This window comes from Paenibacillus vietnamensis (genome assembly GCF_020169515.1).
GTDB lineage: Bacteria > Bacillota > Bacilli > Paenibacillales > Paenibacillaceae > Pristimantibacillus > Pristimantibacillus vietnamensis.
This window is the reverse complement of sequence record NZ_JAHMHW010000017.1, coordinates 1-57,671: the sequence shown is the minus strand read 5'-3', so window position 1 is coordinate 57,671 and position 57,671 is coordinate 1. Positions and strand designations below refer to the sequence as shown.

Genomic DNA, 57,671 nt, shown 5'->3' with positions numbered 1-57,671 from the left:
GACGGCGGCCCGAACCCGTTCAGGTTGCCGGCCCGAATGGTGATCGCGTAGCTTTTGCCGTTTTCCAGACCGTCAAGCACAAACGAATCTTCCGGCATATTCGCGAAGACGCGCTCCTCGGTTTTACTGCCTGTCTTGTAGCTTACTTCATACTCCGCCGCTCCCTTCGGAGCGTCAAATTCGATTTTCAGCGCTTTATTAAGCGGGGTGACAGCCTTTACTTCCGGAGCCTCCGGCTTTTTGTTCGACTTCACCAAATCGCCGTTCAGCGTCACGACGGAGCGTGCGGGAACGACCGTTTCGAACGTTCCGTCCGCTTGGACCGCTGTATCCTGGCCTCTTGCGAGATCCTTATCGGCGGAAGTGATATACGGCTTCATGACACTGACGCTTTCCTGTTTGCCGATTCCGTCCAGCTGAACCTGAATGAGCTTGTCCTCCGTGCTGTCGTTGACCAGGACGGCTGTGACGGTCTTTTCTCCATCGTGCTTGTAAGCCGATCCGAGCAGTCCGCTTCGCGCTTGCTCATCCAGCCCCGTTAAGGCGATGCGATCGGCACCCGGACGGATGAATTTGCTGTAATTTCCGAGCGCCCACAGCATTTTGGATGGCAGAATGTTTTGATCGTCCCCCGGTTGATTAAAGTCCGTATAGATCAGGCCGTCCTTATAATCCTCCTTGGAAACCGCCGTCCACCATTGCCATGCCGAAGCGTTGGCCCGTGCCAGATCGAAGTGAATCGTTCTGGCGACGACAAGCGCGGGATCGATGCCGAGATCGCGGCCCGGCCCGTAGGCACCTAGAATGCAGTACTCGCTCATCCAATAGATGACGTCTTCGCCGTACTTTTTCAGATTGGCGCTCAGCAAATCCCGCAGCAGACCGAGACGGTCGTCGCCCGGATTGCTGTAATCGGACCAGTAGGAATGGGAAGCTATTTTATTGCCGATCGCTTCCTTGAGCTCCGGGTCTCCGAGCAAATCCTTAATATATTCGCGGTACTTGCCAACCCCCAGGCTGTTCGCGCCGCCGTTGTACCGGTCCTGGTTAGAGAACGTCTTAAAAACTTCGTCATCCAGAAGCGCGGTGATCTCCACTCCGTCCGGTGCGCTGATTTTCGACGAAAGTCCTTTTTCCTGCAGCTGCCGGTAAAGCTCCAATACAACCCGTTTAATATCGTCGTTATTATAGCGGTTGCCTTCTTGTCCGGCTTTGTTCCAATCCCAGGTCGGTTCGTTGATCGGGCTGATATAATCGAACCCAAGGCCTTCATTCTCGAAATGCGCCAGCACATCCGTCAAATAGGCTGCAAATTCGTCCTCGTAGCCTTCTTTCAGGTTCGTGGAGCCGACGGTAGAATCCGGCTGGGCATGACCGTTCTTCGTCATCCATACCGGCGGGCTGTTCACGAAGCCGATCAGCGTGTCGACGCCTCTGTCCTTGGCTGCCTGCAGAAACCACTGCTGTCCCGCCTGCTTGCTCCAATCGTAGGCCCCGTCTTCCGTCTGTTTGAACGCTTCCGCGCGCCGCCAAGGGTTCGTAATAATGTCTTGATCCGTTTCCGTGGAGCCCGCTCCGATATTGAAGCGCCAGGCGGACAAGCCGATTCCTTTATCTCTGGAAAATAAAAGGTCCGCGACTTTCGCTTTATTTTCCTGCGTCCAATACTTGCCAAGCTGCTCCATCGACCAGGCGTCGGATGCGCCGAAGTTATCAATTTTCTGGAATTTCTCAGATGCGTCGATCGTAATGACGGCGTCATAGGTCTTGCTTTCCGTCGCCTCCGAAGCTGCGAAAGCCGTACTGCCGTATAGAGAAATCGAAAGCATGCTTGCGAGAACCGCGGCTGTGTATTTTTTCATCAAGGCACGTTTCAATGGGTGTTGCCTCCTTCTAGAGGGATAGTTTTGGTCAAAATGCGATAAGCTGACGGACACCTCCTCTCGAACCATCCAAGCGGGAATTTTTTGTTGTAAAGGGTTTCATGAAACCGGTTACTTAATAGGCCAAAAAAAGAGGATACGCCTTCCTCAATGTTTTCTGAAAGGGTTCCGCTTTTTGATTTTACTTTACTCTATATGAACTCTGCATCCTACTTTTCTCCTAAAATGGTTCATCCGCACTCATTAATATTGTCTCATTCTGTCACCGGCTTCGACAAACAGGATCGATTTGTACGATATGTACATGAAAAAGAAAGGAAGAGAACGAATATGCAACTGTCCGCTCCAAAAACGGACCCCAGAATTATACGCAGCAAAACGGCGCTAAGGGAGGCGCTGCTCCGGCTTATGGCCCAGATATCATTCTCCGCCGTTACGGTCACCGATATTGTTGATCTTTCACTGGATAGAGAGCGGTTACGCACACTCTCCGGCTTACATGCAGGAGCAGCTGGTGAAGATCCTGTTTCAACGGCCGTCGAGCGCGAAGCTGACCATTAAAACAAACACTTAGATCTGCGATGAAATAAGTCATTCATACGCATACTTATATTTGGGCATAGCCCTTGATATTGTCGGCATGGGACTCATCGGTTTGCTTCTTCCCGGCTTCATAACCGCGGAACGGTTTCTTCGTGTACCGGTTGGAGACGGAGGAGGCTACGATAGCTTCAGGTTTAACTCTTGCCTCCATTCCCATCGCTTCGATCCGCCCGACCATATCCGCCACAAATGCCGCCGTGACGTTTCGTTTTATATCGGTGCCCGCATCGATGTCGATATACATGTTTAACTCTGCGCCTTGATAAACATACGGCATGACGATATCCTCCAGCACCGCTCGTTTCGTATGATCAAAATACATCGCGATCTCCTGGCTCAGTGACGTCTCCATGCTGAGCTTCTCATGCACCGATTCGATTTTGCGGGGAATGATGACCTGGCGGTAACAGAACCAGGCGCCGCGGCCGGGCCGGATAATCACGATCGACGTAATGAATTTCGTATGGCCGGCGTGTACCTGAGCGTCCGTGCCGATGACCAGCTGAAACGCCGCGCGGGGATCCTTGCTCATGAAGCTTTGTATCCGAGCGAACACCTCTTCAAGCGCCATATTCTGTTCGGAAACATTTCGAAACACATTCTCATGAATCAGGGGGATTGATCGTCTTTTCATAAGGTTCACCTGCCAAAATCGGCTTCATCCTTCCTTTTATCATTTGACTGCACAGATAGGTTTCCAAGCGTAAACGGCTGTCGCCGTCCTTTGGCGGCAAAAGCAAAGAGCTATCTGCCCGCCTTTCCCTCATGCAGTCATGTGAAGGGAATGTGCGGTGGAACAGATAGCTCCTTGAACGCATATAGGCAAATCTTCGTACCAATGCTACAGGAATCGTTACCGGCATCCCGCCGCTCCGAAGACCGAACCTCTAATTTCAATAATCGGCTATCCATTCGTATCACTCCTTGCTGCATCTCCACGTTTCTCCAATACCTTTCAAGCATATGTCTATTGTCCCTCATCTTATTCACCCCGCGGTAAAATGGATTGTATTTTAGCCCCGGCTTTCGGATCTTTTTCGGCACAAAAAAAACGCAGCCGGAAACGGCTGCGTTTTCTAAGATTTCTGCGATTAACGGAATTGGCCCGCGTCGATCGCTGCTTGCTTCTCGTCAAGAATTTCTTGATAGCCCGCTTCCAGGTACGTCTTCTTCGCCGCCTCGTAAGTCGCATCGAACTCCGCTTCCGGAGCGAGAACGATCTTCACGTACAGCTCCTGGAACAGCGAGTTCAAGTCGGCTTTGTACTCGTTCACCTTCTCGAGAACGATGCTGAACAGGGCGTCCGGCGTACGGAATTCCGCCGTCTTCTCGTAGTTGGCCACAAGCTCCTCGGCCAAATACTCGTAGCCTGGAGGACTCCAGTTGCGCAGATTAGCCTTGAGAGTAAGGGCCGGATCGCCATATTCCGCGATTTCGGTCACAAGCGCCCAGTAGTCCTTGTTGTTGTTCTGAGCGAGAACGGATTCGCCTTTGAAATCCGGATTTTTCAGAGCGATGCCTTCGGCGTCAAGCGTATAGTTCTGGCCTTCGACGCCATTTTGCAGGAAGAACAGGTTTTCCGGCTGGCTCATCCATTCGAGATACATCCAGACGGCTGCACGCTCCATGTCGGAAGACTCGTAATTGATGCCCATAATAAATCCGAACGGCCAGTAAGCGCGCCCTTGCGGTTTATTTCCTTCCGGAACCCCGGCCCCGATCGGCATCACGGCAAATTCCGCTTCCGGGTTGTTTTTCAGCGTCGCGGAGAACAGATCCGTATTGTTGGTGAGATACAGCCCGTAAGTGCCGGTTTTGCCCGCAACGAACTCGGCTTTCACCTTGTTGTCGTCGTCGCGAAGATAAAATTCCTTGTCGATCAAGCCGTTATTGTACTGGTAGTTCAAATTGCGCAAGAAACGTTCGCTATCGGCGCTTGTCAAATCCGCTACCCCGAGATCGGAATAAAGCGCGCGGTATTTCGGATCTACCGGCCATTCGCGGAACGCATAGTTAAAGTTGTAGTTGTTTTTGAGCAAGGAAGATCCCGCAGTACCGAGTCCGGCTTCCTTCCATTTGGCGAGCATTTCGTTATACTTCTCAAGGGAGGTCAGATCCTCCATCTTCATGCCGACCTTCTCAACCCAGTCCTTGCGGATCAGCGACACGTAGTTGTCTGCATTCGGACGCGCCGCGAAGAAAAATGTGTTTTTGCCGTCTACCGTACCGTACTGCTTCATCGTATCGCCCATTTTGCCCCAGTAAGTTGGCGCATAGTTGGCGATTTCCTCCCAGTCCAGCTCCTGCATGACGTCTTCGCCGTAGTAGTTCAGCGCTTGCGGCATATCGTAATGGAAGATGATGTCCGGCGCTTTACCCGAAGCCAGCAACTGCTCAAAGTCCGTTACTTCGCTGCTGCGCGTAATCGGCACAAATTTGACGGTGACGTTGTGCTTGTCGCCAAATTCCTTCTGAATCCAGCGGGTATAGAAGTTGTCGGTGACGTTCCACCCTTCAAAGGCACGCTCGTAAACCGGGATCTCGAGGGTAACGTTTTCATGGAAGCCGCCCGAGTAGTCCGGATACCCGTCCTTCTGGCTTTCGGCTCCGGTACTGTTGCCGGACGAAGTCGGCTGCGCGGAGCTTTGTTCATTATTTCCGTTGCCGTTATTGCTCGTGCAGCCGGACAGAATGCCGCCGACGATGAATAAAGCCGTTAAAGCGGATAAGATTCTCTTTTTGCCCATCGCTTTTTTCCCCCAAATAAGTATTTTCGTTTTCCTTGTTATTCCTTGACGGCCCCCAGCATAACACCCTGGACAAAATACTTCTGGATGAACGGATATACGCAGAGGATCGGAAGCGTCGCGAATACGACGCATGATGCTTTGAGTACCTCGGGATTGCTCAGCTGAACCTGCGTAGCCTCGAGCTGAAAGCTTTCGCTCGCCTGAATAACCAGGTAATACAGCTTAAGCTGCAGCGGCCGCAGATCTACCTGCTGCTTGATATAGAACAGCGCGTCCTGGTACGTATTCCAGCGTCCTACCGCGTAGAATAGCGATAAGGTTGCGATGATCGGCTTGGAGAGCGGAATGACGATGTTCCACAAAATGCGGAAGTGTCCCGCCCCGTCAATTCGGGCCGATTCCTCCAGGCTCACCGGAATGCTGCTGGAAAGCGCAGTTTTCATAATCAGCAGATTAAACGCGCTGAATGCCGACGGCAAAATAAGCGACCATATGGTATCGAGCAAGCCTAGATTGTTCACGAGCATGTATTCGGGAATAATGCCGCCGCCGAAGTACATTGTGAACATAAAGATGATCGTCAGCGTCGTTCTGCCCTTTAACTGCTTGCGGGATAAGGGATAGGCGGCGCATATCGTGATCACCATGCCCAAAATCGTAAACAGGACCGTCACGATGACCGATACATACAAGGATCGCAAAATGCTGTCATCGGCTAGAATCTTGTGATAGGCCTCCAAATTGAAACCTACCGGCCAAAGAAATACTTTGTTAGCGATTACATAAGCGTCCTCGCTAAGCGATTTCGAAACCACGTGAATGAACGGCAGCAAGCAAGCCAGCGAAGCGACAAGTACAGTGAGGTGGATCAGCACATCCCAACCATCAAAGCGCTGTCTACGCCTAACGGCAAGATTGCCGGTGGATGCTTTCATGGTACACCTCCTTTCTAAATCAATCCGTCTTCTCCAAGTCTCTTGGCAATCCGATCGGCCATGATCACCAGCACAAGCCCGATAACGGCCTGGAACAGTCCGAGCGCGGTCGCGCTGCTGAAGTTCCCGCTTTCGATCCCCCACCGGTAGACAAGAACCGGAATGGTCGTCGTATACTCCGTGGTAGCCTTGTTCTGCAATGCGAATACCCGCTCGAACGAGCCCTCCATGATTTTGCCGAGGTTCATGATCAGGAGCGTCACGATCGTCACCCGAATCGAAGGCAGCGTGACATTCCACACCTTCCTCCAGCGCCCCGCACCGTCGACAATTGCAGCTTCGTACAGCTCCGGATTAATGCTGCTGATCGATGCAAGGTAGATGATCGTCCCCCATCCCATGCTCTGCCAAACGCCAATGGCAAGGTAGCTGACCAGCCAATGGGCATCCTTCTGCAGGAACGGCACCCGATTTCCGCCCATCATTTCAATGAGATTATTGACCGCGCCGTTGCCTAAGCTGAGCAGCTGGTAGGCAATCGCGCCAATTATGATCCACGACAGAAAGTGCGGCAAATAAAGCAGTGTCTGATTGGCGCGCTTGAATTTGACGCTTTTGATCTCATTAAGCAGCAGCGCAACCACGATCGGCATCGTGAAGCTGAATACCAGGTCAAGGCCGTTCAGCAGAAGCGTGTTGCGTACCGCCCGGATGAAATCGTGTCTGGCGAAAATTTCCTGAAACACTTCAAAGCCGACCCAATCGCTGCCCCAGAACCCCCTTGCGATTTTGTAATCCTTAAAAGCGAGCACGAGCCCGGTCATCGGAGCGTATTTGAATGCCAGCACAAAAGATAAAGGCAGCATCAACAACAGATAAAGCTGCCAGTCCCGCCGCAAAAAATACGCCGTACCGCGCTTCGCCGCTTCTGCTTTTTTCACGCCCGTTATAGAAATTTTTCTTTGATTTGAAGCGCTTTCAACTTTCACATTCTCACCTCCTGGCGATTGACTTCCTCGGACTGTTTAGCGGCACCGGACCATCGGCGAGGATGTGCTCATCTTACCCCGGCTTCCTCCGAAACGTAAATCGTGACTATTGATTACTCCCGTCATTTTTGATTAAAAGCCCGCCGTTTTGCGGTTTTTCCACTACATTTAATCAATTTTGAATGCATGGAGCAAAAATAAAGCTGCCTCAAGCTCCGAATGGCCTGGACAGCTTTGCAAGCGTTTACGAGGTTCGGGACTTCAACGCCTTGTAGCTGCTCGGAGGCATTCCCTCATACTTGCGGAAAAACCGGTTAAGACTCTGTACGTTGAAATAACCGACCTCGGAGGCGATCTGCATAATCGTCCGGTCCGAATTCAGCAGCAGCTGTTTCGCCTTCTGGATTCGCAGATGATTGGTGTAGTCGATCAAGCTTTTGCCCGTTAAGTCGAATACGATCTTGCGCATATAGGAATAACTGATGCCGATCTCCTTCGCCATCTCTTCGAACACGATCTCCTCGCAGAAATGCTCTTCCAGATACCGGATGATCCGCTCCCCATGGTTGATTTCTACAGGATGCCGCACCAGGTACTGCACAATCTCGCTAAAAAATTCGCGCAAATAATCCTCGAGCTCGTCTAGCGTGTCCAGGGAAGCGATGGCCGAATAAATATTTCCCCGCCCCGCAAAAATACGCGATGTACTGACGTTTTTCTCTCTCAGATGCTTAATGGTGACGCCTGCCAATTGGTTATAGATGAACAAAATATTATCGTAAGAAATAGATTCGACGGAATGAATCTCGCTTCGGATGTTATCCAGCTCTTGAAAAATGCTGTCCAGATCGACGAGATCCAGGAAATTCATAATTTTGCTTTCGCTGTGGGCCGGATAAATATATTTTTTGTCGCGGTCGATCTCCTCCTTCGAGAAAAAGATGCACCCGCTGCCTTCGATCATGCGCCGCTTGATAACTTCCGTGGCTTCCGCCAATTGCTCCGAAACCATGGAGCCCGATTCGCCCCGGCCGCTTACGCCGATGGTTACGGAATGGCCAAGCCATTCCAAGGCAGCGTCTCTGATCTGTACGAAAGCTCCATTCATTCCGTCGAATCCTTTCTCAAGCTCGGCTTGCCCGAAATTGATGACGATTGCGAAGCTGCCCTCGCCCTGATAAACGCACCGCGCCGCAATGCCGTCCGGGAATGAGCTCTCGCATTTGGAGGTAAGGAGGTATCGGTGATAGCTGCGCGTTTCCGGATTACTCTTGCTTACGTATTGCCTGTAACGGTCAATGGAGACGACAGCAACGGTGTAATAGCGTTCCGGAAGCATCTCGGCGATTTCTTTCGCGACCTCCCCTCTCAGCAATCGATGGATTGCGAGGCTGCGGGCATCCTGCTGGCGTTCTTGCAGAAGGGCGTACAAGCCTTCCTCCTCTTCCTGCATTCTCCTGAACGCGGCATCCAGGAACACGAGCTCATTTTGGTTCGTCACGCTCAAGCTGCCGCGCTCGCGCACGGCCCGGACAAGCTTACGCAGCGGTTTGGACAACCAGGTTGCGAGGAAGACGGAAAGTACGGTCCCCGCGAAAATAATAATAGCGGTAATCCAGAAAATGCTGCGCTGCATCGTGTGAGTTTTGGTCATCAGCTCGTCCATCGAGTAGATGTTTATGTTCCACCACCCGAACGCACGCGAGCGGGTCCATGTATATAACAGGCGCTCCCCCTCGAGCTCATGAAACGCATACCCCTCCTTTGACGGGCTTTGCAGGATCCCTTGAAGGTGAGGCAGTTCGCTGCCGTTCGTCAGCAGAAGCGCCTTGTCGTTATGCGAGATGATAGTTCCGTCCGGCTTCATAAGCATATAGCCTTGTTCGCCTTGTTTGGAAGAACGCAAGTAATTTCCGATCTGGCTCTCCTGCACATTCACAACGATCGTACCGCGCGTCGTCGTCGACAACCGGTTTAAAGGGAGGACGTACGAGATGACATGGACCCCCGAGCTCATCCTGCGGGGATACCAGACGCCGCCGATTCCTCTTCGTCCGGTAAGCGCTTCCTCGATCCATCCGGTCGGCTCGTACCGCTCCAGCTTGGTAATGCCTTTGTCGGTCGAAACGACGTAATCCCCGCCTTCCAGCAAGAAGTAGGAGGAGTATACTCCGTCTCCCCGGCGGTTCAGGTTTACGAGCTCCCTTAATACCGACAATGCGGTGCTCATATCGTTATAGTCGGCACTGAGCTTGGCATACGTTTCGAAATTGCGGATCCGGTCAAAAATTTTGCTTGCGGTCAGCCTCACCACATCCTGGGCAAGGCTGTTAAGTGCTTTTTCGTTCAGCTCGCGGCTTGCGTTCAGTCCCGCTAGTGAAGACTCGCCAATGGCACTTTCCGAATTCGTCATGATTTCCTTACCGCTGTACCAGGTGAGTATAGCCGTCGGGACGGCCATTACACAGAACAGGATAAGCGTCAGCTGCAGCATCATCGGATATCGTTTCATAGGGCCCCTTCTCTCTCTTCGCAGATGGACAATTTGAATCGAATCTAAGCTGGATTACATGGCCGCATAGTAAGCCGCCGGCAGGTTGAAAGCGCTTTTATTTCATCGTAGAGCCGTGCTCAAAAAAGGAGTCAGCGTCGTATCGATTATACACCGATTCCATTTTTAGGAACCATTAAAAATCCGACTTGTTACCACAATAATCCGACTTTTCGGATGCTCCAATCCTTACTGAAAAAAAAGCTCTGATCATCAAGGTTCACTTGACGATCAGAGCTGACGACCGGGGGATCGCCCCTTCCGGGAAAAGACTACCGTATTATTTCAGCAATGCGTTTGCGTCGCGCAGCAGGTAGTTCGCCGCTTCTGTTGTAATATGCTCGCCGCTTTGATCCATCACTTGGTTGATGAACGGCTGCAGATTATTGTTGTTCAGCTTTTGCTGCAGGCTGTTGACGATTCCGTCGTTGTCGATCCAGCCCTTGGAGGCGAAGTATGACACCAGCTGTTTCAGCCCGTCGATGCTTGCTTTGGTCTCGAAAGTGAATGTCCGGCTCGCTTGATTTCCTGCCAGATCACTTGCGGTTACCACCAGGGTATGGCTGCCAAGCGGTAGTGTATAAAGCGCAATCGCTTCTCCGGGCAGATAATTCTGCGAATCCAGTGTCGCCTTTGTCTGGCTTGCATCGACGCCGGATCCGGAATCGGTCACCGAAGCCGAAAGCAAGAACTGAAGCGCGTCGCTATAGGAATGAATATTAGCACTGCCAGTCACAGCTTCGTTGTAAAGATTGGAGACCGTGCTGTTCACCGCAATCGCAGGAGCCGTTTTGTCGATTTGAATGCTTGCTGTTTTGGCTTCCTCTGCATTCCCTTCGTTGTCTGTCGAGCGATAGCTGATGGTATGCTGCCCGTCCTGGCTGAGAACGACCGGTGCCGTATACGCCTGCCAGGTGACGCCATCCAGGCTGTACTCCGTTTGAGCCACGCCCGACAGATCGTCATGCGCATCCAGGCTTACCGTTACATCCTGCCGGTACCATCCGTTTGCCCCATCCGGCTCTGCCGGGGTAACAACAGCAGTTGTCACCGGCGCTGTCTCGTCGAGGCGGACATAGGCGGAAAGAGGAATATTGAGCTCTTTCACAAGCCTTGCCACCAGCTCGGATACCTTGATCGCGCCGTTCATCTGCAAGTGCGTGTTGTCTTCTTTTCCGTCTACCCACATGAAAATATTTTTGGTTCCTTCCGGACCAAGCTCCTGGAAATGCTCCCAGCTCGCCTGATTCAGATCAATGAGCAGAGTTCCGGTTTCCTGTGCAGTTTCTTTCATCGCCTGCACGTATTCCGGGAAGCTTTTGTTCAAGGTTTCGCCGTTGAAGTCACGTCTGTTCACCGGCGTGACCAGAACCGGAATCGCGCCTCTTTGTACCGCGCCGTCAATGTACGTTTTCAAATACACTTTGAATTGCTCCGGCGTGAGATAACGCTCCGGACGCGACGGCGTGGAATCGTTATGAGACCACTGCATGAACAGATAATCTCCTTCATGAATATCGAGCAGAAGGTCGTTCAAATACCCGCCTACGAGGAACGTTTTGCTGCTGAGCCCGCCGACCGCACGGTTGTCGATGCCGACCTGTTCCAGATTGAAGAAGCCGCCCAGCGTTTCTCCCCATCCGGCCTGCGGACGATAACCTTCCGCATAATTGGCCACCGTGGAATCGCTCGCCAAATAAATAACCGGTTTTTCGCCCGTACCGTTTCCAGACAGACGTTCAATCTTCAAAGCGTTGATTTTCGGCGTGTTGCCCGAAAAGTCAAAGTTAAATGCACCGTCAATGAGAGCAATGTCATACGTGATTTCCTTGAATTCGCCGGCCGGTACGGTTGTAACCGGCAATTTGGTCATTTGCTCTACCGTAACACCTGCATTCGTGGCTTCCTGCGCATCGCCAATCGTCATCGTTACGCGGTAATTGGCCGGCTTCATTTCCACCAGGAAGGAGGTTCCGCTCAAGCGGGTGAAGTCCTCCGTAAGCGCATTTCCGGTTTCGCGGTTTTCATCCTCTACAAGCGAGGTATCGGCAAACCCGTAGCCGTTTCCTTCTACGTAAGCTCGATTAGCGACAACCTTGGTATAACCATCAGCTGCGTTTCCGGAGCCAAAATCAAATTTGTATTCGCTTATATCGCCTGCTGGTACGCTTGTCAGCGATTCCTTCGCAACCGTCAGCATGTTGAACACATGGTCCACCTGAGCCTGAGTGGCTTCCGTACCGATCAGCGCCTCGGCAGCCGCCAAAGCTTTGTTCAGCACCGCTTTCGATTGATCGGTATAGGCCGACAGATCGAGCGCCTTCAACTCGTCATGCAGCGCAATCAATGCGGTCTGATCGCCTGAAGCCGGCGGAAGCTTCGTGCCTTCGATGCGTACGTTATCGATCTGGGTTGTCCAACTGAGCGTGCCGCCGCCGCCCTTTCTCGTCCCCAGGAAGCGCATCGCTCTAACGTTATCGGCATAAGCGGTGCCTGCGCTCATCGGAATATCCTCGATCGTCTGCGTGACGCTTGGGTTAGCCAAGCTCGTCAAGGTCAAGTCGATCTTCTTCTCGGCAAAGTTAATCGTCGCATCCACGTTGACCCACTGGTTTTTCGTGATGTTTGTGGCAATTCCGCCAGGAATGGCCGTGCTGCCCGTACCGTAGTCAGGAGCATAATGACCCGGGAAATAACCGATTCGCGTGTTGGTGCCGCTGGTCGTATACAGGGTCAATATCAAGTTCTCGTTCGCGTCTTGCAGCGACAAATGTCCTTCCGATGGGAACGCGCCCACATTGCCCGTATTCCAGTCGAATTTCACTTTGACAATATCGCCGTTAACCGCATCGAACATACGAAACACTTTCGCACGATTACCGGATCCTGAGCCGACAACGTTCAGCAGCTTGTTGCCGTTTTGCTCCACAACCGTTCCCGTCATCGTTCCGCCAATACCTGTAGCGTTCACCATTGCGTATTGAATGGCGGCAGGATCGCCCTCGAAGTTCTCCTCATAGAGCTGGCTCTCCGGTTCCGGCTCCGGTTCGGCGACGTCCGGGTCGATGACGAACGGCGAAATGCTTACATTCAGGTCTTTAACCGCTCCCGCAACCAATCCGGCAATGGCCCGCGCACCGAAATCGCTGAAATGCGTGTTGTCGTTAATGCCGTTCGGGTATTTCGGATATTGGCCGGGATACGCGTACAGGAAAATCTTCTCCGTAGCGGCCAGGCCTACTTTGTTGTAATGCGCGATGCTGAGCTGGCTCAAATCGATCAGCTCCACGTCAAGCTCCTCCGCCACTTCCTTGGCAGCCTGTACATATTCAGGGAAGCTTACGTTAAATTCCTGGGTAATGAGATTGAAATCCCGGCGTCCTACCGGCGTCAGCAGCACAGGCGTCGCGCCGCGCTGTTTGGCGCCGTTCACGTAGCGGGCCAAATACGTTTTGTAATCCTCCGGAGACGCATAACGTTCCGGAATGCCTGCGCTGGCATCGTTATGTCCAAAGGAGATGAAGAAGAAATCTCCCGGCTTGATCTCGCGCAGTACCGTATCCAATCGGCCGTCGACCATAAAGGATTTGCTGCTTCTGCCGCCGATCGAATGGTTTTCGACCACGACGCCATCCGAGAAATAACGGCCGAACTGCTGGCCCCAGCCTTGCTGCGGAGCTTGCATGGCGCTGTAAGACTGCATCGTCGAATCGCCGGCCATATAGATCGTCTTCGAGATGCCCGGCGTTTTATCCGGATACTTCTCAATGATGATTTCCTGGACATGAATAGCCGTGCCGGAGAAATCAAATTCCAGCTGACCGTCTACCAGCGCGATGTCGTAGGAATAAACCAGAGGCGCGCCCTTCGTCACATTGGTCACAGCCAATTTTTGAACGAATTCGGATTTGACGCCCACGCTTCCATCCTGCGCATCATCGCCGAGCTTGACCGTCACTTTATAATTGGCATTCGGAAGGTCTACTGCGAATTTGGCGTTTGCCGGCAGGGTAACGTTGCTTGCGCCTACGTTGATGCCGGTTACGTTGTCAAACCCGTATCCCGTTTCTGCCGTATAAAGCGTGTTCTGTACAGCGGTAGTATTCGCAGCCGTTTCCGTACCGAAATCAAAATGATACTTTTGCTCCAGCGCTTCGGGTCCGCCGGTGAGAGCGAGATCCGCTTTAGGGAACGCCGTCGCTTCCGTGCCGATATAAAAACTCGTGTGCGGAGGCTGGTTGTAGCCAACGTTCTGCCAAGCCACGCCCAGACGGTATACAGGATCCTGCATCAGTGTCGGAATCCGGTAAGCCGTAGGAATTGTCGTCGTATACAGCCTGTATTCAGTGCTGTCTTCACTCCGCAGCAGGATTTCTTCGCGCCAGTCTCCGAGAATATCCGCCTGAAGCGCCGGATTTCCTTTCGTATGATTGTTGGTCAAAGTGCCTGTCGCTCTGAAGATTTCATTCAGCTTCTTGTTTTCATAATCCCACTTGTATACGAGCGGAATCCCTTTCGCTGCGCTGTTGTCCCATTGATGATCGAACAGCTCGCGCTGAAGGTCTCCGTCCCACCAGATCGCAAAGTTCGCGCTCTTCGGAGCTTCGGCCCCTTCATAAATCACTTCGCCGGTCGACGAATAGACTCGGGTAACGGGTTCCATTTGGCCGTCGACAATGGTGGAGGCCCATGATTCGTAGCCCGGGTAATTCGGATCGATATCCGCCGACATGCCGCGTCCGGTGTCTATGCCCGTATACTCGCCCCAGATGATTTCGCCCGTTGCGGCATCGCGCATCTCAATACCGTATTCGGCGTTCGTATGTTCATGCACGCTTACAACCTGGTAGCCTTCCCGGTTCGGGTCCAGCTTGCCGGCATGCATCGCATCGCCGTGGCCGAGTCCGGTGCTGTACAAGACGGTTCCGTCGTCGTCGATTGCCAAGGCGCCGTACATAATTTCATCTTTTCCGTCAGCGTCGACATCCAGTACGCTGAGCCCGTGGTTGCCTTGTCCTTCATACTGTTCGCCGGCTACATCCGAATCGAATGTCCAACGCTTCACCAGCTCGCCGCCAACATAGTCAAAGGCAGCCAGCACGGTGCGCGTATAATAGCCGCGAGTCATCACAACGCTAGGCTTCTCACCGTCCAAGTAAGCGATGGCAGCCAAGAAGCGGTCCACCCGGTTGCCGTAACCGTCGCCCCACGCGCTTACGTCGCCTCTTGGAGGATCGTAATTCACGGTGGAAACGGCTGCACCGGTTTCGCCGTCGAACAGCGTGAGGTATTCCGGTCCCGACAGAATATAGCCGCTGTCGTTGCGGTAATCCTTGGTGCCGTCGCCGATCACTTGGCCTTTGCCATCCTTCGTGCCGTCCGCCGTTTTGACGACGACTTCGGCTTTGCCGTCGCCGTCCATGTCGTACACCATAAACGCCGTATAATGCGCCCCTGCGCGGATGTTGACGCCCAGGTCGATTCGCCAAAGCTTTGTTCCATCGAGCTCAATCGCTTCGATATACACATTGCCAGTATAACCGGCATGGGAATTGTCCTTCGCGTTGCTCGGGTTCCACAGAAAGACGATTTCATACTCCCCGTCGCCGTCCACATCCGCCACGGATGCGTCACTGGCTATGTAGGAGTAGGTGCCGCCGTCCTTCGTTCTTGCGTCGGCCGGCTTATCCAGCGGAATGGGCAAATAATCGTTATGCCAGACCGAAACCGTCTCCGGCTGCATTTCTTCTTTACCGGCTATAACGGTTGAAATCTGGTATAGGGAGCTATCCGCTCCGGTCGAATCTACATAATTCGTAGAATCGCTAATTGGCGCCGCATTTACCTTATTTCCGTTTTTATAAACGTTGAAAGCGATCTCATCGGGATCCGTATTCAAATAGCGCCAGCTCAGGAAGACGCCGTTATCTGTCAGGACCGCAACCAAACCACGTTTCAGATACTCCGCCTGACGGGCCGGCAAGGTGCTCGAGGCATCCGCATAACTCGGTGCAAACGGGATTGCCACTGAAAAAACCATTAGAAAAGTCAATAAAATTGCGCAAATCGATTTCATAGGGGATACAGCTTTTGTACCCATGACCATGAACTCACTCCTCACGATTTTTCACTTTATGACATACTCGTGACTGGACCTGATGTATCTAAATTTCTCCCCCCTTCAAATCTGTTTCCGGTTCCAACTATTACAGAAGCACGATTGTAAAATTATAAGAAAGCGTTTCCATATCAAGGCGCTTTCCATTAGAAAAATTTTCACCTCCCAGCATTGAACCTCCTTAGTGTTTTTGGGGACTCCATGTACGGGAAACTGTGCTCATATTACCCTTTCGTCCTCGGATCGGTAAACCATGAATATTGATTATCCCGGTCACTTTTGACATTTGCGCCCGATTCGACGGGATATTTATGCGGCAGCTTCATTATTAAACAGTAGAAGCAAAAATGAAGCTTCCCGAATCATAGGAAACGTATATCGCCGGCTTCCCTTTTGCGCAGGACTGCCCGGCGATTCATCTAGTACTTTTTTTGTTACCATACTAGCAATCTAAAAGAAATGTCCTATCCATCCATATGATAAAATCAAAGAAGGTAAGCCACTTCCAAAGGAGGAAATAACATGAGTGATGCCAAGATTGGCCTTAAGCACCCCATCACCCCGCATTTATGGTTTGATAAGGAAGCGAAAGAAGCCGCGGAGTTCTATTGCTCCGTATTCCCGGATTCCAAAATCACAAGCGCGACAACCTTACACGATACGCCCTCCGGTGATTGCGATCTCGTGTCGTTCAACGTGTGGGGACATCCGTTTATGTCCATCTCTGCAGGGCCGATATTTAAGCTCAATCCTTCGATTTCGTTTATGGTTAATTTCGATCCGTCCCGGGAAAAGAACGCAAGAGAAATGATTGATGAGGTGTGGAATAAGCTATCTGATGGCGGAACCGCATTAATGGCGCTTGATAAGTATCCATTCAGCGAACGTTATGGCTGGATCCAGGACAAGTTCGGCGTCTCCTGGCAGCTCATTCTGACGAATCCGGACGGAGAACCGCGTCCTGCCATTATTCCCTCCTTGTTGTTCGTGGGCAGCAATTGCGGCAAAGCCGAAAAGGCACGCGAGTTCTATCTTTCGGTGTTCCGAAATACCGAACCCGGCGCTCTCGTCCATTATCCCCCAAGCCCGGAATCTGACAATGAAAAGCTCGTTATGTTCAGCGACTTCATGCTGGAGAACACCTGGTTTACGGCAATGGACAGCCCTTTGGAACACGCATTCCAATTCAACGAGGCTATTTCTCTATTGATCCATTGTGAGACGCAGGAGGAAATTGACTACTACTGGGAAAAGCTTTCCTATTTACCCGAGGCTGAACAATGCGGCTGGCTGAAAGACAAATACGGTGTTTCCTGGCAGATTTCCCCCGCAGTACTGGATGAAATGATGTCCAAGGGCACGCCCGAGCAGCGTAATCGGGTCACACAGTCGTTCATGAAGATGAAGAAGTTTGACATTGCGGAATTGCAAGCTGCATTTCTGGGGAAATAACGATGGTCATCTAACGTTCTAGATATAGAAAGCGGAACCGAACATGTTCGGCTCCGCTTTTTTGATTTAAAAATTGCAGGTTATCCGGCGTTGAATCGTCGTCGACGTCGATCGACAAATTTATTCTATTGTTATATTGTTAATTGTAGCTCCCATGAAAAAAGCCAACAATCTAATGATTTTAAGCATAATATTAAAATATTAAGGTGATCTCGATGACAAAAAGATACATTCCGCTTATTACGGAGTCGGATAAGGAGCTTCCCTATTTTCTGGTAAATGCCGGACAGCATTGGAATCAGGAGCATGTCGTACGCCCCAATGGATACTTGTATCAGTGGATTCAGTGCGTAGAAGGCGAAGGAGAGGTGCTGCTTGACGGAAAAGCCTATCGGGTGAAAGAAGGAATGGCCATGCTCTTGTTCAAGGGAACCGCTCATGAATATTATGCCGTAAGCTCTTCCTGGATCGTGGACTGGGTCGTCTTTGACGGCCATCAGGTCGATGCCTTCTTGAAGCGTTCTGCCGGTATCGCGGCATCAGGCGTTTATTACGTGTCCCGGCCTGATATTCTGTTGGCCAGAATTCATAACGTTCTGGATATCGGACAATCGGACAGCGCACTCAAGGGGATTCAATGCTCCAGCGTGATTTACGCCCTGCTTACGGATATCGTGCAGTATACGTCCGAGCTCCCGAACAATAGCGCCACCAGCCTGAATTTCAAGCTCAAGCCTTTGTTCGATTATATTGAACAGAATTACAACCGTCCTCTCTCTCTGGAAAGCCTGGCCGAGGTCACCGGGGTTACGCCGCATCATTTATGTAACTTGTTTAAAAAAACAACCAATATTCGAATTTTCCAATATATCAATTCCATCAGAATCAAGAAAAGCAAGGAGCTTCTCCTGCAGAATCCCCAAATGCAAGTGAAGGAAATTGCCTGTTTGTCCGGATTTGAGGATGCCAACTACTTCTGCTCCGTCTTCAAAAAGCATGAGCAGCTCAGTCCTAACCAATTTAGAAAAATTCATTATTGAAAACCTATCATACAAAAAGCCCTGATCCATCAAGACTGTCTTGACGATCAGGGCTCCATATTTGTCTAGTTTAAAATTGACCGGATTAATGTTCTGCCCCGCGATTATAATCATATCCGACCGCTTGCAGGAAAGCGCGCGCGAGTACGGCATGTCCCGCCATGTTCGGATGTACGCGGTCCCAAGCTAGAGTTGCCGGATAAATATGAGCCATAACCCGGTTAAAGGCAGCCTGGGTATCGACGAACCGGGCGTCATACTTGGCAGCCAAGCTTTTGACGACCTTGCCGTATTGATCCATCGTGCTGCGCATCGGATCCGCCCCATTCGGCTCGATATAGAACGGAGTCATCAGCACAAGCCCTTGCAATTGAGGCCTCGTGCGTGCGATCAGCTGCTCCAGCGTTTGTTCATACTCTTCGATATAGACATGCTGCTCGGTCTGCGCCGGCAGATCATATTGCCGCCAGACATCGTTGATGCCGATCATGACCGACAGCCAGTCCGGTTTCAGATCCAGCACATCCGATTGCCAGCGCGCCGACAGATCACGCACCGTATTTCCGCTCGTTCCCATATTCACAACGCGGATTCCGAGCTCCGGATAAGCCGCCGTCAGCAGCGCATCCACTAGCGAAACATATCCTTTCCCGATTGCCCCAAAAAGTCCTTCCCCGTAAGGTCTAGCCCGTTCGCAGTCCGTAATGGAGTCGCCGATCATGACCAGCTTCGATTTTGGTTCCAACAGCATCGTTTTGGATGACCTCCTGTAAGTGTGTTAACTATAAGTACGAATCTATTTTAGCATATCATATGACAATTTGATCCGTTGCATCTGTTACTTGAAGGACATTATTAAAGTTATGATATATACTATAACAAAATTGACTTTTTAAAATAGAGAGATTGGTGATATAGGTTCATGTTTAGACCCGTTTCCTATGCATTTCGTAACGATGACCGCTCCATATTAACGCTAGATTCCATTGGATACCATAAAATTGACAATCCGGCTTACAGCTTCTCGGGTGACGCCCGTCCCGATATCGGACATGTCATTTTTCAATATACGCTCAGCGGTCAAGGCTATCTTGAATACGAGCAGCAGCTCTTCCCCCTGCCAAAGGGAACGGGCTTTCTTGTAAAAGTTCCGAGCCAACACCGTTATTACTTCCGCAATACGGAGGAGCCTTGGGAATTCATCTGGCTAAACATACGAGGGGAAGAAGCAAACCGAATCTGGGATCATGTCATCGCCCAGGAGGGGCCTATTATTCGCAGAGAGCTTGACTCCCCCCTGCTCTCCAGTTTCTGGAGCATCCTGCGTATGATTTCGGAAGAGAAGGTCACCGACAAATTCCAGCTATCCGTTCAAGTGTACGAGTGGATGGTGACGCTGGTCCGAACGAGCAATCATCTTGGCGGGGAAAGCGCCAAGCCGATGATTGAAAAGGCAAAACGGTTCATGAAAGAGCATTATAACCGTCCGATTACGTTAGATCTATTAGCCGAGCATTGCGGGATTAACAAACATCATTTATGCAGACTATTTCAGAGACTGGAACACACCTCGCCTCTGGCTTACTTGCGAAACCGAAGGGTTGAAGCCGCCATTACCTTGCTCCGGACAACGGATCTGCCCGTTCAGCTGATCGGCCAACAATGCGGCTTTGATAGTCCGAGCTACTTCGGCAAAGTATTTCGGGAATATATGGCGATGACACCGAAGGAGTACAGAACAAAAAAGCTGGAGTTTCCTTATGACGCTATTTATTATGAGTAAACATGGAGAAGGACTGCCCAGACTACAAAAATAGCGGAGTCTGGGACGAAATTATAGGTCCGTACCTTTTCGTAAATCGCTTTGGCGATTCGCACAGCGGATTATATCGGTCACAAACAAAAAAGTCCTGATCAGTCAAGACTGGCTTGACGATCAGGACTAATTTTGTTTTGCCTAAAGTAACTTAAAACTCATAGACGACTTGCCTATTACCTGCTAAACCGCCGCTGCCGCAAAGCCTCATACAGCAGCACCGTCCCCGCCATCGCCACGTTCAGCGACTCCGCCTGTCCGATCATCGGGATAATGACCGATTCGTCGACCTGCTCCCTGACGGCTTGCGACAAGCCCTCCGACTCGTTGCCGAGCAGCAGCCAGGTGCTCTGGGTCCAATCATAGCCGTAGCAGGTATGCTGCGCTTGAAGGCTTGTTCCGACCAGCTTCACACTCTCCACCTTCGCCTCCGGCAGCAGCTCCGCCAGATCCGCTTCGACAATCGGCAGATGGAACAGGGAGCCCATCGTCGACCGCACTGTCTTCGGGTTATACAGATCGACGCAGCCCTTGCCGAGCACAACCGCGTCAGCGCCGACCGCATCCGCGCTGCGGATGATCGTGCCCGCGTTCCCGGGATCGCGGACGCCGTCCAGCACGACGACGATTCCGCCGTCCCGGAACAAAGCCGACCGGTCCGTCTTCAGCTTCGGCAGCACCGCGAAGACGGGCGGCGGCGTATCCGTGCCCGTGCATTTGCTCATGACGGCCGGCGACGCCTGCACCCATTCGGGGCCCGATACCGCGATACCGGCTGCCCGCTCTTGCTTAAGCTCGGCCGGAAGGCCGCGCTCCGCGTCATAGACGATCGTCGTCACGCCCGCTCCGCCCTTCAACGCCTCAAGCACGAGATGTACGCCCTCGATCAGAAATTGGCCGGAACGGTCGCGGAATTTTTTGTCCAGCAGCGATGCCCACTGCTTGACTCTGTCATTTTGAACCGAAGACAGCACGGAATCGAATTTTTCATTTATCATTGCCGTTAACCTTCCGAATAAGCGATTTCAAGATTATTTAAGTCCGAGTTTTTTCCTACGATAACAATGACGTCGTCACTTCCGATCAGATCGTCCGCATACGGGGCGATATTCATATGTGCGCCCGATTTAATCGCCATTACATTGCATTTATATTTGGCCCGAATGTCCAATTGCTTCAAACTTTTGCCCACCATCCGCTCGGGCGCTTTAATCTCGATGATGCTGTAATCATCGGAAATTTCGATGTAATCAAGGATGTTCGGCGAAACGAGATGATGCGCGACCCTGAGGCCCATGTCCCGCTCCGGAAACACGACTTTATCCGCGCCGATTTTGTGAACGACCTTGCCGTGCAGCTCGTTTTGAGCCTTGACGATCAGCGTCTTCACGCCGAGATCCTTCAGAATAAGCGTAGTCAGAATGCTTGCTTGTATATCCTGTCCGATCGCTACGACAACGACGTCGAAGTTTCGGATTCCAAGGGCACGCAGCGCCTCTTCATCCGTTGAATCCGCCGCCACCGCGTGTGTCACCGTATTGACGACTTCCTGTACGCGCTGCTCGCTCGAATCGATCGCCAGCACCTCGAAGCCCATATCCGTGAGCGACTTGGCGACGCTGGAGCCGAAGCGGCCCATGCCGATAATCGCGTATTGTTTTTTGGCCATATTTACGAAAGCCTCCTTGCAGGATGATTGCCGCAGTCATCTTCTAAGTATAGCACACCCTGCATCCATGGATGAAAAGGGCGGCGCATGGGAACAGTAAGTAAGCAAAAAAATGAATATCGGCAGGAGGTCATACAGATTGCAAACTATTGATTTGCGTCAAGCTATCGTTATGCGCGTCCAGGACAACTCGGCCCAGGAACTTTCCGAAGTGATCCAGGACTCCGTCGGTGCCGACGAACGTGCGCTTCCGGGACTCGGCGTGCTGTTCGAAATGATCTGGCAGCAATCGTCCGAACCGGAGCAGAGCCGGATGGTGGATTCTCTTTATAAGCATTTGCACGAGTCTACACCCGGAAATCCGACTTAATACCGCACGTCCGCGCTGTACACGAGCTTCCCGCCTACAATCGTTTGTGTCACCCACGGGAGGCTGCCGTAACGGTCTGCCACAATAAGATCGGCCGCTTTGCCAAGCCCGATGGAGCCAAGCTCGGAATCTGCGCCTAGAGCCTGCGCGGGATTCAGCGTGATCATCCTGACCGCTTCCGGCAGATCGGCCGTTCCTTCGTCATACAGCTTGAAGGCAGCGGCCAGCATCGAAGACGGGTGGTAATCGGAGCATAAAATATCCGCGGCTCCCGCCTTGATCGCATCGACCGCACGCAAATTTTTGTCATGCGAGACGCCCCGCACCACGTTCGGAGCCCCGACGCATACCCTGAGTCCAAGCGAAGCCGCATGCCTTGCGGTTTCCAGATTGATCGGGAATTCGCATACGGATACGCCTAGCCGCGCTGATTGCTCCGCTTTATCTGCTGAATCGTCATCGTGCGAAGCGATCGCGATGCCATTGTCCGCAGCAAGCCTGCCCAGCCGCGACAGCATGTCCGCGTCGACCTGCTGCCTTCGCTCCATCAGCTCCTCGACGATGACACGCACTTCATCCAGGCTGACGCCCTGATTTTTCATGACATATCGCTCGAAGGAGCCCGGCTCGCGATATTGTCCTTGCCCCGGGGAATGATCCATGAAGGATAAATAATCGATTGTTTTTTCCCGCAAATACCGTTCGACGATCGGCAATCCGGCCAGATGCGACACCTCGAAACGAAGGTGAATCCGGTTGCGTATCATCGCGCGTCTTTGGCCATAAGCCCGAATATGGTCGACCATCCCGGTCAGCAGATGATCGCCGCGCAGACTGAGCCCGACTCCGAGCGACAAGGAATGGTACATTGTCGTAATGCCATGCACCGGCAGCTTCCTCTCAAATTCCAGCAAAGCCATGTCCAGCGGGAACAGGGTATTCGGCCGCGGCTGAACCTCCTTCTCGATTGCGTCGCAATGAATATCGATAATGCCCGGCAGCACATAACGGCCCTGCGCGTCGATGACTTTGGCCTCCGGGTGTCTGCTCAGCCACTCTTCGACCTGTCCCTCATTCGCCGGCAAAGCTTCGATCAAGCCGTCAATTACCGTTATGGCCGCATCCTTTACTTCGTCCGGAAGCACGAGCTTCCCGTTTATTACGATTAACGAATTGCAGCCAGGCCTAAGTTGATCACTCATCCATCGGTCGTCCCCTATCCTGTTATTGTACCCATAAGCTTACCACAACCCTCGCCCGGAAATCATCCGCCGCCGGTATAAACAAAGGCCTAAACGCGGGAAGCGCCTAGGCCTTTATTTTGCATGCATCGCCGCTTACTCTTCCTTCGGTATGAACCGGTAAATGTCCCCGGTCTCGAACGAATCGATCAGCCGCTCCAGCCATTTGTAGTAGTTTAACGCATCGTAGATTTTACTTTCGTCGTTATCCAGTATCGCTAGAAAAGCGGTATCTTCCGCATACTGCTCCCTAAGCGAGCCGATCTCCTTAAGGGAACGCGACAACGCGCTCATGTTCTGCTCGACCGCCTTCCGCCATTTAATGCTGAAGAAGTCGGCGAAGTTCTGGTGCCAGTCCGGCTCCACCTCATATAAATCCTTGCGCGAGCCCTTGCCCCACACTTTATTGATCATTTTCAAATCGTGAAGCGTCCGCATACCCGTACTCATCGAGGTTTTGCTCATCCCCATCGTTGCGCTCATTTCGTCAAGGGTGACGGGCTCCCGGTTAAAATACATATTTCCATATAAATGGCCGATGGATAACGTAATGCCGTATAAATCCATGTTTTTGCCGATTGATTCGATCACGCGTCTTCGTGCTTGCTGCAGCTTCGCCCGCTGCTCGTCCGTTAAGGCTTCCAGTTCATTCATGTCGTTCCTCCCAAGGAGTGTCTTGCCGCCTATCCATGCTACACAAGTATTGTAAACAAATGCCCGTCCGGATGTAAAGAATGCTTTTGGATCGAAAAAGGGAGTTATCCGGAGAATACGGTACATAAAGTTCGTAAAGTTAAAACTGTACAAAGTATACGGTGGCTGACGCCTTTTGACCGTTACAAACATAACCATCTAGACTTATGGGAGTCGAAATATTCCACAAGGGGGCACAACATGGCAATTATAGAGGCCAAGAGGCTAACTAAAATTTTCGGACCCGATCCGAAAAAGGCGATCCCGCTGCTGGATAAAGGATGGTCGAAGGAAAAGATTTTCGCGGACACGAAGCTGACGGTTGGGGTCAACCAGGCCGAATTCACGATTGAAGAAGGTCAAATTTTCGTCATTATGGGCTTGTCCGGCAGCGGCAAGTCGACGCTCGTGCGTCTGCTGAACCGGCTGATCGAGCCGACGCTCGGCCAGGTGCTGTTCAAGGGCAAGGACGTGCTGCGCATGACACCCGAGCAGCTTCGGCAGTTCAGAAGAAAAAACGTAGGCATGGTTTTCCAAAAGTTTGCGCTGTTTCCGCACCGCACCGTGCTTCAAAATATCGAGTACGGCCTCGAGGTGCAGGGCGTTAAGAAAAAAGAACGCAGAGAAATGGCGATGCAATCGCTCGAGCTGGTCGGTTTAAAAGGCTGGGAGAACAGCTACCCGGAGCAGCTCAGCGGCGGCATGCAGCAGCGCGTCGGACTCGCAAGAGGACTTGCGAACGATCCCGATGTGCTGCTGATGGACGAGGCATTCAGCGCGCTTGACCCGCTGATCCGCAAGGATATGCAGGATGAGCTGCTCGAGCTCCAGTCCAAAATGAAAAAAACGATCGTGTTTATTACCCACGATTTGAACGAAGCATTACGGATCGGCGACCAGATCGCCTTAATGAAGGATGGCAGCATCGTCCAAATCGGCTCGCCCGAAGAAATACTGATGCAGCCGGCTAACAAATACGTGGAAAGATTCGTCGAGGACGTCGATCTGTCCAAGGTGCTGACCGCATCCCACGTCATGGTGAAGGCCGAGACGATCACGCTCGAGAAAGGCCCTCGCGTCGCGCTTCAATTTATGCGGGACCGCGGAGTGTCCAGCCTTTACGTGGTCGATAAGTCGATGCGACTGCTCGGCGTCATTACGGCCGACGACGCGTCGAATGCGATCAAGAACGGGCTGAAGCTCGAGGAGGCGATGGACCGGGAGGCTCCGACGGCCGGACCGGACACGCTGCTCCATGAATTGTTCGATTCGATGAGCAGCACCCGGGTTCCCGTTTCGATTACCGATGAGGCCGGACGGTTAAAAGGAATCGTCATCAAGGGCGCCGTGCTTGCGGCCTTGTCCGGAAACGCCGTGCCCGAAGCAGGAGGTGAACGCCATGAATCTGCCTAAGCTGCCGCTTGCGGACTGGATCGAATGGCTGGAGGCGTGGCTGGAAACGAGCTTCGACCCGCTGTTCGGCTTCATTAAGCTGATCGTAGGCGAAACGGTTGACGGCTTGGAAACGGCGTTAAATGCGCTGCCTGCCGTTGTCGTTATTCTCGCATTCGCCGCGCTGGCATGGCGGATCGGAAAATGGAAAATGGGCGTCTTCACTTTAATCGGCCTGCTGATTATCGAGAATCTGGGCTTATGGAGCCAGACGATGCAGACGCTGGCGCTCGTGCTGACGGCGGCTATCATCTCCGTCGTCATCGGTATTCCAGTCGGCATCTTATGCGCCGGAAGCCGCAGCATTCAGAAAATCGTCACGCCGGTGCTCGATTTCATGCAGACGATGCCCGCCTTCGTCTATCTGCTGCCTGCGGTCACCTTTTTCTCGCTTGGCGTCGTTCCAGGCGTCATCTCTTCCATTATATTTGCGATTCCGCCGACGATCCGGCTGACGAACCTCGGCATCCGCCAGGTGCCTTCCGAGCTCGTGGAAGCGGCGGACGCATTCGGCTCGACACCGGCACAGAAGCTTTTCAAGCTGCAGCTCCCGATTGCGCTGCCGACGATTATGGCCGGCATTAATCAGACGATTATGCTGTCGTTATCGATGGTTGTCATCGCGTCCATGATCGGAGCTCAGGGCGTCGGCGCTTCCGTTTATCGGGCGGTTACGCAGGGCAACACGGGAGTCGGCTTTGAAGCCGGGCTCGCGATCGTCATTTTGGCTATTATTTTGGACCGTCTGACCCAACAAGTAATCCGCAAATCGAAAACGAGCTGATGTGACCGAAGCTTCCGCTTAGGTTCAGGCTTTTAACGTTTAAGGAGTGATTGATTTTGAAAAGGAACAAATATATCGTTATTGCTGCATTGGTGATGGCCTTTGCGCTTCTGGCAGGCTGCGGCGCAGGCAAAGGAAGAACAGATGCAGGTGCAAGTCCGGACGCTGGCGGAAAGGGCTCCGGTGACAAAAAGCTGACGCTCGCCTATGTCGCATGGGATTCGGAAATCGCCAGCACCTTCGTCGTGAAAGAGGTGCTCGAGCAGAAGCTGGGCTACAGCGTCGAGATGCTGCAGGTTGATGCGGGTCCGATGTGGGCCGGTATTTCCGACGGCAGCGCCGATGCGATGGTTGCCGCCTGGCTGCCGACGACGCATGCTTCCTATACAGAGAAGTATAAAGGCAAATACGAGGATTTGGGGCCGAATCTTGACGGCACCAAGATCGGGCTTGTCGTGCCATCCTACATGGATCTTGCAAGCATAGAGGATTTGGCGGCGGATGAAGCCGGCAAGCAGGTCGACCACACCATCATCGGCATCGAGCCGGGAGCCGGCCTCATGATGTCTACCGAAAAAGCGCTCGACGAGTACGGGCTCCGCAGCGATTGGACGCTGCTTGAAAGCTCCTCGGCCGCCATGACGACACAGCTCGAGAAAGCTTACGAGAACAAAGAGCCGATTATCGTGACGGGCTGGACGCCGCACTGGATGTTCGCCAAGATGGATCTGAAATATTTGGAGGATCCCAAAAACGTTTACGGCGGCGACGAGCAGATCCACACCATTGCCCGCCAAGGCTTAAAGGAGGATCAGCCGGAGGCCTACTCCTTCCTGGACAGCTTTAACTGGACGCCGGACGATATGGCCGCGGTTATGGTCCGGATTGCGGACGGCGAAACGCCGGAAGCGGCGGCTAAAGCCTGGGTCGAGCAAAACGCGGATAAAGTGGACGCCTGGCTGCAATAGCAGTTACGCGCGAGGGAGCAGACCGGATGTCCGGTCTGCTCCTTTTTTTGCCCGGCCGGCTTACGATCAGGCATAAAGCCCCCTCCCCGGCATTAAAGTAGGAATAGAATAGCTGACCGTACCTCAAGCAGGACTGGAGGGAGAGCACTTGAAAATATGGATTTCCGGCAGCAACGAAACACTCCGAAGCATTGCGGGCAAAAATCATCTGTCCATTGAGGATCTCCTGTCGCTTAATCCGCATGTCGGGCATCCCGATCAGGTTCTGGCCGGCCAGCCGGTCAAGCTTCCGTTCCCCTTGCCGGCTGACGGCGGAATCGAGCCAAGGGCGGATTCGTTGGGCGCACAGCCGATGTCCGGTGCAGTGCCGATGGGCGGTTCATCGCCTATGTCCGGTGCAGTGCCGATGGGCGGCGCACTGCCGGTTTGTCAGGCTGCGCCGGGGCCGACGCTTAATAACTGGATTCCTCTGACGCCGATCGAGCAGATGGCGCAGAGGGAATACGATGTTCTGATTATCGGCACCGGGGCAGGCGGCGGAGCCGTGCTATGGCGTTTGTGCGAGAAATGGAGGAGGGAAGGAAAACGGATCGGAATCATTGAACGTGGGGACCAGTACATTCCGACGCATGCGCGAAATTTATCGACGATGAACCAGGAGAGGCTGACCGCTTATTTTAGTTACTTATCCAAGCCTTTGCCGGGTTCATTGCCCGAATATCCGGGAGCGAGGCAGCTTTTTGCACTGGGGGGCCGAACTTTATTCTGGTATGCCTTTTCGCCACGGCTGCACGAATTCGACCTGGTGAAGTGGCCGATACCTGCCAGTGAAATGGAAAGCTACTATGGCGTGGCGGAAGAGGTTATGAAAGTCACGGATTCTTTTGCGGAAGGCAGTACCTTCACGGAGATTTTACTGGAGCGGTTATGGATGCGCGGATATTCCAAGGCGGCCCCCCTTCCGGTAGCAGCCGATATCGTGCCCCATTCGTTCGGACAGATTCATACTGACATGTTTACGAGCTCGATATCTCTGCTCGCCAGAGCGCTGAATCAAAGACCGTATGATTTGGCAATCAATTCTCGTGCCGTACAGGTACTTCAAACGGACGGAAAAGTGTCCGGCGTGCAAGTCATGTCTCCGGATAAAACCTCTTATACGCTAAGAGCCAAAACCGTCGTATTGAGCGCAAGCACCTTTGAAACGCCCCGCTTGCTGCTGAATTCGGGCTTCCGGCATCCGGCTCTTGGACATTACCTCACGAATCAATCCTTCGTGCAAGCGACGGGAATCATCAGCACGGCCGATTTCCCGATCCCTTGGGGACCGCTGAACATCATGATCCCTCAAAAGCCGGAAACGCCATACTCCGTGCTGATGACCGGTCCAGAAGCGTTCTACTGGTATCCTGTCGCCTATGAAAGACCGCTGAACGGTGAAACGCTGGTCAACTTCTATGGTTACGGAAAAGTGGAGCCCCGCTACGAAAACCGGATTACACTGAATCCGGACAAATTAGACGAGTTTGGCTTCCCCGAAATCAAGGTGCATTTCTCCTTCAGCGAGCGCGATTGGGACGTAGTCGGCCAAATGACGGAAGGAATAAGGCGCATTGCCAGAGATGCGGGCGTTCGTCTCGCCCCCCGAAACGGCAATCCGGCCATTTGCCTCACCCCGCTCGGCGATCTGCACCATGACTCCGGCACCTGCCGCATCGGCAACGACCCTGTCACGTCGGTCGCCGACACGTCCGGGCAAATCCGCGGCATTTCCGGTCTCTATGTCGCCGATAACAGCGCATTGCCGTACATCGGAGCCGAGAATCAGACCTTAACCACAGTCGCCTTGGCCATTCGGACGGCCGATAACATTATCCGGAGGCACAGCTGATAAGAACACAAAAAAACTGCCAAGGAAGCCAAGGGTCAGTCCCCCTTCGTTCCCGGCAGTTTTTTTATTTCGTCCTAATCCAGGCAGAACGGCTGCAAGCCAAGCGGCAGAGGAGCCGGACGCTCGCAGGTGCTCTTCATCACATAATGAACGCCTTGCTCGGAGGCGTCATGGAAGCCGTGCATCGCCTCCAGCACATGGTACGCCAGCTCGCCGTTCGCGCGGTGTTTGCGGCCGGTTTGGATCGCTTTGGCCATATCGGCCGCGCCGACGCCGCGGGCGTTCTCGGCATAGCCGTAAGCAAGCGGAATATCCGACCATTCCTTCGAGCCTGCACGGCAAATTTTAATTCCGCCGCCGAAGGTGTTCGGATCCGGAACCTGCAGCGTACCTGCGCTTCCGTATACCTCAATGCGAGGCAGCATAGAGCCGCCCTTCACGTCGAAGCTTGTCAGCAGCGTGCCGATCGGGCCGGACGCGAAGTCGATAACGCCGGCGATATGCGTAGGCACCTCGACCGCAACCTTTTGGCCGTATTTCGGCTGGCTCGTAATCGTTCTCTCCGGATAGGAAATCCGCGCCGAGCCCGTCACGCGCGCGATCGGACCGAGCATGGCGACCATCGCGGTCAAATAGTACGGCCCCATATCGAACATCGGGCCGCCGCCCTTCTGGTAATAAAATTCGGGAGCCGGATGCCAGGACTCATGTCCGCCGCCTACCATAAACGCGGTAGCGCCGATCGGCGTGCCGATCCAGCCGTCCTCAATCAGCTTAATGCTCGTCTGGATGCCGCCGCCAAGGAACGTGTCCGGCGCGCTGCCCACGAGAAGGCCCTTCTTCTCGGCGAGCGCCAGCACCTCTTGAGCCTCTTCGCGCGTAACCGCAAACGGCTTCTCGACGTAAACGTGCTTGCCCGCTTCCAGCGCTCTCAAGCATACGGAGGCATGAGCCTGAGGAATCGTCAAATTGATGATCAGCTGTACTTCCGGATCGGCGAGAAGCTCGTCCACGGAGCAGCCGCGAACGCCGTACTGCTCTCCCTTTGCCTTGGCGCGCTCGACGTCCAAATCGGCGCAAGCCACGACCTGAAGCGCATCGAAGCGATTGCCGTTCTCAAAATAAATGCCGCTGATATTGCCGGTACCGATAATGCCTGCTTTTATTTTTTCCATGACTGCCAGTCCCTCGTCCCATAACGTAGATTATAATTCAAGTGCTTTTCTTTACAGCTGATTATCCGCCATGCCGCTGTACGCAGCCGCTCCTGCGCCCGCTTCCGCGGCCAGCGTCTTGCCTTCCGCGCACCACAGGAAGCCGCGGCGCATGAGCTCCTTCACGACCGGAATGTCGATGATGTTCGCCTGATGGCCGAGCGAGTTGTAATACACGCGGCCTACGCCCCAGCGCTTCGTCCATACGACCGGCATATCGACCGCCTTGTTCAGGGAATGCGGCCCCGGCGTCAGCGGGAACCGGGTCGTTGCAAGCACCTCGACGGCCGGGTCGACGTGCAGGTAGTACTGCTCGGACTTCACCGTGAAATCCTCGATCCCCGCGGTCAGCGGGCTTGACGAATAGTTAATGTTCACCGTGTATTCCACACCGTCGTTGCCCGGATGAGCGACCCACTGTCCGCCCGTCATAAACTGCCAGTCCACGTTTTCGCGGAACGCGTCGCACATGCCGCCGTGGCAGCCCGCCAGTCCTACGCCGCTTTGAACGGCCTCGGAGACGTTATTCACCAGCTTCTGCTCGATGCGCGCCATCGTCCATACCGGCACGATAAGGTCGAGCCCTTTCAGCTTTTCCGCATCGGCAAAAGCTTCGAGCGTATCCGATACTTCAACCTCGAAATCCTCCGCGGTCAGCACCTGACGAAAAATTTCGGCTACCTCTTTAGGCTGATGGCCGTCCCAGCCGCCCCATACGATCAATGCCTTTTTCATCGTTTAACCGCCTCTCAACCGCTCTATTGTAGGTCTCTTCCTTGTACAACAATTAAGCCAATTCGCTGATCGCAACCCAGCGGCGCTCCTCGATCGAGCGTTCTACCGCCTCCAGCACCTCTTGGCACTTCACGCCGTCTACGAAGTTCGGAACCGGCTGGCGGTCCTCCGCGAACGCCTGCATCAGCTCATGCACCTCGTGCGTAAACGTGTGCTCGTAGCCGATCGTATGGCCTGCAGGCCACCAGGCATCCATATAGGCATGCGCGGGATCCGTCGCCAGCACGCGGCGGAAGCCCTGAACGTCCTCGGCATCGTCTGTAAAATAAACCTGCAGCTCGTTCATCCGCTCGAAATCGAACTTGATGCTGCCCTTGCTTCCGTTAATTTCGAAGCCGTTCGTACAGCGGTGCCCTGCCGCGAAGCGAGTCGCCTCGAAGCTTCCCAGAGCGCCGTTTGCGAAGCGTGTCATGAACAGAGTCGCATCGTCGACCGTTACCTCGCCGCGCGGCGCATCGTCGCTGCCCTTCGCGCTCAGTCCGGTCATAGCCGAAGCGATCGGGCGTTCCTTGATGAACGTTTCGCTCATGCCGATGACCTCGTTAAATTCGCCGACCAGGAAACGCGCCATATCGATCAGATGTGCGCCGAGATCGCCGTGCGAGCCCGAGCCCGCAATTTCCTTCTGCAGCCGCCATACAAGCGGGAAGTTCGGATCGATGATCCAATCCTGCAGGAACACGGCGCGGAAATGATAGATTTTGCCGATGCGGCCGTCTTCTACGAGCTTCTTCGCCAGCTGAACCGCCGGTGCGAAACGGTAGTTGAAGCCGACCATATGCTTCACGCCGGCTTTCTCGGCCGCCTCGAGCATTTCGCGGGAATCCTGCAGCGTAAGCGCAAGCGGCTTTTCGCAGAACAGATGCTTGCCGGCAGCCGCCGCTTCGATCGCAATCGCTTTATGCGCGTCGCTCGGCGCATTAATGTCGATCAAATCGATATCGTCGCGCGCGATCAGCTTCTTCCAGTCGGTTTCCGAGCTCTCCCATCCGAATTGCGAGCGGGCCTGCTCCAGGCCGACGGGATCGCGTCCGCAAATCGCTTTCATTTCCGGCTTGACCGAATCCGGGAAAAACATTGGCAGCGCCCGATAAGCGTTGCTGTGCGCTTTCCCCATAAACTTATAACCAACCATGCCTACTCTTACTTTCTCCATTGAACAGCCGCCTCTCCTGAAATTATGATGTTTCCCTTTGCACAAAGCTCACGGGGAGCGTACCCGGCGGGGCCGGTTCCGCCTGTTCCCTTTGCTCCGCATCAAGCAGCCTCGCCGCGGCAAGGCGTCCCATTTCGTAAAAAGGAACCGCCACCGTCGACAGCCTCGGGCTTACAATCCTTGAGCCGTCGGAATCGTCGTAGCCGACCAGCGAATAATGCAGGCCGGGCTCCAGTCCCGCCTCGCGCAGCCCGTTCATAAGCCCGATCGCCATCCGGTCGTTCGCCGCGAACACCGCGTCGATCGTGCCCGTCCGGATCGGGCCGGCCATATCCGCGGAGAGCTCGTAGCCGCTTTTCCGGCTGTAATTGCCGGCATACACGAGCTCCTGCCGGAACGGAATGCCCGCCTCCGCCAGCGCCGCCCGGTAGCCCTCCAGCCGGTCCCCGCTGCTCGAATACTGCTCCGGGCCGTTCACAAAGGCAATGCTCCGCTTCCCTTGTTCAAGCAGATGGCGCACCGCTTCCATGCTTCCGGTCACGTGGTCGGCATCGACCGTATCGAACCCTTCGCCCTCGAACCGCTGATTCACGAGGCAGAACGGGTAGCCTTCCCGCTTTAGCTCCGCAAGCGCAGCCCGCTCCTCCGGCACATCCTGCGAACCCAGCATAACGCAGGCATCGATCTTCTGCGTACGGAACAGCTTCACGTAATCCCTCGCCCCGTCCGGCTCCCTGAAAATAAGCAGCAAATCGTAGCCGAAGCGCTTCGCAGACTCTCCGATTCCGCTTAATATTTCCGAAAAATAGTAGGTGGAGAACAAATGAACCTTCGGCACAAACGGCAAAATGACGCCGATATTCCCGCTTCTCCTCCTGGCAAACTGCTGGGCGAGAGCATTCGGAACGTAACCGAGCTCCTTCGCGGCCTGAAGCACGCGCTCCCGCGTCTCTTCCTTGATCGGACCGACGTTGTTGAGCACCCTGGACACGGTTGCTTCCGAGACGCCGGCCAGCTTCGCCACTTCTTTCCTGCTAATCGTAAAAGGCCTCCCATTATGCTATTTTCTTTGATGTTTCTTCATCTTCGTTGATAGGATTACGGTCCATTTTCCGGTGCAAAAGTTCCTTCACCGAATTCAATGTACACGCGTACATTATGACATGGAACCGTTTTACCGTCAACAGCCAATTCATCTTCTGCTGGCGTCTAGTAAAAAGCCCATAAACGTCCGAAAAAAAAGGACCGTCTCAGCGAGACAGCCCTCTTCCTATCGCCCGCATCCGCGGACTATTTCTTCGCCACTTCCATTATCCAATCGTACACGGCGCCAAGCGCGTTGGCTTCCTTCGTGCGGCTCATCGTATCGATATAGACCTGCCGCTTCCCGTACAGCTGCTCCACTTCCCGGACAAGGGAATCCGCCGTCAGCTTTTCCTCGTACAGCACTTCGCAGTATCCCGATTTCTCGAACGACTGTGCATTTAAAATCTGGTCTCCCCTGCTCTGCTCCTTCGTAAGCGGAATAAGCAGCATCGGCTTCTTGAGCGCCAGAAACTCGTAGATCGAATTGGAGCCCGCGCGCGACACGACGATATCGGTCATCGCAAGCACATCCGGCAGCTCTTCGTTGACATACTCGAATTGCTTGTAACCGGAGATGTTCAGCGACGGATCCACCTGGTTTTTGCCGCATAAATGAACGATCTGAAATTGCTTGGTCAGCTTCGTCAGCGCCTGCCTGACCGTTTGGTTGATTTTCCGCGCGCCAAGGCTGCCGCCCATCACAAGAATGACGGGCTTGCTCCGCGTAAAGCCGCAATAAGCTCTGCCGCGCTCGGCATCGCCTTTCCTGACTTCTTCGCGAACAACCGCCCCTACATGGCGGCTCTTGTTCCCCCGCAGCATGCTTCCCGTTTCCGGGAAGGTCGTGCAGACGCCCGTCGCAAAAGGAATCGAGATCCGGTTCGCAAGCCCCGGCGTCAAATCGGATTCGTGAATCAGCACCGGTACCTTATTGAGCCAGGCGCCGATTACGACAGGCACGGATACGAAGCCGCCCTTCGAGAAAATAACGTTAGGCTTATTCGACTTGATCAGCCGGTATGCTTGAAAAAGACCTTTGACCACCTTGAACGGATCCTTCACATTTTGAATATCCATATACCTTCTCAGCTTGCCGGTCGAGATCGGGTAATACGTGACCTCGGAGATCGGGGCGATCAGCTTTCGCTCGATGCCGGCCTCCGAGCCTATGTAGCCTACCGACCAGCCTTCCTCCAGAAAACGGGGAATCAGCGCCAGGTTGACGGTCACATGCCCGGCCGAGCCGCCTCCGGTAAACATAATTTTTTTCATGAATGCTTAGCCACCTATTCTTCATTTATCCCTTCATTATACGGGCAAAATGATCATTTAGCACCCTTCCGCCCCGCCGCATGCAAAAGGCACCCCCTGCCGCAAGCGCGATTTCGCTTTAGCAGAGGATGCCGGGGGTTTGATTTATAATGGCCCTGCCCTTAAGGAGCGGTTTCCAAAAACTTGGACGTCGGATTTTTGTCCATGGCCGTCCTCATCGCGTACTCATTCTCGAACAGAACGACATAATTGCCCTTCTTATCCTTCACGAGCGTCGTATTGATCCGGAATTTGCTCGGGTCGATCTTGTCGTCGACGATCCAGCGGGCGAACTGGAACTGCATCCGGTGGAGCTGAATGTCCACGCCGTATTCCGCCTTCATCCGGTGCTCGAATACCTCGAACTGCAAATGCCCGACAACGCCGAGAATCGTCTCGTCAAAGTTGCCCGTGGAGTGGAACACTTGGATCGTGCCCTCCTCCGTCAGCTGGTCGATCCCCTTCTGATACTGCTTATGCTTCAGCGCGTTTTTCACGGTCACCTTGGCGAAAATTTCAGGAGAGAACGTCGGCAGCTCATCGAATACGATTTCCGAGCCCTGCGACAGCGAATCTCCTATGCGGAAAATGCCCGGATCGAACAAGCCGATAATATCGCCCGGATAAGCCGTATCGACGATGTCGCGGTCCTGCGCCAGAAACTGCTGCGGCTGCGCCAGCTTGATGTCCTTGCCGTTGCGCACGTGCCGCACGCTCATGCCGCGCTCGAAGCGGCCGGAGCAAATGCGGAGAAACGCGATCCGGTCGCGGTGAGCCGGGTTCATGTTCGCCTGGATTTTGAATACGTAGCCGCTGAACTTCTCGTCCGTCGGCTCGACCACGCCGGTCGTGCTGACGCGCGACGTCGGCTTCGGGGCGAGCTGCAGGAAGTTTTCGAGGAACGTCTGAACCCCGAAATTGTTCACGGCGCTGCCGAAGAACACCGGCGTCAGCTCGCCCGCGCGCACCTTGTCGAAATCGAATGGGTCGCCTGCTACGTCAAGCAATTCCAAGTCGCCGATCAGCTGATCGGTCAAATAATCGCCTGCCATTTCGCGGATGACCGGATCGTTATAATCGTCTACCTTGCGCACTTCGATCGTCGAATGATCGTTGCCCTGGAACAGCTCCACCTGGTTTTTCATCCGGTCATACACGCCGCAAAGCTCGCGGCCCATACCGATCGGCCAGTTCATCGGCACCGAACGGATGCCGAGCACCCGCTCCAGCTCCTCCATGAGCTCGAACGGACTTTGACCTTCGCGGTCCAGCTTGTTAATGAACGTAAAAATCGGAATACCGCGCTTGCGGCAAACCTGGAACAGCTTGATCGTCTGCGCCTCGACGCCTTTGGCTACGTCGATCAGCATGACCGCGCTGTCCGCGGCGGTCAGCGTGCGGTACGTATCTTCGCTGAAATCCTGGTGACCAGGCGTATCCAGGATGTTGACCCGATGCCCCAGATAATCGAACTGCATCACGCTGGACGTAACCGAAATGCCGCGCTGCTTCTCGATTTCCATCCAGTCGGAGGTCGCGTGGCGGCTCGCTTTACGAGCTTTAACGGACCCGGCAAGCCGAATGGCTCCCCCGAACAGGAGGAGCTTCTCGGTCAGGGTCGTTTTCCCTGCGTCCGGGTGGGAGATGATGGCGAACGTACGCCGCTTGTCTACTTCCTCTTTGATTTCTTCACGTAATGATTGGCTCATGCTTGCCTTCCCTTCGTTAAACAGGACAAACAGCGGCTTACTTGCCGCTGTTCGATACCCAAATCACATTATCTTCCTCTTGGCCGTTAACCGGCCACCAGTGGAAGCCATCCTCTTGCAGCAGCTCTTCCGCCGCCTTTGGTCCCCACGAGCCTGCCGGATACTGCTGCAGGTCGCTCTTATCCTCGCGCCATGCCTGCGCGATGCGGTCCACGAACGCCCACGCCTGCGAAACCTCGTCCCAGCGCGTGAAGTATGTGGAATCGCCGCGCGCCGCATCATGAATCAGGCGCTCGTACGCTTCCGGCGTATTAATGCCGATTTGGCAGCTTTGGCAGAACTCCATCGCAACCGGCTGCACGGAATTGTTTTCTCCCGGCGTTTTTGCATTCACTTTAATATATATGCCTTCAAGCGGGTTGACGCGAATAACGAGCAGGTTCGGGCCCAAGTCATGCTTCTGAGCGAACAGCACGTTCTGCGGCATCGATTTAAACTCGATTACGACCTCGGTCGTTTTGACCGGAAGACGCTTGCCCGTTCGAATGTAGAACGGAACGCCCGCCCAGCGGAAATTATCGACAAACACTTTTGCCGCAAAATAAGTTTCCGTCGTCGATTCCTCGTTAACGGATTCCTCCTGTCGGTAGCCGGGAAGCTCCTTGCCCCGCAGGCTGCCCTCGGTATATTGGCCGCGCACGACCTTCGTGCGGACGTCGTCGCTGGACGTGTAATTGCGAAGCGAGCGAAGAACCTTCACCTTCTCGTCGCGGATATCTTCGCCGTGCAGGCGGCTAGGCGGCTCCATCGCAATCATCGTGAGCATTTGCAGCATATGGTTCTGGCCCATATCGCGCAGCGCGCCCGATTTGTCGTAATAACCGCCGCGGTCCTCTACGCCTACCGTTTCCGACAGCGTGATCTGAACGTTGGCGATATGGTTGTTGTTCCACAGCGGTTCGAAGAAGGCATTCGCAAAGCGGATCACCTGAATGTTCTGGACCATTTCCTTGCCCAGGTAGTGGTCGATCCGGTAAATCTCTTCTTCTTTGAACACTTGGTTGATCTGTTCGTTCAGCTTCTGCGCCGAAGGAAGATCGTACCCGAACGGCTTCTCGATCACGACGCGGTGCCAGCCGGGGGATTCCAGCAGGCCTCCATCGCGCAAATTGAACGACACCGGCCCGAACAAGGAAGGAGCTAGCGCCAAATAGAAAAGACGGTTGCCCGGAATTGCGAACTTCGCGTCCAGCTGAGCCGTTAAGCGGCTGAGCTCGCGGAAGCCCTCGACATCGTTAATGTCCAGGGACATATAAACGAAATGCTCGGCGAACCGGTTCCAAAGCTCGGCATCGTCCGCCTTGTACCGACAAAATTCAACGATCGACTCGTACAGGTCCTCGCGGAACTGCTCGTTCGTGCGCGGACGGCGGGCCAGGCCGACTACCGCAAAGTTTTCCGAAAGCTTGCCTTCTTTATATAAACTGAATAGGGCTGGGAACAGCTTGCGCCGGGCCAAATCGCCTGTCGCGCCGAACAGGTAATAAACGGCGCCTTCTGCGGAGACGGAATCAAGGTTATGGTTATAGGTCATTTGCCTCATTCTTTCCTATGAATTTTTTTCGCGAAATGCAGCTTCACATGTTATGTAGTTTAGCATATCCAACCCTAATTCGCTATTCAACCTTTCATAAAAATTACTAATAACGATCGTAATTTCTTCTGATCAGAGCCTTTGCCGCTAACGGCTTTCGGCCGCAGCGGCGCTGTAATCGCCGGTAATTACCGGTATGCCGATCGTCAATGCGGTTTGCTCGGAATTTGTCTCTTTATGCAGAGCAATCTGCAGATTCGCCATTTTTCCGCCCCCCGTGTCGACGGATGAACGCAGCTTGCCCGAGAACAGCGTGGCGCTGACAGTGCCGTCTTCCTCATAGCGGTCGACCGGCTTTGCGTTCGCGCGTTTCATCAGCTCCTCCACGGGCTTCTTTTTTGCCGCCAGCCCTTGAACCTTCAGGCTGCTTGTAAAATCGGCGCCGGCATCCGTAAGCTCTTCCGAAATCGCTGCCGCCGCCTTTAGCAGGCCGTTCCGATTTAAAGCGCCGCCGCCGGCCGAGTCGAAGGTCAGCATCAGCTGCTCCAAGCTTCCATCCGTTTCCAGGAGACTGACCGATATCCGTCCGCCCAGCTGCCCGGACTGTGCCGCGATCGTTTTGCCTTCGTTTTGCACGACTTTGTCAAGAGACTCTCCGTCCTCGCCGGTAAACAGTTTTGCGGACAGCTTATCCATCGTTCCTGCCCCACCCGTCGCATTCCATCGGATCGCCCAAGCGCCGTTTTCAGAGCCTGTCTTCAGCTGCTCGTCGCTCCATTCCCATAAAACCTGCAAATCATGCCGAAGCCGCGCTTCGGAAGCAGGGAGCTCCTCGGCAGCGTTATTCGCTTCCCATATTCCCCAGGCGGCGCCGATTACGATCACGAACACGGCAAGCCATATGCCTGCCTTCGTCCGCTGCTCTTTCTGCCGTTTTGTTAATCGCCTGGCGGCAGGGCGTTTATTGCTCGGAATGTACATGAATACCACTCTCCTATTCTCTCTGAACGGGTATACATCCATACACATTGCCTGTAGGCGAATACATGAGCTGCAGAGGGTTTCGGGAGATGTCAGGGCGGTATGGATCAAGGAGGAGACGCAGAATACGAAGAAAAAGTTTAAGGCTGCAGTCAAAAGAAGAGGTGAGGCGCAGTAAGGATTTGCTTAGCGCTGACAGCTTTCGCCAGCTTTTTCGAACGTGCCGTTGTAAGCTGGCGGTATAGATGTCTTTTAGAACCGCTGATGGGAGGCGCTGAACGCTATGAGCTCATCTATCCGCTCGATCCGCGGCTTGGAACGGACCAGGGCTTATTTTCCGGTACAAGCCTTAACCTCTTACGGCAGCTTTCCCTTCAGGGACCGCGAAGCGCGCCTTGCTCCCGAGCTTATGCAGGCCGGCAGCCGCCGTTTCAAGCTGGCGGCGGACAGCGCTGCAGAATGGCTGGCTGCGACCCGCGAGGCTCAATCCCGACTCGGGCAACTGCTCCAGCTCGTTGGAAGGCAACTCCATGAAAGGACGGATATCGTGGCCAGCCTCCGGTCGCTGTCTGATCTGCTGAACGACTTGGAAGCAGCGTTTATCCGGCATGCCGGCCAACTGAAGCCGGAGCTGTGGGAGGCCGTCGAGCACGCCTTGCTCCATCCGGGCGCCGCTGAAATCGGGCTCCGCAGGGAGGCGAACGGCCTGCTCTGGCAAATTGATCCGGACGCCGCTAAAATCGGCCTCCGCAAGGAGGCGAGCGGCCTGCTCTGGCAGGTCGATCCGGTCGGTGTCAACCGCTGCGATGCTGCCCGTCGCGACGCTGACCGGAACGAAAACCCTCTGCCCTCTGACTCGCTGACAGGCGCAATGGAGCGTCCGGCTTGCGGGAACACCTGTGCCAAGCAAGCTCAGCCTCCTTTAGAGCCGGCTGAGGTTCAGCGGCTGAAGCGGCTACTGCTCGGAGCGGATGGCCTGCTTCATACCGTCCGGCAAGCTGTTGCTTACGGCGACCGGCTAAAGACAATCGAGCTGCTGCAGCTGCATGTGCCGACCCCTCTGCCCTATGCCGCCTATTACGAATCGATGCACGACTGCCGGCCGCTTCCGTACTGCGGGATCATTTTGAATCGATACATCTGAACATAATGCGGATCGTTTATCGAACAGACAGCTGTGTGCTTTCTGCTGCAAGGCTCGAAGTAAGAAAATTCCGTATTTTCCTAATATTCGTCCAACGGAAAGCGTTCTCCTGCCGGACGCCCAAGTAAATCTTCCGTCAACAAAATGACGCGCAACCGGGAGAAGCGCTGTCTTGAAACATTTCCCGACTAACATCGAGTCCGTATGCGTCCCCTGCATAAAATACAGCAGAAACCTTGCATAAGCCGCCTTTTATGAACTCTGCTGCACTTAATACATCTAAGACCTTACATGAGTCACCATTCATGAACTTCTGCTGCACTTAATACATCTAAGACCTTCATGAGTCACCATTCATGAACTTCTGCTGCACTTTTTACAGCAGCTATCGTCCGCTTTCGGCCGCCAACTCTCCCAATCATCGAATTTTGGCCTTATGAAAAGAACCGGCTTGCTAAGCTGCTGCATAAAGTGCAGGCTAACCGTGAAAGCAGTTAGTTTAGGAGCATTCTGCTGCAAGAAATGCAGCGGAATGCTGCACTCCAGCGCACTCGTCAGACTTGGCCACACGAACTACGCTATGCCAGAGACGTTATGGAATCAAAATAACCTCGATCAGCTCGCCCGCTTCCGCGCCCCTCGAGCCTGACGGAATTACGGCCAAGCCGTCGGAATCCGCGATCGAAGCCATCATACTGGACTTGTTGAAGGCTAACGGATCGGCATACAGGCGGCCGTCCTTTTTATTGATCAACTTTGTGCGAATGTAACGGGTATGCGGACTTGGCTTGGATACATCGTTAAGCAGCTCGGCCGTTACGGTTTGGGGCAGCGCCTCCGTCGTTCCCTGCAGGCGAAGCAGCGCCGGACGGACAAATAGCTCGAAGCCTACGAAGCAGGCTCCGGGATTGCCCGATAGGGCAAACAGCAGCTTGCCGTCAAGCAACGCCGCGGACGTTGGACTGCCCGGCCTCATGGCGACCCGGTCGAACAGCACGAGACAGTCTGCCGGTTGTTCCTTGGCCGGTTGTTCCTTGGCCGGTTGCTCCCCGGCTTCACCCTTCAGCGGATTCTGTGACGCCGGCATATCGTGCATCTCCCCGGTTTGAAGGCCCGCTGCTTCACCCGGCTGCCTCTCCGGTACAGTCGGCGCATCGTTCACTGCCTCCGCCTGCATGTCCTGCCGGTCCGGCTGAGCAGCTGCAGCAGCCTTTTTCATCCCCTGCCACTCGCCGGTTTTAACCGTACGGATCAGGTCGGTCATGACATCGTAATCCCCGACAGATACGCCGCCGGTCGTGACGATCACATCCGCGCTGTCCCATACTCGCGCAAAAGCGGCCGCGACCGCCAGCGGCTCGTCAGGCAAGGTGCCGCACAGCAGCGGCATGGCGCCGCTCTGCTCCACCATGGCCGCGACCATACAGCTGTTGCTGTCGCGGATCTGCCCCGGCGCGAGCGCCGCCTCGACCGGCAGCAATTCGCTGCCGGTCGCGAACACCGCTACGCGCGGCTGCCTGTGCACCGGCACCTCGGCATAGCCGAAGGTGCCGAGCACCGCAGCGTGGCCCGGCCGCAGAACCGTGCCGGGCCGAGCCAATGCATCCCCGAGGCGGAATTCCTCGCCCCGGGGCGCAATGTTCTGGCCGGGCACGGCGGCGCGCTTGACCAGCACCGCCGCCGTGCCGTCGGCCGGAGAGGCTTCCGCGGTCTGCTCGAGCATGACGACCGCGTCCGCCCCCTCCGGCACTGACGCACCCGTCATAATGCGCGCGGCCGTGCCGGGCACCACGGGCGCGGGGGCAAGCTTGCCCGCCGCGACCGATGCAATGACGCGCAGCTGCGCCGGGTTATCCGGCGCCGCATGCGCGACGTCCGCGGCGCGCACGGCATAGCCGTCGAGGCCCGAGCGCGCGAAGGGCGGCCAGTCGCTCGTCGCGGCAAGCGACTGCGCCAGCCTACGGCCGCCGATCTCCCGCAGCGGCACAAGCTCGCACCCGAGCCGCTGTCCGTCCGCAGCATCAAGCACTCTCTGCTGCGCCTCGCTCACCGGCACAGCCTTCCGCGCAAAACGCCCATCCCCTGTCCTTATCACTCCAGCACTGTTCGCCGCCAGGGGCCCATCCCCTGTCTTCATCTCTTCCGCTCCGTTCCCCGCCAGGGGCCCATCCCCTGTCTTCATCTCTTCCGCTCCGTTCCCCGCCAGGGACCCATCCCCTGTCCTTATCACTCCAGCACTGTTCGCCGCCAGGGGCTCATCCCCTGACTTCATCTCTCCCGCGCCGTTCCCCGCCAGAGACCTGTCCCCTGCCTTTATCGCTCCCTTGCTATGCTCCGCCAGGGCCCCGTCCCCCGTCCACTTCTCGCCAGCGCCGATCGTATCCATAGCTCCATCCCCCTTCCCCGCTCCGCTTCCGTTCCCGCCATCCGCGCCTAATCCCTCATACCTTCCGCTATCCATCCGACTCACTCCCGCAGCTTCAGCTTATTTCAGGCTCCTTAAGCATCCATTGTACATGTTGTGTTAAACTATTGGCAACGAAAGAAGCCGTCCTGACGGCAAAGGAGCCGAACATGCCATCTTCTGAACCGCAAGGACAATGGATTGTCCAAATCGTCGGATACAAAAATACCGGCAAAACCACGATGGTTTGCCGGTTAACGGAACGCTTCAAGCAAGCGGGCTATAAGGTTGCAACGGTGAAGCGCGATGCGCATGATTTCCAAATGGACACGCCGGGAACCGACACCTGGAAGCACCAGGAGGCGGGGGCCGACTTTACGGCCATCACCTCGAGCGCTCGGACCGCCATCCTGAAGCAGCATCCCGAAACCCTGCAGCAGCTCATCGGACAGCTTGCGGAAGCCGACGTTATTCTGGTCGAAGGCTTCAAGACGGAGCCTTACCCGAAAATCATCATGCTCCGCACCGAAGCCGATCTGGAGCTGCTCCGGCAATGCTCCCATGCGATAGCCGTCGCCGCGTGGCCGGAAGCCGCCGCGCTTGCTTCCGAACGGACGGACTTGCCAGTCCTCCAGATCGACCAGACCACAGAGCTCTACGACACGCTGCTGGAGCGGTTTTCGCGCTGACATCGCTGCCAACCAGCCAACATACAGCAGCCTTAATCCGCAATGCCCTGTTTATGGGCATAGATGGCCGCCTGCGTGCGGTCCTCGACCTCAAGCTTATTAAAAATATTCGTAATATGAAACTTAACCGTTTTGACGCCAATAAACAGCTGGTCTGCAATTTCCTGATTGGAGAGACCCTGCGCGACGCGCTTGAGTACATCCATCTCGCGGTCTGTCAGGTCCTCATGCAGCGGTGCTTGCTCCTGCTGCTTCGGCTGGCGGAAACGGTTCATCATTTTGGCCGCCACCTGCGACTCCAGCACCGACTGCCCCCGCGCCGCGGCCCGGATCGCGTCGGCGATTTCCGTTGCGCGCGAGGTTTTCAGCAAATAGCTGAACGCGCCCGCTTCGATAACCGGATACAGCTTGCTGTCATCCAGGTAGCTTGTAAGGACGATGACCTTGCAATCGGGATACAGCTCCAGCAGCTTGGCCGTCGTCTCCACCCCGTCCATTCCGTCCATGACCAAATCCATGAGCACAACGTCCGGCTTATAAGCCTGCGCCAAACGTATGCCGTCCATCCCGTTGCTTGCCTCTCCGACAACCTCGATTCCTTCTTCCGTATCCAGCACCGCCGCTAGCCCGATTCTCACCATCTCGTGATCGTCAACCAGCAGCACCTTGACCGGCTGACCCAGCTCCAATCCTTCCACTGCCTTACACCGTCCTTATTCTGAAAATAATCTATTATATGGCGTTGCCCCGCCGTCTATTTCACCATGCCATCCATCGGCACCCAAATTTCAATCGCCGTGCCTTCTCCGACCTTCGATCTCATCTGCAGCGAGCCGCCCATCTCGATGACCCGCTCCTCAATCGTCAAGAGGCCGTAAGAGGTTTGCTTCTTCGCCTCCAGATCGAAGCCGATGCCGCTGTCCGTCAAGCTCATATGCGCTTGGTTACCGCTTCTCTCCAGCTTGATTTCCATTCTTTCCGCCTTCGAGTGCCGAAGCGTGTTGGACAGCGCCTCCTGCGCGATCCGGAACAAATGGTCCTCCGCCTGCGGCTGCAGCACGATCGTCTCGTCGACCTCCAGCACAATCGTCATCGGCACCTTTTGCTTCAGCTCATCGACCAGCAGCGAGAGAGCTTGTCCCAGGCTTTTGCCGTCCAGATGCACCGGCCTTAAATGAAGCAGCAAAGCGCGCATTTCCGACTGCGCGACGGCCGCCATCTCCTCGATCAGCTGCACCTGCCGCTTCGCCCGCTCCCAGTCTCTTTCGATCGTGCGGCTGACGGCAGTCGCCGTCATCGAAATCGCGAACAGCTGCTGACTGACCGCATCATGCAGCTCCCGCGCCAGGCGCTGCCGCTCCTCGATCACCGCAGTAAACTTTACCTTCTCGGTCCACTCCGGATCCGCCTGCACTTGATCCCCGCCCTCGTCGACTGCAGTCCCGCCGTTGTCGAGCGTTACCGCATAACGGCGGTTCCTCTGCTGCTCCGACAGCCGCTTCAGCGCTTCCTTCAGACGAGAGTTTTGCAAATAGCCGTTCAAAGCGGCAGCCGCCATACCCGCACCGACGATCGAGAGCCCGACGACGGCCCATTTTCCTTGCAGCGTGAACAGTTCTACATACCCGATCCCTTGCAGGACAATGACGACCAAACTTATGATAATGATCAGCCACAAAATCGTCTCGTTAATATTCCGTCTGCGGGCCGCATGATTCGGCTCATGACCCGGCTTGCCTTGTTCCATACGGCTCTCCCCTTTGTATGTATTCATATAAGGTCAAACGCATGAAGAGCAGACCGCATAGCGGTCCGCTTCTTTTGGCGTTAAATGTTATTCTTCTTCCGAAACCTTCGTCAGCGAAGGTCCGCCGTTCAGCTTGTTCTTAAGCGCTTGAAGCTGTTCGTCCACCTTCAGCTGCTTTTCGGCGTCAGCCGGATTAAAGCTGCTTGCCGTGCCGCTGTGCGAGTAAGGCGTGCGAAGCACTTGGGCTTCCGCCTCCATTTGCATAATTTTTTCTTCCATGCGGTAGAAGCCGCGCGATGCGGAACCGCTGTCGATCGTATGGTTAGACGAAATTTGCGCCATTTGCTTTTGCGCTTTTGCAATCTGAGCCCGGGAAGCAAGCTCGTTGCGCTTGTTGCGCAGCTGGTAGAACTCTTCCTTCATGCCGTGCAGCTGCTGCATAAGCTCTTCCGCCTGCGTTTTTGCCTGGGCGTGCAGCTCCGCGTACTCGTTCGTCTTCTGGTCAAAATACAGCTTTTCCTCCAGCAGCTTGCGAGCAAGCTCCTCGTGGCCGGATCTCAGTGCCGCCTCGGCCTTCGATTCGCGTTCCGCCGTGCTGCGTGCCGCTTCATCCAGGCGCTGCTTCATGCGGCGTTCGTTCGCCATTTGCTTCGCAACCGTTACTTCCGCCTGATGAATTTCGGATTCCATATCGCGAAGATATTGATTCAGCATGACTATCGGATCCTCAAGTTTGTCCAATGCTTCATTAACCGATGCTTTTGTCATGTCCTTCATGCGTTTGAAAATTCCCATATTAAAAATCTCCCTTCTCGTATTTGGCAAGTTTAGCTTTCAGTTCTTCGATTTCGCGGCGCAGCGCCTTCTTCTCCAGGTCATCCATCATGCTGTCGAACTGGGACGGAGTCGTGTGCACGGCTTCCGGCTGAGGGCTGCCCCAAGCTCCCGGCGCCTGCGGCGGGTTTTTGTAAGGTCCGCCGAATTGCGGCTGCGCAGGCTGTCCATAGCCGGGATTGTAGCCCCCGCCATATCCCCCTCCATAGCTTTGAGGGCCAAAGCCCGAATATAACGGCGGCTCCTTCGGAACGACCAGGCCGGCAATGATATAAATCAGGATAACGGCTCCGCTCGTGAAAATCGTAACGACGATAAGCAATATTCTCAGCAGTGTCGCATCTACGTTAAACATTTCCGCCAGTCCGCCGCAAAGGCCGAACAGCTTCTTGTCTCGCGAGGAACGATACAGTTTTTTCAAGACGACCAACCTTCCTTCTCAAGTTTGCGCTTCAATTGCTCAAGCTCTCTTTCTATAACCGATTGTACGGTATTGCCCGCTTCGGATACGAATTCCTGGCCCATTCTGCGGATATCGCGCAGGCTTTTCGCTTCGTGCTCGAGCCCGCTGATGCGGTCTTCCAGCCTTCTGAATACGGCGCCGGGCTGAACGCCCTGTTCGCCGAAGCCGCCGCTCAAGCGGCTGTTCATGCGCTGCTGCAGCCGGAGCGATTCCATCCGGGCCGCATAATATTCGCGCTTGTCATACACCTGCTGATATTCGCTTCGCATCTCCCGCAGCTGATCCTCAAGATCAAGCGTGTTTTGCCTGCTTTGCTCGTACAGCTCGCGGTATTGATTCGAACGCTCCTCACAGCTTGCCTTCTCGTGCAGGGCGATCCGCGCCAGCTGCTCCTCGCCTGCCTTCAGCGCCGTCAGCGCCTGGCTCTCGCGGCGTTCCTTCTGCTGCTCGGCCTGCAGCCATTGCACTTTCAGGTGATTGCTGTGAGCCGCATACTGCTGGTACAGCTTCTCAGCCTGAATGATATCTTCCCTCGTCGACCAGAGGAACTGATCGATCATTCTTACCGGATCTTCTGACTTCTCAAGTCTTTCGTTTAATGTAGCGACAGTGATGTCGCGCACTCGTTTCATAAGGCTCATCCCATGTCCTCCGATCTATATTCTCTCGCGGCTATTAGTAAGCTCTGCGTTTGTCCTTTTTGAAAAGGGCTACTCCCGCCACGATCAGCCCGATCGCCAGCAGCAGCATGACGAATCCCCCGAGCTTGCCAAGCAGCATCATCCCACCGATTACAGTAAGTATACCACCGATCCATTTCTTGTTGTTCATCCAACCGACAATACCAAAGCCGATCAGAATGAACGGAAGCAGAAATCCGAAAATCGCCCCGAAATGAATGCCCAAAAATTTAAGTACCGCGATGCCGCCAACGATGACCAGCAGCACACCTAATGCGCTTTTTCCGTTCATGACCTCACTCCACTCCTTTCAATATTCGTTTGTTTTCGCCTTGCCGGTTATGCTTCGCTTGCTTATGTACTTAGTTTAGAGCAATTTCACAATAGCTAAAACGGACCTTCGGCGGTTTTCGCACTAGACCTAGGTCGAGTCGCTTGCCCGTCCGCAAGGGCCCTCCCTGCTTTACGGCCCCTATTTTGCGGCATCCGGTCCTTTTTCTTAACGCAAGAAAGGTGCCGCCCGGCGATTTACGCCGTGCCAGCACCCCTAAGCTTGTTTATTTGTCAGCGAGAAACCGGTCGAACTGCTTCTGCTTCTCCGCGACGATTTTATCGATTCCGGCAGCCTTCAGCCTCTCGATATACTCCGGCAGCACTTTATCGACGTCCACCGAGCCCGTCTCCAGCGCAATCTGATATTGACGGTCCACATTCACGACGGCAGCGATTTCGGCTTTGACCGCTTCGCCGTCGAATACGAAGCCGAGCCCCGGCGAAAGCTTTGCATTCCGATTGAACGCTTTAAAGCTGCTCCATTTGTCCGGATCCTCGGTTTCCCAGACGTAGTTGAGAAACTGATTGCCAAACATCCAGTTGGTGCCGGGATTATATTGCGGCGTCTGCGCGGTCGGCCTGATGACCGTATCCGTTACTTTGACGTAATGCTTGCCTTCGATGCCGTAGTTGATCAGATTATTCAAATATTTGTCGGTATGCAGCAAATTGATGAACATCATCGCCCTGGCGGGGTCCTGAGAGGTCGAGGAAATTCCAAGCATCGCCCCCGCCGTCTCGGAGGTCGCGATCGTTTTCTCGCTCAGCTCCAGCTGCGCCAGCTTTCCCGTCAGCCCCGTTTGCATAGCCAATTCATCGGCTTTACCCGGCTTCAAGGCGGACGTGATCGAGAATACTTCGCCCGACTGCAGCGCCGCATTGTTCATCGTTTGATTGGTGGCCGCATCCTTATTTATATATCCCTTTTTATAATAATCCCGCGTAATCTGCAACGTCTCCACATACCGTTCGACCTCGTAGCCCGGCTTAATCTCCGTTCCGTCGCTGTCCTTCAGAATAATTCCCGGTATGGAAGTATCGCCAAGGGCGTCATAATTGCCCAAATAATGAGAATTAAACGTTTCGCCCAGCTTCATATAGATCGGAATCATGCCCGGCTTTTTCTCCAGGATCGTCCGGTATACCCCGTCCAGGTCTCCGATCGACTTCACGGCCGACATATCGATCCCCAGCTCCTCGGCAATATCGGAGCGGTAGACGATTCCTCCCTGGGCCGCTATTTCCTTATTCGTCGGCACCGCATAGTTTTTGCCGTCGATTCTGGAGCCTTCGAGAAATACCGGATCCAGCGACTGCAAAATGCCCTGTCCGTATTGCTCCAGCAGATCGTCCAGCGGCAAAAAAGCCCCCTTCGACACATTCACCGCATGTTTGTTCCATTGGGCCGTAAACATAATGTCCACCTTTTCACGCGAGGCGATCATCAGGTTGATTTTGTCGCCCCACGGTCCCCAATCGACCGGAATCAGATCGATCCTCGCGTTCAGCTTGTCCGCCAAATAATCGTTCATCGCTTCCTCGACCGCTTGCTCATCCGGCTGCGTCGCTCCGGTATATACGAATTTGATCGTGTAAGGCTCCAGCTGTCCGGTCCCGGTCTTTGTTCCATCCGAGGATCCTTTGTTAGCATCTTTTCCATTACCCGGCTGTTCGATTGTGCCCGGCGGAGCCTTCCTGCCTTCATCTTCCTGGCTGCCCGTGCACGAGCATAACAGCAGCAAACAGGCCAGGAACAGCGGTCTTGCTTGAAACAGCCTGCCCGTCATTTGGCGCATCATCGGATTGCCTCCCCGCCCGCTTAAGATGAACAGCATCTTCGATAGTTTCATTGTAGAATATCCGTTCAAAAATGCAACCGTTAACATTCCCCGCTTCCGTTACTCTTCGATGCAAGCGTAAACGGCTGTCGCCGTCCTTTGGCGGCAAATGCTCGTTTCGCGATGAAAGATAAGACATTGATACGCCCAAACTTATAAATTCTTATTTTTCATGCAAAAAACCCGCTCCTCCGGAAGGAGGCGCGGGTTTTAGCGTGTTATTTTTTGCCGGCCAGAAACTCGTCAAACTGCTTTTGCTTCTCGGCTACGACTTTCTCGACGCCGGCGTCCTTCAGCTTCGCTTTATATTCCGCAAGGGTCTTCTCTACGTCTACGGAGCCGCTTTCCAGCGCGCGCTGATATTGGCGGATGACGTTGGCAATGGCGCCGACTTCCGCTTTTACCGGCTCGCTGTTGAAAACAAAGCCAAGTGCGGGCGATACCTTTGCGTTCTCGTTAAATTCCTTGAACTTCGCCCATTTGTCCGGATCCTCGGTATCCCATACATAGTTGAGGAACTGGCTGCCGAACATCCAAGCCGAGCCCGGATTGTAATTCGCAGTATTTCCGGTTGCGGAAATGATTTCACCGTTGCGTGTATAGTGATCCCCTTCGATGCCGAAGTTGAGCAGGTTATTGATTTCTTTGTCCGTATGCAGCAGGTTGATCAGCATCATCGCGCGGGCCGGATCCTTGGAGGTGGAGGAGATGCCCAGCATCGAGCCTGCCGTTTCCGAGGTCGCAACCGTCTTTTCGGTCATAATGATTTGGGCCAGCTTGCCCGTCAAACCTGCGGCGCTGGCAATTTCCGCATCCTTGCCCGGCTTCATCGGTTCGACCGTAGAGAATACGGTGCCCGCTTTCCATGCGTCGGAGGAGGATACTTGAGTCGTCGCTGCGTCTGCGTTAATGTATCCTTTCTTGAAGTAATCGCGGGTCAATTGAACAAGCTCCTTGTACCGGTCGATCTGCTCGACAGGCATTACCTTCGTTCCGTCCTGATCCTTCAGGATAGCTCCTGGAATGGTGGAGTCGCCCAGGAAGTCGTAATTGGCGAAGAAGTGAGAGTTAAACACGCCCCCTGTCGTATACAGCGGCGTCAGATCGGGACGCTTTTCCTTCACTGCCGCATATACGGCATCAAGATCCTGCGGCGTTTTTACATGGCTCATATCGATGCCGAGCTCGTCGGTGACATCCTTCCGGTAGACGATCCCTCCTGCCGCTGCCAGCTCCTTGTTCGTTGGTACGCCGTAGTTTTTGCCGTTGATTTTGGCGCCCTCCAGAAAGGCGGGATCCAGCGAATCTAAAATTCCTTTGCCGTATTGCTCGATCAACTCGCCCAGCTCGATAAACGCTCCTTTGGCCACATTGTTCGCATGCCCGTTCCATTGGGCGGTGAAGATGATGTCGACTTCCTCCCGCGAGGCGATCATCAAATTGATTTTATCGTCCCAGGCACCCCAATCAATCGGCATCAGATCAATCGTTGCATTTATTTTCTCCGTAAGCAGCTTGTTAAGAGCTTCCTCGACCTTTTTCTCATCCGTTTGCGGGGCTCCCGGATAAACCATCGTAATCTTGTACGGCTTCAAATCCGTCTCCGATGCTGCCCCATCCGTTGCCGCAGGCTTGTCCGACGAAGAATTGCCGTTTGCCGTTTCCTCGCCGTTATTGCCCTTACTGCCGGAGCAGGCGGAAACGACGAGTACGGCAGCGAGCATCAGCAGCAGAAGCATCGTTCTTTTTTGTTTAACTGGCTTCATAGCGGGTGGACCTCCCTAATAAATTTGGATTTTATATGCTTAGGCCGGCGTCGCCGGTTACAGCCCATATGCCGATGCCGCCTCAGCCCTTCACGGCGCCTACGGTAAGCCCTTTCACAAAATACTTTTGAAAAAATGGGTAAGCAAAAATAATCGGACCGATGCCTACGACCACCATTGCCATCCGTACGGTTTCGCTCGGAAACTTGAAGGTGCCTCCCGCCGCCGTAATTGCGGCCGCAGCCGTGCTGTTGTTCGACAGAAACTGAATGTTCAGCATCGTCTTGTACATCAGGTACTGCACCGTTATGTTTGCATCCTTTGTGATGAACACCAGGCTGAGGAACCAATCGTTCCAATAGGTCAGCGTCTGGAAGAGCGCAACCGTAGCCAGCACCGGCAGGGAAAGCGGCAGCACGATTTTTGTGAATATGGTCAGCTCGCCCGCCCCGTCGATTTTCGCCGATTCCACCACCGCGGCCGGAATCGTCGTCTGGAAAAACGTGCGGATGATGAGCACGAAGAAAGCGGCCACAAGCAGCGGCATGATGAGCGCCAGCATCGTATTTTTCAGTTCAAGCATTCGCACGTAGACCAGGTACCAGGGAACAAGCCCGCCGGAGAACAGCATGGTGAAGAAGACAAAAAACGTAAAGAACTTGGCATGAGGAAAGTCCTGTCTCGATATCGGATACGCATACAGCGCCATGATGATCAGGCTAAGCGCCGTACCTGCGATCGTCACCAGGATCGAAATGCTGTAGGACCGGATTATTTGAGTGGCATCCTCGAACAGAAAGCGGTAAGCGGCCAAATCCAGCTTGGAGGGAATAAATTGATAGCCTTCCTTGATTACCGTGCTTTCGTCCGAAATGGACACCATCACGATCAGAATCAATGGAATGACGCAGAGAAGCGAATAGATGATAAAGAACACGTTTATGCCCAGCGATGCCGGCAGGGACAGCCTGTTTTGCGGATTGGAGCCGGACAGTGCTTTCGGGGCTGCTTCCATTGGTTCACCTCCTAAAATAGGGCGTTTTCTTTATTGATTCGCCGAACAACCCAATTCGACAGGAAGACAAGCGCAAATCCGACAACCGACTGAAGCAGTCCGGCCGCTGACGATAAACCGATGTCTCCGACCGTAAGGAAGGTCCGGTACACATAAGTATCGATGACGTTCGTTACCGGAAACAGCACGCCCGATTCCCTAGGCACCTGGAAGAACAAGCCGAAGTCCGCATTGAAAATTTTGCCGATCTGCAGCAGCGTCATAATGGTGATGACCGGCATGATGAGCGGAACCGTAATCCGGGTCATCTGCTTCCACTTGCTTGCTCCGTCGATCGTCGCGGCTTCGTAATATTCGTCGTCGATGCCGATAATCGCAGCCATGTAGATGACGGTGAAGTAGCCCATGCTTTTCCACGTATTGACGATCGGCAGGATATAGGGCCATACCTCTTTGGTGAAATACCACTGAACCGGTTCAATTCCAAACGCCGGCAGCAGGGAGCTGTTCAAATAGCCATGCTCGTCGCTCATGAAGCCGAATACGAGATAGCTGATCACGACCATCGACAAGAAATACGGGAGAAACATAATCGTCTGATGAACCTTGGCTGCGAATCGGCTTTTGATTTCACCCAGCATTATCGCGAAAGCGAGCGGGAACACCAGGTTAAGGACGATAAACGCCGAATTATATAACAGCGTGTTCCGGGTAATAATCCAGGCGTCCGACGTTTTGAACAAATATTCGAAATTTCTCAGACCGCTCCATTCGCTCCCCAGTATGCCGTCCGCGTAATTGATGTTTTTGAAGGCAATCATGATTCCGAACATCGGAATATAATTATTCACCACCAGCAGCACGATGGCAGGCAGCATCATCACGTAGAACATCCAATATTTGCGGAAAACGTTCAGCTGCGGCTTTACTTTTGCGATTGCTTTTACACGCGGCACCTTTGCGGCTGTAACCGCTTCCGCGATTTGGTTAGCCATCGCTTTCCTCCTCCTCTTGTCAGCGTTTCAACGCGTTTTCTTGCTTTTATTGTATAAAAAAAAGACGCCGACAACTGTCGGCGCCGTGACCGTATTAACGGTCTTGTGACTTTACGTTTGAAATATTCTGATATTTCTTCCGGTATTCCTGCGGCGTAAGGCCCGTCATCTTCTTAAACAGCTTGGAAAAATGAGAAAAGTTCGCGTACCCGACGGCCAATGCGATATCGCTGATCCGTTCATTTGTTTTTTCGAGCCCGATTCTTGCCCGGTCGATCCTCAGCCGCACCAGATAATCGGTAAGCGAGAAGCCCGTTTCCCTTCGGAACAGCCTGGATAAGTAAGCCGGGTTCAAAAATACCTGCTCCGCGATTTCCTCCCGGCTGAACTCCTCCCCGAGATGCTCTTCCATGTACCGCTGTACCTTCCCTATAACTTGAGAGACATCCTTTCCGTTCCGGCTCGCATACTCCGTCGCCTGAAGGCTCAGCTGCTGCGTCCAGGCTCTCATCCTCGTCAACGATTTAAGGACCTGTTCGTTGACCTCCCATTCCCTCTTGGTGAAAACCTCGGTAATTTGCAGGGATTTCTTGTTCAGCCAGCGGAAGAGCATATCCATGTAGCCGTAATAAAAAGAGGCCATATACGTGTAATCGATCTTGCATACCTGCAGCTGATCGAAGCATTCGTCGATTCGCAGGGACAGCTCCCTTTGCTTGCCGGATTCCAGCAGCAGCTCCCAGTCCGCGAAGCGAGCTTGCGGCGGAGCGCTGAATTCGGGCAGCGCCTTGTTATCCTTCTCCTTGATCACCGAGCAGGTATGACTGAGGTTAATGCGCTCCAGCTCCAGCAGCCTCTCAGCGGATGAACGGATTTGCCAGACCATCGCCTGCTCGCCGATATAACAGGACAAATGACAGTTCAGAAACTCCTTGCACTGCAAAATAAATGCGCGGCAGCGCTCCTCCACTTTGTCGGTGGAAAGCTCCTCCGCCTCTTCAAACCCGCCGTAAAACAAAACGTAAATCAAGCCGTTGCCGTCCTGCACGATATGCCCGGGCATGTCTTGCAGAATCAGCTCCTCCGACGCGTTTTTTACGCCGTATGTCATAATTTCTTCATCCCGTGCGGACCATTCCTGTCTCCACTGCTCGATGCTGATAAGCACGAGCCGGAGCGGACTTTCCGCTGAAATCGGAAGACCGTAATTTTGAAGCTCCACGTCCAGCTGCTTCGGCGCTGCCGATTGCCGGTAATGCAAAACGTCCTGCCACAGACGCTCGATAAGGACGGGACGCTGCTTGTTCCACTGCTCGTAAAACAGCTCATAAGTCGAACGAACCTCCTGCAGCTGCTCGGCTTCCCGCACCTTCTCCAGCGCTTTAATCACGCACTCTTTCAGAGCGTTATGGTCGATCGGCTTCAGCAGGTACTCGAAACAATCGAGCTGAACCGCCTGCTGAGCATATTTGAAATCGGCATGTCCCGTCAGAAAAATTGTGACACTATGAGGCGAATGCTCATTGACCCATTCGAGCAGCTCGATCCCGCTCTGATTCGGCATGTCGATATCCGACAGCACGATATGAACCGTATGCTCCTTCAGGATGCCCTGCGCTTCCTCTGCATCGTATGCCGTGTGGATCGAAGAGATCGGCAGCTCCGACCAATCGATCCCTTGTACGATGCCTCTTACTGCAATATCTTCATCATCGACGACCAGTAAGCTATACAATCGCCTTCGCTCCCTCCATAGGCTTTGGAAATACAATTTTAATAACAGCCCCTGTTCCCTCTATTTGATGATTACCGAACGTAATTGAGGCCCTCTCGCCGTAAAGCAGCTGCAGCCTATGAATGACGTTCATAATCCCGAGACTGCTCGTCTCTCCTTGCTCCAGCGGCTCGTTACGCTGCAGCTTCGATAAAATTTCCGCCCGGAAGCCGATACCATTGTCGCTGATCGTGATTACGAATTGATCCATGCTTAGCAGCTCAGCGGTTATCTGAATCCGAAAAGGCTGCCTCCGGTTTTTGAAGCCGTGTATAATGGCATTTTCTATAAAGGGCTGGACGGTTAAAGCCGCAATCGGATAATGATGAAACGGCTCCAGTCCCTCAAAGGTGCAGTAGAGCTTGTCCGGAAAACGTATTTTTTGAATCGTCATGTAGTTTTCAATATGGTTCAGCTCTTCCTTCAGCGAGATCGTATCGCGGTTCGCTTTCATAATGAATCGGAAATAATCAGCCAAATGCAGCGACATCTTTTTGACGGATTCGGTATCTCCGAGCGCTGCGAAGTTATAGATGATATTTAAGCTGTTCATGTAGAAATGGGGGTTGATCTGAGCCTGCAGCTGCTTGAGCTCCCCCTGCTTGACCCGGAGCTGCTCCTCGTAAACATCAATTTTTAAGGTTTTGATCTGCTCCGCCATAACGTTAAACGTATTGCCGAGAAACTCGAATTCGATTGTCTTGTTTTTCTTCAGCCTGACATCAAGCATTCCCAAAGAGATTTTCTTCATAGCCAGAATAAGCTCGTGGAGCGGCTTAAACAGCATATTGCGCATAAAAAACAAATATATGATCAAGATGGCCACAAATCCAAGCGGAGCGATTAAAGTCGCATTTCGGAAAAAGATCAGATTCCGCAGCAGCATCTCCTCAGGGATAACGATCCGGTAGGCGATGTCGGCCATTTCGCTTGTCCGGTTCATCACCAGAAAGTCTTTTCCCGTCTCTTTATCCTTTGTGGAAATGTAGGCTCCATCCGTTATATGGTCCTCCGTTCCAAGCGGCCCGTCATTGCCCGTCAAAGATTGAGCAAGCCTGTTCCCTTCCCGCAAGTAAATGCCGTTATATCCGATATCGCCGTCGCTCCATTGAATGGACAACAGCGTATTAATGTCCTTAATTTTAATCATCGCACCGACATAAAGCCCTTCCGACACTTGAATAAAATTGATCAGGAAGTATCGTCCCGGCATCCGGTCATCTTCTCTGACTTCCCAGGTATGCTGGTCGTTTGGCTTTAACCCGGCTTGCTCCGTTAAAATTTCCATATGGCTTGCGATCATATTTCTCGTTTCGTTGTAGCTGCTGTCCGTACCAAAGATAATATCGTTCTTATGGTACAAAAAAACGGCATCGATCAAATTATATACGCCAACGTCCCGGTTCAGCTTCGCATCGATTCGGATTTTCGTAAGCGTGTAGCCGTCACTGTCCATCGGAAAAGACATCAGAAGGCCTACATCGGAATCGAGCACCGACATTTTGTACAAATAATCGTTAATCTGCGACAGATTATTGTCCGTCTGCCCGACAAAAATATCGAGCGTGTTCCGGTACGTTTCGGACACCTTCTCTCTTACGATATCGCGGGAATAGCTGTTATTAATGAGCATATAGACGATAACCGGCAGCATTACCGCCATAAAGCCGATAATAAGCCTCGTTCTGATCGATTTGCCGAACATCATCTGCCTCCCCGCTGTTTACTTGTTCTTTAATCATACTAACATTTAAAGCGCTTTCCTGGCATCATAAAAGTTAAGTTGTGCGGCCGCCATTTCGCCATTTTTAAGCTTATGTAAATTTTATTGTCCCTCTGCGTATAAACCTGCCCTAATCGGTGCATTATAGTTTATGACGGTGTGAAGAGAGGTGTGGTTCCCTTGGACCATTTGGTGCTTGAACTGCAGGAGGTTTTGATCTAATCACTCTTAACTACCATGGAAGCGAGGGGTTGTGTCGCAGAGCATCTCTGAAACACACACGCTAAGTAACGATCCCTTAAAACAGGATTGTGAAGAAGCGGTGCCCAGATTTCTGAAGAAGTGAAATGTGATTTTGAAAAGAAACTCATTCGATCAAACACCGTCGGAAAGAGAGCCTGTAACAAGGCTCTCTTTTTATTATTCCTTCAGTTCCTTGGCATGATCATTTCATTTCTTTGATGCTTCCTCTATGCCTTTTTTTCTAAAAAATCGAATTCGGCGTATGTATAGTTCAGGGCGAAACTGCGCAATATAGATGTGACGGTGTGAAGAGAGGTGTGGTTACCTTGGACCATTTGGTGCTTGGACTGCAGGAGGATTTGATCTAATCACTCTTAACTACCATGGAAGCGAGGGGTTGTGTCGCAGAGCATCTCTGAAACACACACGCTAAGTAACGATCCCTTAAAACAGGATTGTGAAGAAGCGGTGCCCAGATTTCTGAAGAAGTGAAATGTGATTTTGAAAAGAAACTCATTCGATCATACACCGTCGGAAGGAGAGCCTGTAACAGGGCTCTTCTTTTATTGTGATGTTTACAAAGCACAAAAAAACGTTAACCGCCTCTAACTCGCAGTCAACGTCATCATGTTTGTTTTTGGTGCCGGTGAGAGGACTCGAACCTCCACGGTTTCCCTCACGATTTTGAGTCGCGCGCGTCTGCCATTCCGCCACACCGGCATTCAGAAGAAATATGGCGTGCCCTAAGAGATTCGAACTCCTGACCTTTTGATTCGTAGTCAAACGCTCTATCCAGCTGAGCTAAGGGCACATATATTCTTTTGATAAAACAATTGTGGAGGCGCCACCCAGACTCGAACTGGGGGTAGAGCTTTTGCAGAGCTCTGCCTTACCACTTGGCTATGGCGCCAAAACATTGGAGCGGAAGACGGGAATCGAACCCGCGACCCTCGCCTTGGCAAGGCGATGCTC

The 57,671-nt window shown here is 53.7% G+C and carries 44 protein-coding genes and 3 tRNA genes (1 of these 47 running past the window's edge); 11 read left to right on the top strand and 36 right to left on the bottom strand.

Annotation, left to right across the window (positions count from 1 at the left end; translation table 11 throughout):
- Positions 1 to 1,877, bottom strand: partial view of a glycoside hydrolase gene (locus tag KP806_RS22630; protein ID WP_224726022.1) — the 5' portion only. It extends 1,816 nt beyond the left edge of the window; the window shows 1,877 of its 3,693 coding nt (coding positions 1–1,877); its start codon is at positions 1,875 to 1,877; its stop codon lies off the left edge, out of view.
- A 156-nt stretch (positions 1,878 to 2,033) separates the two neighbouring features.
- On the opposite strand from KP806_RS22630, the gene KP806_RS22625 reads away from it, so the two are divergent.
- Positions 2,034 to 2,444, top strand: a complete 411-nt coding sequence (locus tag KP806_RS22625; protein WP_224726021.1) for a hypothetical protein — start codon at positions 2,034 to 2,036, stop codon at positions 2,442 to 2,444.
- 46 nt (positions 2,445 to 2,490) lie between these two features.
- On the opposite strand, the gene KP806_RS22620 is transcribed toward KP806_RS22625, so the two are convergent.
- From KP806_RS22620 to KP806_RS27875, 6 genes are all read right to left on the bottom strand, one after another.
- Entirely contained in the window at positions 2,491 to 3,120 is a 630-nt protein-coding gene (locus KP806_RS22620; protein WP_224726020.1) for a ribonuclease H-like YkuK family protein, read from the bottom strand.
- Between the two features lie 457 nt (positions 3,121 to 3,577).
- A complete protein-coding gene (locus tag KP806_RS22615) occupies positions 3,578 to 5,233 on the bottom strand; it encodes an extracellular solute-binding protein (RefSeq protein ID WP_224726019.1) in 1,656 nt (551 codons plus the stop codon).
- 38 nt (positions 5,234 to 5,271) lie between these two features.
- On the bottom strand, positions 5,272 to 6,171 hold the full coding sequence (locus KP806_RS22610) for a carbohydrate ABC transporter permease (protein WP_224726018.1): 900 nt from the start codon (positions 6,169 to 6,171) through the stop codon (positions 5,272 to 5,274).
- 14 nt (positions 6,172 to 6,185) lie between these two features.
- A complete protein-coding gene (locus KP806_RS22605) occupies positions 6,186 to 7,160 on the bottom strand; it encodes an ABC transporter permease (protein ID WP_224726017.1) in 975 nt (324 codons plus the stop codon).
- Between the two features lie 244 nt (positions 7,161 to 7,404).
- Positions 7,405 to 9,672 carry an AraC family transcriptional regulator gene (locus tag KP806_RS22600; RefSeq protein ID WP_224726016.1) on the bottom strand — a complete coding sequence of 756 codons (2,268 nt, stop codon included), beginning with the start codon at positions 9,670 to 9,672 and terminating at the stop codon, positions 7,405 to 7,407.
- 319 nt (positions 9,673 to 9,991) lie between these two features.
- On the bottom strand, positions 9,992 to 15,811 hold the full coding sequence (locus KP806_RS27875) for a rhamnogalacturonan lyase family protein (RefSeq protein ID WP_318153766.1): 5,820 nt from the start codon (positions 15,809 to 15,811) through the stop codon (positions 9,992 to 9,994).
- Positions 15,812 to 16,351: 540 nt separating this feature from the next.
- Here KP806_RS27875 and KP806_RS22585 point away from each other — a divergent pair.
- Both KP806_RS22585 and KP806_RS22580 read left to right on the top strand, forming a co-directional pair.
- Positions 16,352 to 17,281, top strand: coding sequence for a VOC family protein (locus tag KP806_RS22585; RefSeq protein WP_224726015.1), 930 nt, complete (start codon positions 16,352 to 16,354; stop codon positions 17,279 to 17,281).
- Positions 17,282 to 17,496: 215 nt separating this feature from the next.
- Positions 17,497 to 18,321, top strand: a complete 825-nt coding sequence (locus KP806_RS22580; RefSeq protein ID WP_224726014.1) for an AraC family transcriptional regulator — start codon at positions 17,497 to 17,499, stop codon at positions 18,319 to 18,321.
- Positions 18,322 to 18,406: 85 nt separating this feature from the next.
- Here KP806_RS22580 and KP806_RS22575 read toward each other — a convergent pair whose 3' ends face one another.
- A complete protein-coding gene (locus KP806_RS22575) occupies positions 18,407 to 19,072 on the bottom strand; it encodes an SGNH/GDSL hydrolase family protein (RefSeq protein WP_224726013.1) in 666 nt (221 codons plus the stop codon).
- A gap of 171 nt (positions 19,073 to 19,243) precedes the next feature.
- Here KP806_RS22575 and KP806_RS22570 point away from each other — a divergent pair, with 171 nt between their 5' ends.
- The gene (locus KP806_RS22570) at positions 19,244 to 20,104 is read left to right on the top strand and encodes a helix-turn-helix transcriptional regulator (RefSeq protein ID WP_224726012.1); all 861 of its coding nucleotides are present in this window, start codon (positions 19,244 to 19,246) and stop codon (positions 20,102 to 20,104) included.
- 209 nt (positions 20,105 to 20,313) lie between these two features.
- On the opposite strand, the gene KP806_RS22565 is transcribed toward KP806_RS22570, so the two are convergent.
- Both KP806_RS22565 and KP806_RS22560 read right to left on the bottom strand, forming a co-directional pair.
- Entirely contained in the window at positions 20,314 to 21,135 is an 822-nt protein-coding gene (locus tag KP806_RS22565; RefSeq protein WP_224726011.1) for a TrmH family RNA methyltransferase, read from the bottom strand.
- Positions 21,136 to 21,140: 5 nt separating this feature from the next.
- Positions 21,141 to 21,806, bottom strand: coding sequence for a potassium channel family protein (locus KP806_RS22560; protein ID WP_224726010.1), 666 nt, complete (start codon positions 21,804 to 21,806; stop codon positions 21,141 to 21,143).
- A gap of 139 nt (positions 21,807 to 21,945) precedes the next feature.
- Between KP806_RS22560 and sspI the strand changes: the two genes are divergently transcribed.
- A complete protein-coding gene (gene sspI, locus KP806_RS22555) occupies positions 21,946 to 22,176 on the top strand; it encodes a small acid-soluble spore protein SspI (RefSeq protein ID WP_224726009.1) in 231 nt (76 codons plus the stop codon).
- On the opposite strand, the gene KP806_RS22550 is transcribed toward sspI, so the two are convergent.
- Positions 22,173 to 23,378 (bottom strand): alpha-D-ribose 1-methylphosphonate 5-triphosphate diphosphatase, encoded by a 1,206-nt coding sequence (locus KP806_RS22550; protein WP_224726008.1) that lies wholly within the window; start codon positions 23,376 to 23,378, stop codon positions 22,173 to 22,175. The genes sspI and KP806_RS22550 overlap by 4 nt on opposite strands.
- A 135-nt stretch (positions 23,379 to 23,513) precedes the next feature.
- Entirely contained in the window at positions 23,514 to 24,071 is a 558-nt protein-coding gene (locus tag KP806_RS22545) for a GbsR/MarR family transcriptional regulator (protein ID WP_224726007.1), read from the bottom strand.
- 240 nt (positions 24,072 to 24,311) lie between these two features.
- Between KP806_RS22545 and KP806_RS22540 the strand changes: the two genes are divergently transcribed.
- The 4 genes from KP806_RS22540 to KP806_RS22525 all read left to right on the top strand — a co-directional run bounded on the left by KP806_RS22540 (position 24,312) and on the right by KP806_RS22525 (position 29,205).
- Positions 24,312 to 25,523 (top strand): quaternary amine ABC transporter ATP-binding protein, encoded by a 1,212-nt coding sequence (locus KP806_RS22540; protein WP_224726006.1) that lies wholly within the window; start codon positions 24,312 to 24,314, stop codon positions 25,521 to 25,523.
- Positions 25,510 to 26,346 (top strand): ABC transporter permease, encoded by an 837-nt coding sequence (locus KP806_RS22535; protein ID WP_224726005.1) that lies wholly within the window; start codon positions 25,510 to 25,512, stop codon positions 26,344 to 26,346. The genes KP806_RS22540 and KP806_RS22535 overlap by 14 nt, the downstream gene beginning before the upstream one ends.
- A 95-nt stretch (positions 26,347 to 26,441) precedes the next feature.
- Positions 26,442 to 27,314: a glycine betaine ABC transporter substrate-binding protein gene (locus KP806_RS22530; protein WP_263575837.1), complete on the top strand. Its 873-nt coding sequence runs from the start codon at positions 26,442 to 26,444 to the stop codon at positions 27,312 to 27,314.
- 148 nt (positions 27,315 to 27,462) lie between these two features.
- Positions 27,463 to 29,205: a GMC oxidoreductase gene (locus tag KP806_RS22525; RefSeq protein ID WP_224726004.1), complete on the top strand. Its 1,743-nt coding sequence runs from the start codon at positions 27,463 to 27,465 to the stop codon at positions 29,203 to 29,205.
- 74 nt (positions 29,206 to 29,279) lie between these two features.
- Here the strand turns inward: KP806_RS22525 and KP806_RS22520 are convergent, their stop codons facing one another.
- The 8 genes from KP806_RS22520 to KP806_RS22485 form a co-directional block, all read right to left on the bottom strand.
- Positions 29,280 to 30,380 (bottom strand): Gfo/Idh/MocA family protein, encoded by a 1,101-nt coding sequence (locus KP806_RS22520; RefSeq protein ID WP_224726003.1) that lies wholly within the window; start codon positions 30,378 to 30,380, stop codon positions 29,280 to 29,282.
- 51 nt (positions 30,381 to 30,431) lie between these two features.
- Positions 30,432 to 31,154, bottom strand: coding sequence for a ThuA domain-containing protein (locus KP806_RS22515; RefSeq protein WP_224726002.1), 723 nt, complete (start codon positions 31,152 to 31,154; stop codon positions 30,432 to 30,434).
- Positions 31,155 to 31,206: 52 nt separating this feature from the next.
- Complete coding sequence (locus KP806_RS22510) at positions 31,207 to 32,370, bottom strand: Gfo/Idh/MocA family protein (RefSeq protein ID WP_224726001.1); 1,164 nt, start codon at positions 32,368 to 32,370, stop codon at positions 31,207 to 31,209.
- A 22-nt stretch (positions 32,371 to 32,392) separates the two neighbouring features.
- Positions 32,393 to 33,394: a LacI family DNA-binding transcriptional regulator gene (locus tag KP806_RS22505; RefSeq protein WP_318153764.1), complete on the bottom strand. Its 1,002-nt coding sequence runs from the start codon at positions 33,392 to 33,394 to the stop codon at positions 32,393 to 32,395.
- Between the two features lie 266 nt (positions 33,395 to 33,660).
- Positions 33,661 to 34,728, bottom strand: coding sequence for an undecaprenyldiphospho-muramoylpentapeptide beta-N-acetylglucosaminyltransferase (locus KP806_RS22500; protein WP_224726000.1), 1,068 nt, complete (start codon positions 34,726 to 34,728; stop codon positions 33,661 to 33,663).
- 161 nt (positions 34,729 to 34,889) lie between these two features.
- The gene (locus tag KP806_RS22495) at positions 34,890 to 36,476 is read right to left on the bottom strand and encodes a peptide chain release factor 3 (RefSeq protein ID WP_224725999.1); all 1,587 of its coding nucleotides are present in this window, start codon (positions 36,474 to 36,476) and stop codon (positions 34,890 to 34,892) included.
- 37 nt (positions 36,477 to 36,513) lie between these two features.
- Positions 36,514 to 38,070 (bottom strand): glucose-6-phosphate dehydrogenase, encoded by a 1,557-nt coding sequence (zwf, locus tag KP806_RS22490; protein ID WP_224725998.1) that lies wholly within the window; start codon positions 38,068 to 38,070, stop codon positions 36,514 to 36,516.
- Between the two features lie 147 nt (positions 38,071 to 38,217).
- Entirely contained in the window at positions 38,218 to 39,051 is an 834-nt protein-coding gene (locus KP806_RS22485) for a YwmB family TATA-box binding protein (RefSeq protein ID WP_224725997.1), read from the bottom strand.
- 283 nt (positions 39,052 to 39,334) lie between these two features.
- On the opposite strand from KP806_RS22485, the gene KP806_RS22480 reads away from it, so the two are divergent.
- Complete coding sequence (locus KP806_RS22480; RefSeq protein ID WP_224725996.1) at positions 39,335 to 40,195, top strand: hypothetical protein; 861 nt, start codon at positions 39,335 to 39,337, stop codon at positions 40,193 to 40,195.
- A 592-nt stretch (positions 40,196 to 40,787) separates the two neighbouring features.
- Here KP806_RS22480 and KP806_RS22475 read toward each other — a convergent pair.
- Positions 40,788 to 42,656 (bottom strand): molybdopterin molybdotransferase MoeA, encoded by a 1,869-nt coding sequence (locus KP806_RS22475; RefSeq protein WP_263575834.1) that lies wholly within the window; start codon positions 42,654 to 42,656, stop codon positions 40,788 to 40,790.
- Positions 42,657 to 42,769: 113 nt separating this feature from the next.
- On the opposite strand from KP806_RS22475, the gene mobB reads away from it, so the two are divergent.
- Positions 42,770 to 43,288, top strand: coding sequence for a molybdopterin-guanine dinucleotide biosynthesis protein B (mobB, locus tag KP806_RS22470; protein WP_224725995.1), 519 nt, complete (start codon positions 42,770 to 42,772; stop codon positions 43,286 to 43,288).
- A gap of 32 nt (positions 43,289 to 43,320) precedes the next feature.
- Here mobB and KP806_RS22465 read toward each other — a convergent pair whose 3' ends face one another.
- The 15 genes from KP806_RS22465 to KP806_RS22395 all read right to left on the bottom strand — a co-directional run bounded on the left by KP806_RS22465 (position 43,321) and on the right by KP806_RS22395 (position 57,609).
- Positions 43,321 to 43,971, bottom strand: coding sequence for a response regulator (locus KP806_RS22465; protein WP_224726050.1), 651 nt, complete (start codon positions 43,969 to 43,971; stop codon positions 43,321 to 43,323).
- 71 nt (positions 43,972 to 44,042) lie between these two features.
- Positions 44,043 to 45,035, bottom strand: coding sequence for a sensor histidine kinase (locus KP806_RS22460; RefSeq protein ID WP_224725994.1), 993 nt, complete (start codon positions 45,033 to 45,035; stop codon positions 44,043 to 44,045).
- 87 nt (positions 45,036 to 45,122) lie between these two features.
- Positions 45,123 to 45,830, bottom strand: a complete 708-nt coding sequence (locus KP806_RS22455) for a PspA/IM30 family protein (protein ID WP_224725993.1) — start codon at positions 45,828 to 45,830, stop codon at positions 45,123 to 45,125.
- Position 45,831: 1 nt separating this feature from the next.
- Entirely contained in the window at positions 45,832 to 46,290 is a 459-nt protein-coding gene (locus tag KP806_RS22450) for a PspC domain-containing protein (protein ID WP_224725992.1), read from the bottom strand.
- Positions 46,287 to 46,973 (bottom strand): PspA/IM30 family protein, encoded by a 687-nt coding sequence (locus KP806_RS22445; RefSeq protein ID WP_224725991.1) that lies wholly within the window; start codon positions 46,971 to 46,973, stop codon positions 46,287 to 46,289. Before KP806_RS22445 ends, KP806_RS22450 begins: the two co-directional genes overlap by 4 nt.
- Positions 46,974 to 47,007: 34 nt before the next feature.
- The gene (locus tag KP806_RS22440) at positions 47,008 to 47,304 is read right to left on the bottom strand and encodes a LiaF transmembrane domain-containing protein (protein ID WP_224725990.1); all 297 of its coding nucleotides are present in this window, start codon (positions 47,302 to 47,304) and stop codon (positions 47,008 to 47,010) included.
- A 265-nt stretch (positions 47,305 to 47,569) separates the two neighbouring features.
- A complete protein-coding gene (locus KP806_RS22435) occupies positions 47,570 to 49,195 on the bottom strand; it encodes an ABC transporter substrate-binding protein (protein WP_224725989.1) in 1,626 nt (541 codons plus the stop codon).
- 206 nt (positions 49,196 to 49,401) lie between these two features.
- On the bottom strand, positions 49,402 to 50,949 hold the full coding sequence (locus tag KP806_RS22430) for an ABC transporter substrate-binding protein (RefSeq protein ID WP_224725988.1): 1,548 nt from the start codon (positions 50,947 to 50,949) through the stop codon (positions 49,402 to 49,404).
- 82 nt (positions 50,950 to 51,031) lie between these two features.
- Positions 51,032 to 51,964, bottom strand: a complete 933-nt coding sequence (locus KP806_RS22425) for a carbohydrate ABC transporter permease (RefSeq protein WP_224725987.1) — start codon at positions 51,962 to 51,964, stop codon at positions 51,032 to 51,034.
- A gap of 11 nt (positions 51,965 to 51,975) precedes the next feature.
- Positions 51,976 to 52,959, bottom strand: coding sequence for an ABC transporter permease (locus KP806_RS22420; RefSeq protein ID WP_224725986.1), 984 nt, complete (start codon positions 52,957 to 52,959; stop codon positions 51,976 to 51,978).
- Positions 52,960 to 53,053: 94 nt separating this feature from the next.
- Positions 53,054 to 54,694, bottom strand: coding sequence for a helix-turn-helix domain-containing protein (locus KP806_RS22415; RefSeq protein ID WP_224725985.1), 1,641 nt, complete (start codon positions 54,692 to 54,694; stop codon positions 53,054 to 53,056).
- Complete coding sequence (locus KP806_RS22410) at positions 54,687 to 56,438, bottom strand: sensor histidine kinase (protein WP_224725984.1); 1,752 nt, start codon at positions 56,436 to 56,438, stop codon at positions 54,687 to 54,689. Before KP806_RS22410 ends, KP806_RS22415 begins: the two co-directional genes overlap by 8 nt.
- An 899-nt stretch (positions 56,439 to 57,337) precedes the next feature.
- Positions 57,338 to 57,419: transfer RNA gene (locus tag KP806_RS22405), tRNA-Leu, on the bottom strand.
- Between the two features lie 14 nt (positions 57,420 to 57,433).
- Positions 57,434 to 57,510: transfer RNA gene (locus KP806_RS22400), tRNA-Arg, on the bottom strand.
- A gap of 25 nt (positions 57,511 to 57,535) precedes the next feature.
- Positions 57,536 to 57,609: transfer RNA gene (locus KP806_RS22395), tRNA-Cys, on the bottom strand.
- Between the last annotated feature and the right edge of the window lie 62 nt (positions 57,610 to 57,671).

Excerpts from the sequence above, each read along its gene's own strand:
- KP806_RS22625 (WP_224726021.1), top strand. The coding sequence starts at position 2,034 with ATGTTTTCTGAAAGGGTTCCGCTTTTTGATTTTACTTTACTCTATATG.
- KP806_RS22620 (WP_224726020.1), bottom strand. The coding sequence starts at position 3,120 with ATGAAAAGACGATCAATCCCCCTGATTCATGAGAATGTGTTTCGAAAT.
- KP806_RS22615 (WP_224726019.1), bottom strand. The coding sequence starts at position 5,233 with ATGGGCAAAAAGAGAATCTTATCCGCTTTAACGGCTTTATTCATCGTC.
- KP806_RS22610 (WP_224726018.1), bottom strand. The coding sequence starts at position 6,171 with ATGAAAGCATCCACCGGCAATCTTGCCGTTAGGCGTAGACAGCGCTTT.
- KP806_RS22600 (WP_224726016.1), bottom strand. The coding sequence starts at position 9,672 with ATGAAACGATATCCGATGATGCTGCAGCTGACGCTTATCCTGTTCTGT.
- KP806_RS27875 (WP_318153766.1), bottom strand. The coding sequence starts at position 15,811 with ATGGGTACAAAAGCTGTATCCCCTATGAAATCGATTTGCGCAATTTTA.
- KP806_RS22585 (WP_224726015.1), top strand. The coding sequence starts at position 16,352 with ATGAGTGATGCCAAGATTGGCCTTAAGCACCCCATCACCCCGCATTTA.
- KP806_RS22580 (WP_224726014.1), top strand. The coding sequence starts at position 17,497 with ATGACAAAAAGATACATTCCGCTTATTACGGAGTCGGATAAGGAGCTT.
- KP806_RS22575 (WP_224726013.1), bottom strand. The coding sequence starts at position 19,072 with ATGCTGTTGGAACCAAAATCGAAGCTGGTCATGATCGGCGACTCCATT.
- KP806_RS22570 (WP_224726012.1), top strand. The coding sequence starts at position 19,244 with ATGTTTAGACCCGTTTCCTATGCATTTCGTAACGATGACCGCTCCATA.
- KP806_RS22565 (WP_224726011.1), bottom strand. The coding sequence starts at position 21,135 with ATGATAAATGAAAAATTCGATTCCGTGCTGTCTTCGGTTCAAAATGAC.
- KP806_RS22560 (WP_224726010.1), bottom strand. The coding sequence starts at position 21,806 with ATGGCCAAAAAACAATACGCGATTATCGGCATGGGCCGCTTCGGCTCC.
- KP806_RS22550 (WP_224726008.1), bottom strand. The coding sequence starts at position 23,378 with ATGAGTGATCAACTTAGGCCTGGCTGCAATTCGTTAATCGTAATAAAC.
- KP806_RS22545 (WP_224726007.1), bottom strand. The coding sequence starts at position 24,071 with ATGAATGAACTGGAAGCCTTAACGGACGAGCAGCGGGCGAAGCTGCAG.
- KP806_RS22540 (WP_224726006.1), top strand. The coding sequence starts at position 24,312 with ATGGCAATTATAGAGGCCAAGAGGCTAACTAAAATTTTCGGACCCGAT.
- KP806_RS22535 (WP_224726005.1), top strand. The coding sequence starts at position 25,510 with ATGAATCTGCCTAAGCTGCCGCTTGCGGACTGGATCGAATGGCTGGAG.
- KP806_RS22530 (WP_263575837.1), top strand. The coding sequence starts at position 26,442 with ATGGCCTTTGCGCTTCTGGCAGGCTGCGGCGCAGGCAAAGGAAGAACA.
- KP806_RS22520 (WP_224726003.1), bottom strand. The coding sequence starts at position 30,380 with ATGGAAAAAATAAAAGCAGGCATTATCGGTACCGGCAATATCAGCGGC.
- KP806_RS22515 (WP_224726002.1), bottom strand. The coding sequence starts at position 31,154 with ATGAAAAAGGCATTGATCGTATGGGGCGGCTGGGACGGCCATCAGCCT.
- KP806_RS22510 (WP_224726001.1), bottom strand. The coding sequence starts at position 32,370 with ATGGAGAAAGTAAGAGTAGGCATGGTTGGTTATAAGTTTATGGGGAAA.
- KP806_RS22500 (WP_224726000.1), bottom strand. The coding sequence starts at position 34,728 with ATGAAAAAAATTATGTTTACCGGAGGCGGCTCGGCCGGGCATGTGACC.
- KP806_RS22495 (WP_224725999.1), bottom strand. The coding sequence starts at position 36,476 with ATGAGCCAATCATTACGTGAAGAAATCAAAGAGGAAGTAGACAAGCGG.
- zwf (WP_224725998.1), bottom strand. The coding sequence starts at position 38,070 with ATGACCTATAACCATAACCTTGATTCCGTCTCCGCAGAAGGCGCCGTT.
- KP806_RS22485 (WP_224725997.1), bottom strand. The coding sequence starts at position 39,051 with ATGTACATTCCGAGCAATAAACGCCCTGCCGCCAGGCGATTAACAAAA.
- KP806_RS22480 (WP_224725996.1), top strand. The coding sequence starts at position 39,335 with ATGAGCTCATCTATCCGCTCGATCCGCGGCTTGGAACGGACCAGGGCT.
- KP806_RS22475 (WP_263575834.1), bottom strand. The coding sequence starts at position 42,656 with ATGGATAGCGGAAGGTATGAGGGATTAGGCGCGGATGGCGGGAACGGA.
- mobB (WP_224725995.1), top strand. The coding sequence starts at position 42,770 with ATGCCATCTTCTGAACCGCAAGGACAATGGATTGTCCAAATCGTCGGA.
- KP806_RS22460 (WP_224725994.1), bottom strand. The coding sequence starts at position 45,035 with ATGGAACAAGGCAAGCCGGGTCATGAGCCGAATCATGCGGCCCGCAGA.
- KP806_RS22455 (WP_224725993.1), bottom strand. The coding sequence starts at position 45,830 with ATGGGAATTTTCAAACGCATGAAGGACATGACAAAAGCATCGGTTAAT.
- KP806_RS22445 (WP_224725991.1), bottom strand. The coding sequence starts at position 46,973 with ATGAGCCTTATGAAACGAGTGCGCGACATCACTGTCGCTACATTAAAC.
- KP806_RS22440 (WP_224725990.1), bottom strand. The coding sequence starts at position 47,304 with ATGAACGGAAAAAGCGCATTAGGTGTGCTGCTGGTCATCGTTGGCGGC.
- KP806_RS22435 (WP_224725989.1), bottom strand. The coding sequence starts at position 49,195 with ATGAAACTATCGAAGATGCTGTTCATCTTAAGCGGGCGGGGAGGCAAT.
- KP806_RS22430 (WP_224725988.1), bottom strand. The coding sequence starts at position 50,949 with ATGAAGCCAGTTAAACAAAAAAGAACGATGCTTCTGCTGCTGATGCTC.
- KP806_RS22425 (WP_224725987.1), bottom strand. The coding sequence starts at position 51,964 with ATGGAAGCAGCCCCGAAAGCACTGTCCGGCTCCAATCCGCAAAACAGG.
- KP806_RS22420 (WP_224725986.1), bottom strand. The coding sequence starts at position 52,959 with ATGGCTAACCAAATCGCGGAAGCGGTTACAGCCGCAAAGGTGCCGCGT.
- KP806_RS22410 (WP_224725984.1), bottom strand. The coding sequence starts at position 56,438 with ATGTTCGGCAAATCGATCAGAACGAGGCTTATTATCGGCTTTATGGCG.